We start from the raw sequence: 56099 nt of genomic DNA on the forward strand, positions 1-56099 counted from the left end.
ATAAGAGACAGGAGGAGTGGGTTGGGGGCTCCTCTTGCGGCCGCTGGGGTCTCGCCTTCGGGCCGCTCGGGCTCGCCTTTGTGGCGCTGGGCGCATCTCGGCTCAGCCCGTGGCGCGGCGCCCCTGCAGTGCGACTTCCTACTTCGCGGCCTGGTGCAGGCAGAGGTAGTTGCCTTCGGTGTCCTGGAACCACGCCGCCTTCTCCCCGCCCATGGTCGCGACGTGGTCGACCGTGCGGAAGTTTTCCGTGTCGTAGTCCAGGAAAGCGACTCCCCGGCGTTCCAGTTCGCCTACCTCGGTGGCGATGTCGGTGACCTCGAAGCTCAGTGCGGTGTGCTCGCTGGGCGGCGTGTCCGGCAGCACTCTCAGCGTGATCGCGTTGCCTCCGCCCACTTCGAAGGTGCGGTTGCCCTCCGGATCGGGACGCAGCTCGTGCAGGCCCAGGGCATCCCCGTAGAAATGCCCGGCCCGGTCGGCGTCGTGCACCGGAAGCATCGTGACGGTGGTGGATTTCGTGAGCATGGCGGCCTCCTCGAATTCGACCGAGAGACCAATCGTGCGCGCCCTGGGAGACGGAGGCAATTACGCCGGGTGACTACTCTCCGTTCACCGTGCGCAGGGTGCGCATGGCCTCCGCGAGGGCCTCCGACGCTTCCGGCCCCAGCGGTTCCAGCACCCGGCGCCGCAGGATCTCCGCACACGCCTGACGGGCCTTCTCCGCGACCTCCAGGCCATGCTCGGTGAGGCACGCGTATGTCACGCGACGGTCGTTCGGGCTCGGCTCGCGGCAGATCAGATTCGCCGCCACCAGCCGGTCCGCGACTTTGGTGAACCCGCCGCTGGACAGCGCCGCCTCCTTCGCCAGCCGCGTCATCGGCAGCTGGTGCCCCGGTGTACGCACCAGGCGCAGCAGGATGTCGAACGACGCGGGCGCCAACCCGAACCGCTCGGCGATCTCGCCCATCAGCTTGTCCTGCGTCGCCAGGTAGCCCTCGATCACCAGGCCCCACCAGGTCACGATCTCGTCATCATCCGCCACGCAGTCGAGTATACCCTCAGTTCTCTTTCCGGAATATATCTTGCGAGCGAGAGGTTCTGCGATTAGGTTGAGGTCAAGCCCCTCGAAGGAGGACGAAATGTCGATCAAGACCAGCGGCCTGCACCACGTCACCGCGATCGGTGGCGACCCGCAGCGCAACGCCGACTTCTATCTCCGCACGCTGGGGTTGCGGCTGGTGAAGACCACGGTGAACTTCGACGACTCCGGCACCTACCACCTCTACTACGGCGACGAGTCCGGCAAGCCCGGCACGCTGATGACCTTCTTCCCGTGGCGCGACGCCCCGAGCGGCCGCCGTGGCACCGGGCAGGCCACCACCACCTCCTTCTCCGTCCCCGCGAACTCCATCGGCTGGTGGAAGGACCACCTCGCCGGCGCCGGCATCACCACGGGCCGGATCACCAACCGCGACGGCGAGGACGTGCTGATCTTCGACGATCCCGACGGCCTGCAGCTCGCGCTCGTCGCGCACCCGCAGGGCGACCCGCGCGACCCGTGGGACAACGGGCACGTCCCGGCCGAGCACGCGATCCGCGGCCTGCACTCGGTCACCCTCTCCGTCGCCGAGGAGGACGCGACGGCCGAGATGTTCCGCGAGCTGGGCCTGACGTTCACCGGTCAGGAGTCCAACCGGCTGCGGTTCAGCGCGGGCGAGGGCGGCCCCGGTGCGATGGTCGACGTCCTGGTCACCCCGGACGCCCCGCGCGGGCTCGTGGCCGCAGGCACCGTGCACCACGTGGCGTGGCGCGCACCCGACGAGGACACGCAGGCGTCCTGGCGGGAGGAACTCGTGGACCGCGGCGTGAACGTGACGTCCATTTTGGACCGCCAGTACTTCCGGTCGATCTACTTCCGCGAGCCGGGCGGCACGCTGCTGGAGGTCGCCACCGACCAGCCGGGCTTCGCGATCGACGAACCGCTGCTGGAACTGGGCCGCGCGCTCAAGCTGCCGCCGTGGCTGGAGCCCAACCGCGAGCAGATCGAGCACACCCTGCCGAAGCTGAACCTGCCCAGCGAGAACAACCCGGAACTCGTATGACGCTGGAGCACGACTACTTCGAAGGCGATCCGGCCGCGCCGGTGCTGTTGCTACTGCACGGCACCGGCGGCGGCACTGGCGATCTCGTCGGGCTTGGCCGGGAGCTGAGCCCGTCCTCGGCGTTGCTGGCGCCGGCGGGCCCGGTGTCCGAACACGGCGCCGCACGCTGGTTCCGCAGGCTCGCGGAGGGCGTGTTCGACTACGAGGACGTCGTGGTTCGCGCGAACCAGCTGGCCGACTTCGTGCTGGGCGCCCGCGAGCGATACGGCCTGGCCGGGCGCAGGCTGGTCGCGGTCGGCTTCTCCAACGGTGCCAACATCGCGGGCGCGCTGACCCTGCTCCGGCCCGATGTGCTGACCGAGGCGGCGCTGTTCGCCTCGATGCTGCCCGTGCCGGACCCGCCAGCGCACGACCTGGGCAAGACCAGGGTTTTCCTCTCCAACGGCGAACAGGATCCGATGGCGCCGCTGCCGTCGAACGAGCAGTTCGTGAAGCTGCTGCGCGAGCGCGGCGCGGACGTCACGATCGACCGCCACCCCGGCGGGCACCAGGTCACGCTCGCCGCGGTGGCAGCGGCGAAGAGCTGGCTGGCCGATCGGCGACAATAGACCGTATGGCATTGCGGGAGTGGCGAGAACTGTTGGCAGCGTGGACGATTCCCGAGGACATCCTCGCGAAGGCGCCGGACTCGCCGTGGGTCCTGCCGCGCGAGGTGTTCGTGCGGCGCGTGGACCGGCAGTTGCGCGCGCCCCTCACGCCGACGCATGAACTCGTGCTCGACGCGCTCGGTGACGGCGGCACCCTGATCGACGTCGGCTCCGGTGCCGGGGCGGCCAGCCTGCCCTGCGCCAAGGCGATCACGCACGTCACGGCGGTCGACTCCGATACCGGGCTGCTCGCCAAGTTCGTGTCCCGCGCGATCGGGCTCGGTCTTCCCTACGCCGCGGTCAGGGGCAGCTGGCCCGCCGCCGCGGGGGACGTCGAAGTCGCGGACGTCGTCGTCTGCGGGCACGTCCTCTACAACGTGCCCGACCTCGCGCCGTTCGTCGCGGCCTTGAACGAGCACGCGCGTCGCCGTGTCGTGGTGGAGCTCGCCGAGGTCCATCCGCTGACCGAGCTCAACGACCTGTGGCGGCGTTTCCACGGCATCGAGCGCCCCAGCGGGCCCACTGCGGACGATGCGGCCGCCGCGCTGCGGGAACTCGGTGTCGAGCCGGAGATCCTGCGCTGGCAGAAGCAGCCCGCGCCGGAATACGAGCGGTTCGACGAACTGGTCGAGGTCACGCGCCGCCGCCTGTGCCTGCCCGACGACCGCGCGGACGAGGTCGCGGACGCGCTGCGTGAAACCGGGATCGACGAAACCACCCCACCGGATCTCGGTTCCTCCGGCCGCGCGGTCGCCACCCTTTCTTGGTCACCCGAACGGAGTCAATGACCAGCGCGTTTCAGCCGTCAGGACGACAATGGGCCAATGACACACGCGCAGGACGGCGACTCCACCGAGGTCCCCCGCGAACCGGCCACGCCGACCGCACCGCCCCGCCCGGCGCCGATCAAGAGGACCCGCATCAGCGGCACCTGGCTCGCGGTGATCGTCGCGCTGGTGGTCTTGATCTTTCTGCTGATCTTCATCCTGCAGAACCTCGATTCGGTCAACGTCGACTTCCTCGGCATGTCCGGCAGTCTGCCGCTCGCGGTGGCAATGCTGTTCTCCGCCATCGGTGGCGCGATTCTCGTCGCACTCGTCGGTGGCGCCCGCATCGCGCAGCTCCGCCGCGCGACGCGGAAGGCCAACAAGGCGCTGCGGTAGTGCCCGATAGCATCTCCCCTGGACAGGGGTGATGACGTTGACCAGCGAAGACCTGCCGGCGGTGCCCGGTGAAGACTCCAACCTGCTGCGCCGTGCCGGCCAGGTGGCCGGCTGGGCGGCACGAACCGGTATCTCGCTGACCCGGCGCCTGCCCGGCATCGAGAATGCGACCGAGGGCCTGCGGCAGGTCGAACACCAGGTCATGGCCACCCTGCGCCGCAGGCTGGACGAGGTCGACGATCCCTACGTGGTCGCGCTGTCCGCGGCTTCCACCGAACACACCGGCAACGGATCCGGTCAGCTCGTGCTGGCCGAGGAGCCGCTGCGCACGGCGATGAAGGAACTGCTCGACCGCTCCATCGGCTTCGACCGCGAGCGGGCCCGCGAGTACCTCTACGCGACCGTGTTGCGGCAGCTCACGCCGGACGAGGCCCGGCTCATCGCGGTGCTCGCCGAGGGCGACGCGTTTCCGGCGGTCGACGTGGTCGCCCGTGGCGGCCGGGTGCTGCTGCGCAATGCCTCCACGGCCGGGACGGCCGCCGGCGTGACGCTGCCCGACGAGGTGCCCAGCTACCTCACCCGGCTCGCGGGGCTGGGCCTCGTGGAGGTGACCGGCGAGGACACCGCGCTCAGTTCGCAGTACGAGATCCTGGCGACCGACGACACCGTGCGCGAGGCGATGGCCGCGGGCAAGCGCGTGAAGATCGTCCGCCACACCGTACGGCTGTCCCGCTTCGGTGCGCGGTTCTGGGCGGCGTGCGACCCCGGTGTGAAGACTCGCGCCCGCTGAGACCTGCCACTACCGTGTAACGAAATCGTCGGCTGCGACGCTGTACAGGACGGCCTGTTCGCCGAAGCGTCGCGGCGGGTGAATGCTGGTCTTATAGCACAGTTTGCCTGCAAAAGCTACGTTTCTGTTGCTATTGTCACATGTGTTTCGTCGTTGTTGCAGGTAGCTCGCGTGTGTGCCGCGCCTTCCGCTGAATCGCCTAATGGTCTCTGTTAGGTTGTTTTGACATGTCCGGAAAGCACTTGATCGAATCTCCGACCAAGGCCGACGGTGCGGCGCTGTGGCGAATCGCACGTGATTCGCGCAAGCTCGATCTGAACACGCCTTACGCGTATTTGCTGTGGTGCCGCGATTTCGCGGAAACCTCGGTCGTGTCCAAAGTGGATGGACAACCGGTGGGGTTCGTAATCGGCTACCGTAGGCCGCAGGCGCCGGATGCGGCAGTGGTCTGGCAGGTGGCGGTCGACGAAACGCAGCGCGGGCAAGGTCTGGCAGGCAAGCTGCTGGATGCCCTGTTCACGCGTCTGACCAGTCAGGGTGTGCGGTACCTGGAGACATCGATCACGCCGGACAACGAGGCGTCGATCAGGTTGTTCTCCTCGTTCGCGAAGCGATGGAACGCGCACCTCGAACGGTCCGAACTGTTCGCGCGGACAGACTTTCCGCAAGACGGCGAACCGCATGAGCCGGAGGACCTTTACCGTATCGGGCCGCTTTCGCCGCAATAGCGCGTAAATGCCGGGCGATTAGGCAACCAGTCGGGAGTTGAAAACGCAGTGAGCATCTTTGAAAAGCTCGAATCGGAAGTGCGGAGCTATAGCCGCGGGTGGCCGGTCGTGTTCGACCGGGCCGTCGGCAGTCGCCTGTACGCCGAGGACGGCAAGCCGTATCTGGACTTCTTCGCCGGCGCCGGCGCGCTGAACTACGGGCACAACAACCCCGTGCTGAAGCAGGCCCTGATCGACTACATCGCGCGTGACGGCGTGACGCACGCGCTGGACATGTTCACCGTCGCCAAGCGGGATCTGCTGGAGACGCTGGACGAGAAGATCCTCAAGCCGCGCGAGCTCGACTACAAGGTCATCTTTCCTGGTCCCGGTGGCGCGAACGCGGTCGAAGCCGCGCTGAAGCTCGCCCGCAAGGTGACCGGCAAGGAGTCGGTCATCAACTTCACCAACGCGTTCCACGGCATGACGCTGGGCGCGCTGTCGGTGACCGGTAACTCGATGAAGCGCAGCGGCGCGGGCATCCCGCTGGTGCACGCCACCCCGATGCCCTACGACCAGTACTTCGACGGCGCCTACCCCGACTTCCTGTACTTCGAGCGGCTGCTCGAGGACTCGGGCAGCGGGCTCAACGAGCCCGCCGCCGTGATCGTGGAGACCGTGCAGGGCGAGGGCGGCATCAACGCGGCCGGCCTGGAGTGGTTGCGCGGGCTGTCCGACCTGTGCCAGCGGCACAACATCCTGCTCATCGTCGACGACGTGCAGATGGGCTGCGGGCGTACCGGCCCGTTCTTCAGCTTCGAGGACGCGGGCATCAAACCGGACATGGTGTGCCTGTCCAAGTCCATCGGCGGGTACGGCCTGCCGCTGGCGCTCACGCTGATCAAGCCCGAGCTGGACGTGTGGGAGCCGGGTGAGCACAACGGCACCTTCCGCGGCATCAACCCCGCGTTCGTGACCGCCGCCGAGGCGCTGCGCACCTACTGGAGCGACGACGAGCTGGAGAAGTCCACGCGCGCCAAGGGCGAGCGGGTCGGCGCCGCGCTGCAGAGCATCGCCGAGGCCTACCCCGAGGCCGGGGTGACGGCCAAGGGTCGTGGCCTGGCGCGCGGGCTCGAGTTCGAGAGCGGCGAGACCGCGGGCAAGGTGTGTGCCGCGGCGTTTGAACGCGGTCTTCTGATGGAAACCTCCGGTCCGGACAGCGAGGTGGCCAAACTGCTGCCGCCGCTGACATTGACCGATGCCGAAGTGAGCGAAGGCCTCGAGATCATCGATGCCTCCGTGAAGTCCGTCCTGGGCAAGTAGAAGAGGAGAAAGTGCTTTGATCGTCCGTACCCTCGACGAGATCACCGACACCGACGCTGACATCAAGACGCCGAACTGGCGCAGCAAGCGGATCATCCTGGCCAAGGAAGGCGTGGGCTTCTCGGTGCACGAGACCACGCTCTACGCCGGGACGGTGAACGACTTCTGGTACGCGAACCACATCGAAGCGGTGTTCGTTTTCGAGGGTGAGGGCGAGGTCACGAACAAGGCCACCGGCGAGACGCACCAGCTCAGGCCGGGCTCGCTCTACCTGCTCAACGACCACGACAAGCACCAGGTCCGGCCCAAGACGGACATGCGGACCGTGTGCGTGTTCAACCCGCCCGTAACTGGCGCAGAGGTGCACGACGAGAACGGCGTGTACCCGTTGCTCAACGAATCCGGCGAACGAATCGCCTGATTCGCACCACCACATCGAAAAAATACAGAGGGGCAGCCAAAGAGGAGGCGAACCGATTTGACGATCATGGACGCCGGAATCGAGGACGTGTACAAAACCCGTGTCACCGGGGATGTGCAAGCCATCGATCGGGTCGACCCGACGGTGTGGGGCACCGAGGCCGATGGCCCGGTCGACGCGGCTACGCTCGCCGCGCACGACGCCAAGGGGTACCACATCGTGGAGGGACTCCTGTCCCCCGCGGAGGTGCAGACCTACTGGCAGGAGCTCGTCCGTCTCTCGAGCGACGAGACGCTGAAGGCCGACGAGCGGGTGATCACCGAGAAGAAGAGCGGCGAGGTCCGCTCGATCTTCGAGGTGCACAAGATCAGCGAGTTGATCAGCGAGCTCATCCGTGATCCGCGAATCCTCGACCGGGCCAAGCAGATCCTCGGCTCGGAGGTCTACATCCACCAGAGCCGGGTCAACTACATGCCGGGGTTCAAGGGCGCCGGGTTCTACTGGCACTCGGACTTCGAGACCTGGCACGCCGAGGACGGGATGCCGCGGCCGCGAGCGGTGAGCTGTTCGATCGCGCTGACCGACAACTACCCGTTCAACGGCGGGCTCATGGTCATGCCGGGTTCGCAGCGCACGTTCGTGCCGTGCGTCGGCGAGACTCCGGAGGACTACTACAAGAGCTCGCTGAAGGAGCAGGAGATCGGCGTGCCGAGCGAGCACGAGATCACCAAGCTCGCGGCGGAGCACGGGATCGACCAGTTCACCGGCCCGGCGGGCTCGGCGCTGTGGTTCGACTCGAACATCATGCACGGATCCGGCAACAACATCACGCCGTACCCGCGCTCGAACATCTTCCTGGTGTTCAACAGCGTGGAGAACGCGCTGGTGGCGCCCTACGCGGCGGCCAAGCCGCGGCCGACCTTCATCGGCAGCCGCGACTTCACGCCGATCACTCGCTAGGGGCGTAGATCACAGTAAGGAATTGGTGGGGCGGCTGTAGCGAACTCGTTGCCGCCTGTTACCGTGTCGCCACCGCATTGGCGACCGACTGCTGGATGCGGTCGAGGTAGTCGTTGGTGGCGTGAGTTGCTCCTTGCTCGGGGTGAGACTCGGTGCTACTGCCGACCGCCCGGCGGGGAGCGCTAGCGCCCCGCCACATGTTGCACCGGGTGCGGCCCCGCACCATCAGATCGGGACTGGTGGTACGGGGCCGTACTCGTTTTTCTTTACCCGCCACAGGTGTCTGGGGAGAACAGCTTTGCGGGACGAGCTGCGCGTCCAGGTCCTCGGGCCGGTGCGGCTGCTGACGGGGGATCGTCCCGTTCGCCTCGGCGGGCCCTCGGTGCGCGGCCTGCTCGCGTTGCTGGCGCTGGAAGCCGGCCGCGTCGTCGCGCTCAACGATCTCGTTGACGGACTGTGGGGACCGGACCCGCCGCCGACCGCCCGCACCATCGTGCACGGCAACATCTCCGCGCTGCGCGGCGTGCTCCGCCGCATCGAACCCGGCCGGTCGCTGATCGAAACCGTCTCGCCGGGCTACCGGCTGGCCATCGAGCCGGATCGCGTCGACGCCCATCGCGCCCGCGACCTGCTGGAACGTGCCGAAACGGCGCCGCTGCCACGGCGCGCCGAACTGCTGGCCGAAGCACACGCACTGTGGCAGGGACCGGAACTCGCGGACGTCGCCGTGCGCGCGCCGAAGCTCGCGGAGCTTCGCGCCGCCGTGCTCGGCGCCCGCGTCGACGCCGACCTCGAACTGGGCAGGCACGCGGAACTGGTCGTCGAGCTGACCGCGCAGGTGCGGGAGCACCCGCGCGCCGAACGCACGGTGGGCCAGCTGATGCGCGCGCTCTACTACTCGGGACGCCGGGCCGATGCGCTGGACGTGTTCCGGGAAGCCGCGCGGGTGTCCACTTCGTACGGTCTCGATCCCGGCCCTGAGCTGCGAGAACTCCACGAGAAGATCCTCGCCGACGAGTTACCCGCGATGACGTCCTCGCTCGATCCGGCGCAGGTCGTGCCCCGTCAGCTGCCGCGACCGCCGAGCGGTCTGGTCGGTCGGGCCGGCGAACTCGCCTGGCTCGACGAGCGGCCGTCGTCCTCGGTCGTGGTGCTCACCGGCGCGGCGGGCGTCGGCAAGAGCGCGCTCGCGGTGTGGTGGGCACACCGGTCGGTGGAACGGTTTCCGGACGGGACCCTGTTCGCGGCGCTGCGCGGGTTCGACGCGCGGCGACCGCCCGCCGAACCGGCGGAGGTGCTGGCCCAGTTCCTGCTCGGGCTGGGCGTGGCGGCCTCGGATCTGCCCGCGCGCCTTGCCGAGCGCGAGGCGCTGTACCGGTCGTTGACCGACCGGCGGCGAATGCTGGTGGTGCTGGACGACGCGCGGGATGCCGAGCAGGTCCGCCCGCTGCTGCCGCCGGGTTCGATGGCGATGATCACCAGCCGGTCCAGGTTGGACGGACTGATCGTCACGCACTCGGCCCGGACCCGTGTGCTCCAACCACTGGCGCGTGCCGATTCCGTGCGGCTGATCGGCTCGCTCGCGGGCGCGGGGGAGCACGCGCGACTGGCGGAGCTGTGCGGCGATCTGCCGCTGGCATTGCGGATCGTGGGCGCCCGGCTCGCTGCCAGTCCACAGTGGATGGTCGAGGAGCTGGAGAGCGAACGGTCCAGGCTCGCCGCGCTGGAGATCGACGACACCGGTGTCCGCGCGGCGCTGGACGTGTCCTGCCGGGGCCTGCCCGCGGAGGTCGCGGGCACGTTCCGCGTGCTCGGCGGACTTGCCGGGAGCACGGCGGGGCCGCACGTGGTGGCGGCCGTCGAGGGCATCGAGGTGGTCGAGGCGCGGCGGCGGCTGCGGGTGCTCGCCGCGCAGCACCTGCTCACCGAGACCGCCCCTGACGTGTTCGCCGCGCACGATCTCGTGCGGCTCTACCAGCGGGAACTGGCGCCGGGTCGGGTGCTGGAACGGTCGGTGCGGTACTACCAGGCGGCGGCCGATCGCGCCCGCCGCTCGTTGCTGCGGATCGTGGACCCGCTCGACTTCACCGGCGTGCCGGTCGCCCTACCGGACACCTCGTCGTTCGAGAAGGCGCTGGCCTGGTTCGCCGCGGAATGGCCGAACCTGCTCGCGACCTGCGAGGCGGCGCTCGCGGCCGGGTTGCGTGCCGACGTGTGGCGGCTGGCCCGGGTCGCGCACACCTACCAGGTCGTGCGCCCGCGCCGCGACGAGTGGACGCGGCTCGTCGGGCTCGGCAGCGCCGCCGCGGCCGAGGACCCCGGCCGGTTCTGGATGCTGATCTCGCGGTGCGCGCTCGCGTTGACGTTCGAGATCGACGACGGCGGCCTGCCCTGGGCGCGGGAGGCGCTGTCGATCGCGCACCGGCTCGGTGACCAGCGGCTGGTCAGCGTCGCGGAGATCCACCTCGCGTGCGCGCTGACCGTGTGCGGGCAGCTGGACGAGGCGATCGAGCGGCTGCGGAACGTGCTGGCAGTGCTCGGGGACGATCCCGCGCTGCGCGGGCAGACGCTGTCGAACTGCGCGGAGGCCGAGAAGCGGGCCGGCCGCTACGACGAGGCGATCGAGCATCAGCTCGCGTCCCTGGAGATCGACCAGCGGCTCGGTGACGACAGCTACACGGTGGTTTCGCTGAACAACCTCGCCGAACTGCACCTGGCGGTGGACCGCCTGCCCGAGGCCGAACGGTTCGCGCGGGCCGCCGTCGAGGTGGCGCGGCAGCGGGGCTTCCAGCTGCAGGAAGCCGTCTCCACGCTGACCCTGGCCCGGATCCGCCGCGCACTCGCCGATCTCGACGGCGCGCGGGCGGACTACCGGCGCTCGCTTGACCTGCACAAACAGACGAACCCGAGTCGCGCGGCCGAGGTTCTCCGCGAAATGAACTCGCTTAGCCCTTGAACGTTGTTTATAAGACGGTAAGGTCGGCGTTAGGCCGTCTGACGCAATGGGGGAGCGTCAGACGGCCGCCGCAGGCGGCCGTCATCGCGCTGGGGGGATGCGCTTCGCCGGGGCGGGGGCCTCGGTGTTTTTCTGGGGGGTGCAACCCCCAGGCCCCGCCCGGAGGGCTTCGCCCCCGGACCCCCCATCGGTGGTTGCGTTGGGTGGGTTGGCGGACGTTGCGTAGGGCCTCTCGTGGGGCCGGTGTGCGTCCGTTGGTCTGGGGCGTTGCGCCTCAGACGAGGTGTGCTTCTGGGGTGTTTTCCAGTCGCTCGTGTTCGGGCTTGCCGCAGGCGGCTGTCATCGCGCTGGGGGGATGCGCTTCGCCGGGGCAGGGGCCAAGGGCCTCCCGTGGGGCCGGTGCGCGTCCGTTGGTCGGTGCCTTCCTCGCCTCAGAAGAGGTGTACTTCTGGGGTGATTTCCAGTAGCTCGTGTACCGGCCTGCCTCGGCGGCCGTCCGCCGTGGTGGTGCGCACGACGCGCAGGCGGGCGGTGACCGGGCGGTCCAGGTTGTCCTTGAGCTGGTCCAGCAGATCCGGCGCCACCGCGCCCTGGATCGTGCCGCCCGACTCGCGCTCCAGGTAGAAGATCCGCCGCCGCGTCCGCACGCCGTCGAGCCTGCCCGACACCGTCTCGTACCCGACCGCCTCGCGCTGCTCCCGCAGGCTGCTGTGCAGCACCTTCGCCTGGTCGAACGTCATGCTGCGCGCCACGTCCTCACCCGAGGTCGGCGTCAGCTCGATCCCGATCCCGACGTTCTTGACCACCGCGTTCACGATGTCGCTCACCGCATTGCGCACCGTGTCGCGCTGCAGCAGCACCGCGTCCAGCGCACCGTCGTCCGACCCGTTCGCCGGAAGGAAATCGCACAGCTCCTTCACCGCGCGCTCGGACAGCGTCTCGATCCCGTCGTGGATCAGCGCGTCGTCGGGCGCGGGCTCCGGGAAGCCGAAGAAGATCGTGTTGCCCGCCTGGCCGCGCTGCAGCAGCGGCGCCTTGTCCCGGTCGGCGGGCTGCACGTAGGTGATCTCGCCCTGCGGGTTGCGGATGATGTGCCCGATCTTCGCCGTCGCGTCCTGCAACGCACGGCTGATGTCGGAGAAGGTGTACGCGTCGAGGTTGGTGGACCCCAGCATCGACACCCGCAGCAACGGCGACCGGCTGGTGCGCTCGAACTTCACGTGCGCCGCCATCGCGGACGCGCGGGCGAGGTCGTCCAGCCACGTACCGCCGGGGATCTCGTCGGCGATCCGCCGGAACTCCATCACCAGCCCACCTCCGGGAACCCGCGCTTGCCGTTGCCGGACCACGTCTGCGCCCAGATCTCCTCGTCACCGGGGAAGCACAGGAACCCGTCGAGCAGACCACCGACCGGCTGAACCTGGTCCAGATACATCGCGGGCTGCCCGATGATCACGCCACGCAACGTGAGCAGGCCGTACAGCGAATCCCGCACCGGCCCGGTCATCCGCTTGAGGCTGCCCCAGTCCTCGGGCAGCAGCACGACGTCGAGCCCGTTGGGCACGAGCTGCGTGCGGGCGATGAACTCGCCGCCGATCCAGGCCCGCCCGGCCGGGATGATCTTCGCGACCGCGCCGAGATAACTGTTGAGCGCGCTGAAGAGGATTTCGCGTTCGTTCTGATGTGGAGCGTCGAACACGAGGCGCTCGTAGATGTCGGCGAGATCGGCGGGGAGCCGCCCAGACGGGAGAAAACCCTCCTTGGTCCAGTGCGGGAGCGGCATGGCGTAGAAACTACCAACCGCTCCCGTCCGGGCCGTCAGGTGGCGGGGGCGCGGTCGTTGTCCGGGGACGGCAACGACGCGACCGGCGTGAGCTGCGGCCGCTTCGGCGACAGACCGTCCCCCATGGACTCACCGCGCAGGTGACGCCGGATCCACGGCAGCAGATGGGTTTTGGTCCACGCCAGATCCGAGCGCCGCAGCGCGATCCAGTCGGGGTGGTCGGCCAGCTCGGGCCACGGCTCGCGCCACGCCTCGGTCTGCGGCACGCCCAGCACGTTCGCGGCGCGCAGTGCGATGCGGCGATGCCCCTCGGACGTGAAATGCAGCCGGTCGTCGCTCCACGCACGCTGGTCCCGCAGCGGGTTCATCGCCCACAGGTCGACCACGTGCGCGCCGTGCCTGCTCGCGATCGTCCACAGGTTCGCGTTGTAGATCCCGATCTTGCCGCGCAGCACGCTCATCACCGACAGCTGTTTGGTGTCGGGACCGTTGAACAGCAACACCTCGATGCCGGCGGCACGCAGTTGACCGATCACCGCGTCGATCTGCGCGCAGATCTCGTCCACATCGGTGCCCGGCACGATCACGTCGTTGCCGCCACCGCAGAAGGTGACCAGATCGGGCCCGAGTTCCAGTGCGATCGGTACCTGCTCCTCGACGATCTCGGCGAGCATCTTGCCGCGCAGCGCGAGGTTGGCGTACTGAAAGCCGGGCTGGTCACCGGCGAGGATCTCGGCCAGCCGGTCGGCCCAGCCGCGATAGGTGCCGTCGGGAAGCCCGTCGTTGAGGCCTTCGGTGAAGCTGTCGCCCAGCGCGACATAGCTGTCGTAGCCGTACATGCTGCGTTCCCCTTTCGCCAGCACCCACTGTTCAAGTTGGTCCCCATCCCCGTGCAACAGTGGAGGATGCACCTGTAGTCCCGACCTACGCCACCGTCGGTTAAGCGCCAGGTCACAGTTTCTTATCTTGTCGGTGACCGCCACCTCTTTATTACGGGTCGGGGCCCTGATCGTGTGGCGAAGATCTCGTGGGTTACTGCGCTGATCGACTGTCATCGGGCAGCATGTAAGGGTGACCTCACCTACCCGAAGGCCCGCACGAAACGGCCGCGGCGAATCGCTGGCGAGCGTGCTCGGTGGCCGCAAGGGGGCGCTGGACGCGAGCCTGCCGCCGGTGGCCTTCGTGATCGGCTGGCTCGGTGCGGGCAACTCGATCGCCTGGGGCTCGGCCGCGGCCATCGCGTGCGCCGTCGTCGTGGGGGTGATCCGCCTCGTGCGTGGCGACAAGGCGCGCGCCGTCGTGGTCAGTCTCGCCGCGGTGATCGTCGCCGCGTTGATCGCGCTGCACACCGGCCGGGCGCAGGACTTCTTCCTCATCCAGCTGCTGTCCAATGTGGCCAGCGCGCTGCTGTGGGCCGCGAGCGTGGTCGTGCGGTGGCCGTTGCTCGGCGTGGTCGTCGGGTTGCTGCTGGGGCAGAAGACGCGGTGGCGCAAGGATCCCGCGCTGCTGCGGGCCTACCAGCGGGCAAGCCTGACCTGGTCGTGCCAGTACCTGCTGCGGGTCGCGGTCTATCTGCCGTTGTGGTGGACGGGGCAACTCGTGGCACTCGGGGTGGCACGGACCGTGCTGACCTGGCCGTTGCAGGCGCTGACGATCGCGGTCAGCGGCTGGGTGCTCTACCGCGCGCTGCCCGCGGACCATCCGGGACTGCGGCTCAAAGAGGTGGCCCCCGGCGAGGGGGAGGTCCGGGGGCCGGGGCTCACGGTACGCGAGGAAGATCGCCAGGGACAGTAGCGAAATCTTCGCCGAAAGCCTCGATCCCGGCGAGCCTTACCGCGCCCAGCACGCCGTCGGTGCTGCTACGGACGTCCAGCCCGTCGAGCTTTTCCCGCACCCGCGCGCCGACCGGCCCGGCGAGCACGCTGCCGACGAGCACGAGCGGTGTGCTCTCGCCCGGATCGCGGGCCGCGAACGCCAGTTCCGCGAGCAGCCGGGCGGCCCGGTCGAGAATCGGCGCGGCGTCCTCGGCGGCGCTCACCAGCGGCGCGAACCGGGCCAGCCGCACCGGGGCCTCGCCGTTGACCACGGTGATCAACCGCCGCCACGCCAGGCTCCGGTCCGCGGCGTCGACGTCGGCCGCGGCGAGCACGGACCTGGTGAGTTCGCCGAGCCGCCCGGTGCCGCTCAGCTCGTCCAGCGCGCGGCGCACGGCCTCGCGGCCGAGCCAGAACGCCGAACCCTCGTCGCCGAGCAGCCAGCCGTAGCCGCCCGCGGTGGAGACCATCCGGCGGCCGCGGATCCGGGCGGCGATCGAACCGGTGCCGGCGACGAGCACCGTGCCGTCGGGTGCGGGGGTCGCCGAGGCGAACGCGACCTCGGGGTCGGTGACGATGCGGACACCGGTGAGCCCGAGCCGCTCCCACACCGCCGAGAACAGGGCCGCGACCTGGGGATCGGTCAGTTTCGCGGTACCGGCCATGCCGATCACGCAAGCGTTTGCGGACGCCGGTTCGAGCGCGCCGAGCGCCTCCCTGATCGCCGTCTCGACGTGCCCGGCCGCCTTCTCCGGCGGGTTCGAGTTGGGGTTGGCGCCGCCGGAGCGGCCGGTGCCGAGCACGACGCCGTCGGGCGCGACCGCGAGCGCGCGCGTCGAGGTGCCGCCCGCGTCGACCCCGACCACGTAGCTCATCGCGTCTTCGTCACCTTGCGCAGGCCACGCGGGCTGTCCGGATCGCCGCCGCGGGCGAGCGCCAGGCCGAGCGCGATCCGCTGCACCGGAATCACCTCCAGCACCGGCGCCAGCTCCTCGGCGATCTCGGGCACCGGAACCCGGACCGCCGCGGGCACCTCGGAGCAGGACGAGCCGAGCGCGAGCACGTCGGCACCGCGCTGCGCGACCTCGGCGAGCACGTCGTGCATCGCCGCGCCGCCGCGGCCCGCACCGGTCACCGCGAGCACCGCGGTGTCCTCGTCGATCGCGGCGACCGGCCCGTGCAACAGGTCGGCGCCGCTGTACGCGCGGGCGGCGAGGTAACTGGTCTCGGCCAGCTTCAGCGCCGACTCCAGCGCGGTGGCGTAGGAGTAGCCGCGGCCGGTGGTGATGATCCGGTCGACGAACCGGTACCGGTCGACCGCGCGCTGCACCGGGATCTCGTACGCCTCCTGCGCGAGCTCCCCGATACCGGCCGCGGCCGAACCGTCACCGCCGCGAATCGCGTCGACCAGCAGGTACAGCGCGAGCAGCGTCGCGGAGTAGGTCTTGGTGGCCGCGACCGCCTGTTCGGTGCCCGCCCCGATGTCGATGGCCAGTTCGGCGGCCTTGTGCAGCGGGGAGGACGGCGTGTTGGTGACCGCGACGGTCAGCGCACCCTGTTTGCGTGCGGTCTGGGTGAACTCCAGCAGGTCCGGCGATCCGCCGCTCTGACTGACCGAGACCAAAAGGCAATCGCGCAGGTCCGGGCGGGCGCCGTAAAGTGTGACGGTCGACGGCGACACGAGGCCCGCGGGCAGCCCCAGCAATACCTCGATCAGGTATTTCGCGTACAGCGCCGCGTGATCGCTCGATCCGCGCGCGGCCAGCAACGCGAAGCGGGGTGGCTTGCGCGCGATCACGCCTGCCACCTCGGCAAACCGCGCGCGGCGGTGGAGCAGGCCTGCCAGTACGGCCGGCTGTTCGGCGATCTCTGCTGCCATGTGCTGTCCGGGACTGGTCACGGTCTGCTCCTTGCGAAGGTCTAGACCAATACTAGCCTGGACGCGTCGATACGGGAAAAGGGTAGTTTCTTCCTGCGCGCGATGCGCGGTTCGAAGAGGAGTCGGTCATGTTGGAGTCACCCACGCGCGGTCAGCGCGAGCCGAAGTACTGGGCGTTGAAGCAGCATCTGCTGGATCTGCTCGACACGTTGCCGCCCGGCTCGCCGATTCCCACCGAGCGCGCGCTGGCGACGGAGTTCACGGTGTCGCGCACGACGGTCCGCCAGGCGCTGGCCGACCTGACCGCCGAGGGGCGCCTGCACCGCGTGCAGGGCAAGGGCACCTTCGCCGCCGAGCCGAAGCTCGCGCAGCGGCTGCAGCTGTCCTCCTACACCGAGGACATGCGTGCGCAGGGCCGCGAGCCGTCGTCGAAGCTGCTGGAGATCGAGGAGCTGGTCTCCGAGCCGGAGACCGCGAAGCTGCTCGGCCTGCGCGCCGGTACGAAGATCCTGCGCATGATGCGGCTCCGCCTCGCCGACGGCGAACCGATGGCGGTGGAGACCACCCACCTGCCGCTGAGCCGGTTCCGCGGCCTGCGCAAGCACGTCTCGGCCGGCGGTTCGCTCTACGCGGTGCTGCGTGAGCACTACGGCGTGGAGATGGAGCGCGCCGAGGAGACGATCGAGACCTCGCTGGCCGGGCCGCAGGAGGCCGAGCTGCTCGGCGCCGACGTCGGCATGCCCGTGTTGCTGCTGTCCCGGCACTCCTTCGGCACGGACGGCAAACCCGTCGAGTTCGTCCGGTCCATCTACCGCGGCGACCGCTACAAGTTCGTCACCACGCTGACGAGGCCGTGACTGTCGCTTGGGGGAGCGGGCAGGCACGCGGTGTCCTGGCCACGACCATCCTCGGCTCGGGGATGGCCATGCTCGACGGCACCGTCGTCAACGTCGCGCTGCCCCGGATCGGCGCGGAGTTCAAGGCGCCCGTCACGGGCCTGCAGTGGATCCTCGACGGCTACCTGCTGGCGCTCGCCTCGCTGATCCTCATCGCGGGTTCGCTCGGCGACCGCTACGGCAGGCGGCGGGTGTTCACGATCGGCGTCGTGTGGTTCGGCGCCGCGTCCGTGCTGTGCGGGTTCGCCGTGTCGACGTCGATGCTCGTCGTGACAAGGGTGTTGCAGGGCGTGGGCGGCGCGCTGCTCACGCCGGGATCGCTGGCGATCCTGCAGTCCGCGTTCGCCAGGGCGGACCGGCCGCGGGCGATCGGCGCGTGGTCCGGGCTCGGCGGCATCGCGACCGCGATCGGCCCGCTGATCGGCGGTCTGCTCGTGCAGGCCTGGTCGTGGCGGCTGGCGTTCCTGATCAACCTGCCGATCGCCGTCGCCTGTGTGGTGCTGGCCCGCAGGTACGTGCCCGAGTCCTGCGACGAGACCTCCGGCGGCCGTCCCGACGTCGTGGCCGCGGTGCTGGGGGCGCTGGGTCTCGCGGGCATCACCGCGGCGCTGGTGGAGGCGCCCTCGCGGGGTGCGGCCGATCCGCTGGTGCTCGTCGCGGCCGTGGTCGGCGTCGCCGCGCTCGGCGCCTTCGTGCGGCTGCAGCGGCGGTCGCGGAATCCGCTCGTGCCGCCCTCGATGTTCGCCGACCGGACGTTCACCCTGTCCAACGGGCTGACGTTCGTGGTCTACGCGGCGTTGGGCGGCGTGATGATGTTGCTGGTGCTGCAGTTGCAGGTCTCGCTGCACTACCCGCCGACCGCGGCCGGTGTCGCGGGCCTGCCGATCACGCTCATCATGCTCGTGCTCTCCGGGCGTTCCGGCGCGCTCGCGCAGCGAATCGGGCCGCGCACGCAGCTCATCGTGGGGCCGGTGCTGATCGCGGCCGGAATGCTGCTGCTGACGCGTGTCGCACCCGGCGCGTCCTACCTGGGGTCGGTACTGCCCGCCGTTGTCGTGTTCGGGCTCGGGCTCGCCACGGTGGTCGCCCCCGTGACGGCGACCGTGCTGGCCGCCGCGCCGGACGAGCACGCGGGCGTGGCTTCCGGGGTCAACAATGCGATCGCGCGTGCGGGCGGGTTGCTCGCGATCGCGGTTCTGCCCGCTGTCGCCGGGCTCACCGGTGAGTCGTATTCCGATCCCGTCGCGTTGACCAGCGGCTGGCGAACGGCCTTGGTGGTGTGCGCGGGTCTGTGTGTGTTCGGTGGGCTGCTCGCGTTTGGGGTACGCAACAGTGTGCTAACCCCCGACGACGAAAAGTGCTTCCACTGCGCGGTTTCGGAGCCTCCGGCAGACCCCGGCGTAAAACGGCCGTAAGCTCTCGCGTCCATTGTGGACGGTGATTCGTGGTGCTGCTCACGAAACTGCTAACGCTGGGAGCATTTCAATCGACTAACACGTTGAGTACCCGGATATCACGGGATCTTGCGAGCAGATCGGAATCATGGCAAAGGCAACAGAAGACAGCAGCGACAAGTCGAGTCTCAAACCGGCACAGATAGCCGCGTCGGCTCTGGCTGCCGTGACCGCCGCGTTTCTGGGTTCCACGCTGGGGGTGGCGGGCACCGTCGCGGGCGCGGGCATCGCGAGCGTGGTCACCACGGTCGGCGGCGAGTTGTATCTGCGTTCGTTGCGCAAGACCAGGCTCGCGGCGCGCAAGACGGCGGAAGTACTGGCGCTCACCGACACCCGGCTGCGTCAGGAAACGCGGTACGTCGAACCGGCGGGGCGAAGACCCGGGAATCCGTTGATGCGGCCGGGTCCGCAGCCCATGCGGCAGGGGCAGCTGCCTCCCGCACAGCTCGACCAGATCCAGCGCACACAGCGGATTCCCATGGCGGGCCACGGCGCGTCGAACTTCGGTCAGCGCACCGTGTACATCCCCCGGCCGGGCACGCAGGTGCCGCAGCAGCCGGGTCCGCGCACCGCACAGGCCGCGCACGACGCGGCGCAGGCGACCAGGGTGATCGCGCCGGCGAAGGAGCAGGAGGGCCCCGCGGCCGAACCGCCGTGGTGGAAGAACCGCTGGACGATCATCGCGGGTTCCAGCGTCCTGGCGTTCGTGCTGGGCATGTTGGTGCTGACCGGGTTCGAGGGCATCACCGGGAAAGCGGTTTCCGGTGGCCAGGGGACCACGTTCAGCCAGGTCGTGCGCGGATCGTCGACGGGTGGCGGCGGGACCACCAACACCCCGCAGACCACGACGGTCACCCAGACGCCCGCTTCGAACACGGCGACGCCCGAGTCGTCCCCGGCTCAGAAGACCGGCACGTCGTCGGCGTCGAGCACGCCCACCTCGCAGGCCCCGGCGTCGAGCAGCGTGCAGCAGTCCGAGTCGGCGCAGCCGCAGGTGACCGGAAGCGCGGCGCCCACCAGCGGCTGACCTCCAGCCGTGCGGGGTTACCTCACGGCAGCGCCGCGGCGAGCTGTTCGGCCGCCGCGCGCGGGTCCTCGGCCTCGGTGATCGCGCGGACGACCACCACGCGCGAGGCACCCGCGTCGAGCACCTCGGGCAGACGCGCCAGGTCGATGCCCCCGATCGCGAACCACGGGCGCGTGGTGCCGAAGCCGGCGGTCGCGCGGACCAGGTCGAGGCCCGGTGCGTACCGGCCCGGTTTCGTCGGGGTCGGCCAGCACGGTCCCGTGCAGAAGTAGTCCACTCCCGGCTCGTCCGCACCCGCCCGCGCCTGCTCGACCGAATGCGTCGAACGGCCGATCACCGGGGCGTCGCCGATGACCCGCCGCGCCATGCTCACCGGCAGGTCGTCCTGGCCGAGGTGCAGCACGTCGGCGTCGACGGCGAGGGCGACGTCCGCCCGGTCGTTGACCGCGAGCAGCGCGCCGTGCTTCGCGCACGCCGCCGCCAGCACCTCCAGCGCGGCGAGCTCCTGCTTCGCCTCCAACGGCACGCCGTCGGTCTTGTCGCGCAGCTGGATGATGTCGACCCCGCCGGCGAGCGCGGCGTCCGCGAACTCGGCGAGGTCGCCCCTGGTCGTCCGCGCGTCGGTGCATAAGTACAGCCGCGCGGCGTCGAGCCGCTTCCTGATCTGGTCCCCGTCGAGCCCTGGCATGGCTGTCACGGTAGTGCGGACCGAGGACGGTTGGGTGTGGGCATCCCACAGATTTCGGTTACGATGCACTTGTCCGCACGGGAGCCCGAGGTACGGGCTGAGAGGGAGCCGTCACCGCTCCGACCGTGGAACCTGATCCGGATCATGCCGGCGCAGGGAGCGTGATTCTTGTGGAAACCAAACGGGTGGCCGTCATCGGCGGCGGTGTCATCGGCCTGTCCGTGGCCTGGCGCACCGCCGCGGCCGGGCACGACGTCACCTTGATCGATCCGTCGCCGGGGCGCGGCGCCTCGTGGGTGGCCGGCGGCATGCTCGCCCCGGTCGCGGAGGCCTGGCCCGGCGAGGAGGCCGCGCTCGCCCTCGGGGAAGAGTCGCTGCGTCGCTGGCCCGAGTTCGCGCAAGCGCTTGCGGCCGACGGGGGCGATCCGGCCCTGTCCACGCACGGCACCGTCGTCGCGGCACTCGACCGCGGCGACGCCGGCCAGCTGACGGTGCTCGCCGAGTACCTCGGCAAGGTCGGCCGCGCCGTCGAGCAGGTCACCGGCCGCCGGCTGCGGACGCTGGAACCGGGGGTCAGCGCACGCAGCGCCCTGCTCGTGCCCGGCGACCTCGCCGTCGACAACCGCAGACTGCTGCGCTCCCTCCGCGCGGCCGCGAGCCGCCGCGGGGTGCGGTTCGTCGACGACCACGCCACCGACGTCGGCACCGGCCTGGTGCGCACCGGCTCGGGCGAGGTGACCTGCGATGTCGCCGTCATCGCCGCCGGCGCGCGCAGCGGCGGCCTGCACCCGCGCCTCGCGGTCCGCCCGCTCAAGGGCGAGATCCTGCGCCTGCGTGCCCGCCGCACGAGCCTGCCGCCACCCACCCGCACGGTCCGCGCGGTCGCCGAGGGCCGCCCCGTCTACCTCGTCCCGCGCGAGGACGGGGAGCTGGTGCTCGGCGCCACCCAGTACGAGGCGGGTTTCGACGAGACGGTCAGCGCGCGCGGCGTGCGTGAGCTGCTCGAAGCCGCCGCGCGGCTCTTCCCCAGCATCGACGAGTACGAGCTGGTCGAGACCGCGGCCGGGCTGCGCGCGGCGAGCGTGGACACGCTGCCGTTCATCGGCGAACTGGAGGACGGGGTGTTCGCGGCGACCGGGCACCACCGCAACGGGCTGCTCATGGCGCCGGTGACCGCGGACGCGTTCGTCGCATGGCTCGGCGGCGGCAAACCGCCCGCCGAGGTCGAGGCGGCGCACCCGGATCGGCTGGGAGGTCAGTGATGGAAGTGCAGATCAACGGCGACTGGCGGGCCTTCCCCGACGGGACGACGGTCGCCGCGCTGCTGGAAACGCTCGGCACCGCGCCCCGTGGCGTCGCCGTGGCGCTCAACGGCGAGGTCGTCCGTCGCGGCGCCTGGGCCGATGTCGTGGTGCCCGCGGGTGCCCAGCTCGAGATTCTGACGGCGGTACAAGGTGGGTGAGAACATGTTCGACGGAGCGGACGACCAGCTCGCGATCGGCGACTACAAGCTGACGTCACGGCTGATCATCGGCACCGGTGGCGCCGCGAACCTGTCCGTGCTGGAGCGGGCGCTGGTCGCGTCCGGCACCGAGCTGACCACGGTCGCGATGCGCCGGGCCGACGCGGACGGCGGCTCCGGTGTGCTGGAGTTGGTGCGCCGCCTGGGAATCCGGTTGCTGCCCAACACCGCGGGCTGCCGCAGCGCGGCCGAGGCGGTGCTGACCGCGCGGCTGGCCAGGGAGGCGCTGGAGACCGACCTGATCAAGCTCGAGGTGCATGCCGACGACCGCACCCTGCTGCCGGATCCGGTGGAAACCCTCGACGCGGCCGAGCAACTGGCCGGCGACGGGTTCACCGTGCTCGCCTACACCAACGACGATCCGGTGCTGGCGCTGCGGCTGGAGGAAGCGGGCTGCGCGGCGGTGATGCCGCTCGGCGCGCCCATCGGTACCGGGCTCGGCATCCGCAATCCGCACAACATCGAGCTGATCGTGTCGCGCGCGGGCGTGCCGATCGTGCTGGACGCGGGCATCGGCACGGCCTCCGACGCCGCGCTGGCGATGGAGCTGGGCTGCGACGCGGTGCTGCTGTCCACGGCGGTGACGCGCGCGCAGGATCCGGAGCGGATGGCCTACGCGATGCGCTCGGCGGTGCTCGGCGGACGACTCGCCCGGGCCTCCGGCCGTGTCCCGCAACGGTTCTGGGCGCAGGCTTCCAGCCCGCCCCGGTGAGGGGAAACCGCGAGAAACGCCCGAAGTCCGGAGTTCACCGCGCGGGCCGCAGCGGAGCACGTAAGGTTGTCCGCACCTTGTGGTCGGGGGAACGAGCAAAAGGAGCTCGAGGTGGACGCGTCGCCAACCGAGGATGTCGCGGGCAGGCTGTTCCTGGCGGTGGGCAGACTGTCCAGGTCGCTGCGCCAGGCAGGCAACCCCGGACCGGGGCACGGCTCGATTTCCGCGCTGGCCACACTGGCCGCGACCGGGCCGATGCGGCTGGGTGACCTGGCCACGAAAGAGGGGGTCGCCGCCGCGACGATGTCGCGGATCGTGGCCGGTCTTGTCGAGGCGGGCTACGCGCGTCGCGAACCCGATCCGGTCGACCGCCGGGCCTGGCTCGCCACCGCGACCGAGGAGGGTGAGCGGATGCTCTCCGGTGTGCGGTCGACGCGCGTGCACGAACTGCACAAGCGCATCGACCGCCTGCCGCCGAATCTCCGCGACGACCTCGCCGCCGGACTCGTGGCCATGGAGGCCCTGCTCTCCGACGACGAATGAGCGTCCACAAAGGACATCAGGCGGCGAAGTAGAAGCCCGCTTCGAGATCGGCGATCAGACCCGGCTGCTCGGGATGCCAGTCCAGCAGCTTCTGCGTTTTCACGCTCGACGCGGGGATGTCCACGCCGACGACGGCGCTCAGGAACCCGAAGTGGTTCGCGGACTCCTCGGCGGAAATCGAGGCCACCGGCAGGCCCAGATGCTTGCCGATGAGCCCGGCGATCTGCCGCAGCGGCACGCCCTCGTCGCCGACCCCGTGCAGCTTCGCGCCCGCCGGTGCGCCTTCCAGCGCGAGCCGGAACAGGCGCGCGGCGTCGAGTTGATGCACGGCGGCCCACCGGTTGCTGCCGTCGCCGACGTAGGCCGAGACGCCCTTCTCGCGCGCGGTCCGGATGAGTGTCGGCACGAACCCGTGCCGGTCGGCCTCGCCGTGCACCGAAGGCGGCAGCCGGACCACCGACGAGCGCACGCCGCGCTCGGACAGCGACAGCGCCAGTTTCTCGGCCCGGTGCCGGAGCGCCGCGACCGATCCCGGTGCCGGGTCGTCGTCCTCGGTCCCGACGCGGCCCGGCGTGACCGACGATCCGCCGGCGATGACGAACGGTTTGCCGGAGCCGGCCAGCCCTTCGCCCAGTGCGGCGACGGCGCGCTCCTCCGCCGCGACCGCGCCCGCGAAGTCGGCGGCGGCGAACAGGTCGTGTTTGAACGCGGTGTGCACGACGCCGTCGGCCGCGGCCGACGCACGGCTCAGCACGTCGAGGTCATCGAGGGTGCCGCGCTCGGCCGCGACGCCGGCGGCCGTCAGCGAGGCGGCGCCGGCGTCCGAGCGGGCGAGTCCGGTGACCTCGTGGCCGGCGTCGAGGAGCTGGCGGACGACCGCGGAGCCGATGAAACCGGTCGCGCCCGTGACGAATACCCGCATGTGTCGATCTCCTTCGGAACGGGGTGGTGCTTCCACCGTGCTCCCTCGCGCGGGCGGAGCGCCAAGATCTGTTCCTCATCCGGCAATGCGTTCGAGGCATCACCGCAGGTAGGCTTGATTCATGGCGGATCTGGACCTGCGGCTGGTGCGGTACTTCACCGCGGTCGCCGAACACCGGCACTTCGGCCGCGCCGCCGAGGCCCTTCGCATCGCCCAGCCGTCGCTGAGCAGGCAGATCCGGCGCCTCGAACAGCAGGTCGGCGCGCGCCTGCTGGACCGCACCCCGGTGGGCACGCAGCTCACCGAAGCCGGTGCGGTGTTCCTGCCGCTGGCCAGAGCGCTGCTGCGATCCGCCACCGTGGCGACGACCCGGGCCAAGGCCGCCGCGGAGCCCAGCCGGTTCACCATCGGCTACACCCTGCACCTGGTCGTCACGCCCGCGGTGCGCGCGATGCGCCAGAAGCATCCCGACGTCGACGTGCGAGCGATGCACGTGCCCTGGGCCGACACGCGGGCCGCGCTGCTCGAACACCGGGTGGACGTGCTCGTGACGCGAATGCCGTTGGCCGCCGATCAGCTGCACGTGACCGTGCTCTACGACGAACCGCGAGGACTGCTGCTGCCCGTCGACCACCGCCTGGCCGGCAAGGAATCGGTCACTCTCGACGACATCGCCGACGAGCCGCTGCCCCGCGTGACCGACCCGGCGTGGAACGCGTTCTGGCGCATCGAGCCGCGCCCCGACGGCAGACTCGCCCCGGACGGCCCGCTGATGGGGAGTGTCGAGGACAAGTTCGAACTCATCGCCTCCGGCGAGGCGATCGCGATCGTCCCGATCGACAAGCATTTCAGCGGCGGACGAGCCGACCTCACAACGGTGCCACTCGAAGGCGTCGAACCGAGCCACGTCGTGCTCGCCACCCGCGCCGGGGACCGCGGCCGCCTCGTCGCGGACTTCCGCAAGATCGCCGAAGCCCAGCTCACCGCTGGTTAGCCGCGGTCGGCCACGCCCGCGCTGCGGCAAACGTTGTCAGCGGTCCTCGGGCGCCAGCCGCCAGAACGCGGAGACCGGGCCGACCTTGGCGCCCATCGGGTAGGAATGCGCGACGGCGTTGCTGACGAACCACTTCCCGAACCGGGCCGCATCGGGCACGCTCATCCCGCGTGCCAGGCCCGCCGTCAGCGCCGAGGCCATCGAGTCGCCCGCGCCGTGCGTGTGCGGCGTGTCGATGCGGGCACCGGGCAGTTCCAGGAACGTCGAACCGTCGTAGAGCAGGTCGACGCATTCCGGGTCTTCGCGCAGATGACCGCTCTTGACCAGCACGTAACGCGGGCCGAGCGCGTGCAGCGCGACCGCGGCCTCGTGCATCTGCTCGCGACCGGTGACGGTGAGGCCGGTGAGCAGCCGCACCTCGTCCAGGTTCGGCGTCACCACCGTCGCGCGCGGCAGCAGGAGATCGCGCAGCGCGGCCATGCCCGCCTCGTCGAACAGCGGGTGGCCGTGCATCGAGGCCGCCACAGGATCCACGACGAACGGGATCTCGGTGCCGATCCTCGCCCGGTCGCAGGCCCGCGCGACCGCGGTGATGATCTCCGCCGAGGCGAGCATGCCGGTTTTCGCCGCGCCGACGCCCATATCGGCGGCGACCGCCTCGATCTGCCCGGCCACGATGTGCGGCGGCAGATCGGAGCGGTCGTGCACACCGAGCGTGTTCTGCACGGTCACCGCCGTCACCGCGACGAGCCCGTGCACCCCGCAGGTCAGAAACGTGCGCAGATCCGCCTGCAACCCCGCCGCGCCGCCGGAGTCGGAGCCGGCGATCGTCAGCGCGCTCGGAACATCACCCATGCACCTAGTGTTGCAGCCGCCAGAACGGGGACACCGGACCGATCCCGGCGCCGAGCGGATACGACTCCGCGACGCAGCGTTCGATGAACCGCTTGCCCTCGGCCACGGCATCCGGCACGCCGAGTTCCAACGCCAGATGCGCGGTGATGGCCGACGCGAGCGTGTCGCCGCCGCCGTGCGTGTGTGGCGTGTCGTGGCGGTGGCCCGGCAGTTCGATGTACTGCGTGCCGTCGGAGAGCAGGTCGACGCACTGCGGATCGGTGTACAGGTGCCCGCCCTTGACCAGCACGTACTGCGAGCCGAACTCCAGCAGCGCGTCGGCCGCGTGCCGCTGGCTTTCCCGGTCGGTCACCTCGACGCCGGTCAGCAGCCGCACCTCGTCCAGGTTCGGCGTGATCAGCGTGGCGCGCGGGAACAACTGGGTGCGGATGGCCTCCAGCGCCTCGTCCCGCAGCAACGCGTCACCGTGCATCGAGGCCGCGACCGGGTCCACCACGAACGGCGTGACCGCGTGCCGTCCGATGCCGACCTCGTCCAGGGTGCCGGCCACCGCCTCGATGATCTCGGCGCTGGCCAGCATCCCGGTCTTGGCCGCGTGCACGCCGATGTCCTCGGCGACGGACTTGATCTGCGCGGTGACCACGTCGGCCGGGATCTCGGTGAACCCTTGCACGCCAAGGGAGTTCTGCACGGTGACCGCGGTGATCGCGGTCATGCCGTGCACCCCGCAGGCGAAGAACGTGCGCAGGTCGGCCTGGATCCCCGCACCACCGCCGGAATCGGATCCGGCGATGGTCAGTGCGGTACGGGGAGTTCCGCTCACTGCTCCACGACCGGCAGGTACACCTTGTTGCCGTGCTCGCCGAACTCGTCGGACTTCTCGCGCATACCGGCCTCAATGGCGTCCACAGTGGACAGTCCGTGTTCCTCGGCGTACTTGCGGACGTCCTGCGTGATGCGCATGGAGCAGAACTTCGGCCCGCACATCGAGCAGAAGTGCGCGGTCTTGGCGGGCTCGGCGGGCAGCGTCTCGTCGTGGAACGCGCGCGCGGTGTCCGGGTCGAGCGAGAGGTTGAACTGGTCCTCCCACCGGAACTCGAAGCGCGCCTTGGACAGCTCGTCGTCCCATTCCTGCGCGTAGGCGTGGCCCTTGGCCAGGTCGGCGCTGTGCGCGGCGATCTTGTAGGTGATCACGCCGGTCTTCACGTCGTCCCGGTTGGGCAGGCCGAGGTGCTCCTTGGGCGTGACGTAGCACAGCATCGCCGTGCCGTACCAGCCGATCTGCGCCGCACCGATGGCCGAGGTGATGTGGTCGTAGGCCGGCGCGATGTCCGTCGCGAGCGGACCGAGGGTGTAGAACGGTGCCTCGCCGCAGAGCCGTTCCTCCAGCTCCACGTTCTCCTTGATCTTGTGCATCGGCACGTGGCCGGGGCCCTCGATCATCACCTGCACGTCGTGCTCGCGGGCGATGTGGGTGAGCTCGCCGAGCGTTTCCAGTTCGGCGAACTGCGCTCGGTCGTTGGCGTCGGCGATCGAACCGGGGCGCAGCCCGTCACCGAGGGAGAACGTGACGTCGTAGGCGCGCAGGATCTCGCACAGTTCCTCGAAATGGGTGTACAGGAACGATTCCTGGTGGTGCGCGAGGCACCACGCGGCCATGATCGAACCGCCGCGCGAGACGATGCCGGTGACCCGGTTCGCGGTGAGGGGCACGTAGCGCAGCAGCACGCCCGCGTGCACGGTCATGTAGTCCACGCCCTGCTCGCACTGCTCGATCACGGTGTCGCGGTAGATCTCCCAGGTGAGCTTCTCGGGCTCACCGTCGACCTTCTCCAGCGCCTGGTAGATCGGCACGGTGCCGACCGGAACGGGCGAGTTGCGGACGTTCCACTCGCGAGTCTCGTGAATCCGCTTGCCGGTGGACAGGTCCATGATCGTGTCGGCGCCCCAGCGGGTGGCCCACACCATCTTCTCGACCTCTTCCTCCACCGAGGACCACACGGCCGAGTTGCCCATGTTCGCGTTGATCTTCACGAGGAAGTTCTTCCCGATGATCATGGGCTCGCACTCGGGGTGCTTGCGGTTGGCCGGAATCACGGCGCGACCACGGGCGACCTCGTCGCGGACGAACTCGGGGCTGACCCGCTCCCGCGCCGCGATGAACTCCATCTCCCGGGTGATCATCCCGGCCTTGGCCCAGCCGAGCTGCGTGTTGTGTTCGCGGCCGTCGGTCCAGCCGGAACGCAGCGGGTTGAGTCCATTGTGGACGTCGATGACGGCGTCCGGATCGGTGTACGGGCCGGAGGTGTCGTAGACGTCGAAATGCTCGCCGTTGGAAAGGTCGATACGGCGGGCCGGAACACGCAAACCGGACTCGGTCTGGTGGTACACCTTGCGCGAACCGGTGATCGGGCCGGTGGTCACGCTCACGGCGGCGTTGTTTTCCAGCGTCGTCAAGAAGATCACTCCCTACGCCGGCATTACCCGGTCAGGTTCGGCGGTCGGTGACACCGGCCGGGAGCGGCCAGCCACCCTCTCAGCCCGCCAAGGCGCGAGCTCCCGCGATGTGCTGTGCGTCTTCGACCATGCCATGCGGACGGGCGGACCTCAAGTGCGGTCCCTCACTTGGGCTCGTCGCGCTGCCGCGTTGTACCGCGTTCGCGACGCCGCGGCTCGTGTGGTCGCGCTTACTCTTCGCAATCAACGCGGTCCGCCTACCTTGCTAACCAGCCAGCTCCGAAGGTGTGGCGATGACGTCGACCATCGCGCCGTTGCGCAGCACCGTGATCGGCAACCGGGTACCGATCACCTCGGCGAACAGCTGCCGCTGGATGTCCTGCGCATCGGCCACGCGCGCACGGCCGACGGTCAGCACCAGATCGCCCGCGTGCAGCCCCGCGCGCTGCGCCGGCCCGCCCGGCACGACCTCCATCACCCGCAGCCCGGCCCGTTGCCCGGTGTGCTCGGCGACCTCGTCCGGCAACGGCGCCGGCGTGCCGACCACGCCGAGGTAGGCACGCCGCACCTTGCCCTCCACGAGCAGCGTGTCGATGATCCGGCGCGTCGTGGAGTTGATCGGGACCGCCATGCCGAGCCCGATCCCGGCGACCGCCGTGTTCACCCCGACCACGCGCCCGTTCGAATCCGCCAGCGCGCCGCCGGAGTTGCCGGGGTTGAGTGCCGCGTCGGTCTGGATCACGTTCTCGATCACCCGCCCGGCGTTGCGGGTGCGCGCGGGAAGGGACCGGCCCAGCGCGCTGACGACCCCGGCCGTCACCGACCCCGCGAGCCCCAGCGGGCTGCCGATCGCGACCACGAGCTGGCCGACCACGAGCTTGTCGGCGTCGCCGAGCCGCGCCGCGGGTGGTGCGCCGTCACGCACGCGCACGACGGCGAGGTCCGACAGCGGGTCCGCGCCGACGACGGTGAAGTCCGCTTCCGAGCCGTCCGAGAAGGTCGCGACCCCGCGCCGGTCCTGGCCGACCACGTGCGCGTTGGTGATGAGATAGCCGTCATCGGCGAAGACGACGGCCGAACCGCCGCCACGCGCCAGACTGAGACTCGCCACATGCGGCGTCACCTCGGCGGCCACCGAACTCACCGACCGCGAGTAGGCGTCGAGGGCGTCGGAGTCTTCCACCGCGACCACCACCCTGATTACAGCATTACAGCTATAAACAGTGTGCTCTCGAAACCCAGCAGATCGCCGCTTCTTTCACCGTCGGCGAACTCAGTCCTGCTTGGGCGGCAGCCAGGACAGACCCGGCTCGCCCCACTTGTTGCGCTTGAGCATTTTCTTCGCGGCGCGGGCATGCCTGCCGACGAGCCGGTCCAGATACAGATAGCCGTCGAGGTGGTCGGTCTCGTGCTGCAGGCAGCGTGCGAAGTACCCGGTGCCCTCGACCTCGACCGGCTTGCCGTCGGCGTCGAACCCGGTGACCTTCGCCCACGTCGCGCGCCCGGTCGGATACGACTCGCCGGGCGCGGACAGACAGCCCTCCCAGTCGTCGTCCGGATCGGGCATGGTCTCCGGGATCTCCGAGGTCTCCAGCTTCGGGTTCACCACGACGCCCTTGTGCCGCACGCCCTCGTCATCGGGACAGTCGTAGACGAACAGCCGCAGATCGAGCCCGATCTGGTTGGCGGCCAGCCCCACCCCTTCGGCCGCGTACATCGTCTCGAACATGTCGTCGACGAGCGTGCGCAGTTCGTCGTCGAACCTGGCCACCTCGCGGGTGGGGTTGTGCAGCACGGGGTCGCCGGCGATACGGATGGGGTGGATCGTCACAAACGGCGATCGTACCGACCACCACACCATGACGCGCCGGGCCGTGATCCCACCATGACCGCGCGGGCACGTGGTTCAATGGCGCCGCGGAATGACAACCGTGTGTTTCGCCGATTTGAGGAGTCAGATGGACGCCGCGGAGTCGATGGCCGGCGGGCAGCAACCCGCGACCGAGCCCGCCGCAGGCCTGTCCGAGCGCGAGCTCGCCATTCTGGCGTTCGAACGCCAGTGGTGGCAATACGCCGGGGCCAAGGAACAGGCGATCCGTGACGAGTTCGCGCTGTCGTCCACACGCTACTACCAGCTCCTCAACCGCCTGCTCGAAAAGCCGGAGGCGCTGCGCGCCGACCCGATGCTGGTCAAGCGGCTGCGCAAGATCCGCACGACCCGGCAGCGGAAGCGGGTGGCCCGGCGGTTGGGGATCGAGGCGCGATGAACTTCCTGCAGGGACTGTCCCGGCCGATGCGGCTGGCCGGCGTCGTGCTGATCGGGGTGGCGCTGATCGCCGCCGTGATCGGCATCGTGACCGCGGTGAGCGGCGGCGGTCACGAGCAGACCGCGGCCCCGTCCAGCTCGGCCACCCAGCCCGCCCCCGGCGGACCGGCGCCGAGCGAGTCCGGCGCACCCGGTTCGTCCTCGGCCCTTCCGACCACGACGACCGGTGCGCCGTCGGCGACGGGCACCGAAACCGCTCCGCCCGCCGCCTCCGGCCAGCCTGGTCAGCCCGGGCAGAGTGCCGCGCCCAACGGCGGCGTGCCTGCCGACCAGGCCGCCGCGAAGTGGGTGCCGGTGCGGGTCTACAACAACAGCACCATCAAGGGACTCGCCGCGAAGGCCGCCGACGACTTCCGCGCAGACGGCTGGAACGTGGTCAGCGTCGACAACTACCCGTACGGTGTCATCCCGACCACCACGGCGTACTACACCGAGGGCACCGACGAGGAGACCGCGGCCAAGGCACTGGCGGCCGACTTCGGCATGAAGGCCGAGCCGCGGTTCGACGGCATCAAGAACTCCAGCCCCGGCGTGATCGTCATCGTCACCAACGACTACCAGGGCCTGCACCCCAAAGGCTCATAGCCGCCGGTTCGCGTAGGCCTCCAGGCTTGCCAGCTGCGCCGGGTCCAGCGAGGGGCGCACGGTTTCGCGTGCCTTCGCGAAGTGCGCGGCGGCGACCTCGCTGGCCTCCAGCGACTCGCGCATCGCGGTCAGCGCGGCTTCGCGGACCAGCGCGGCGCAGTCCGCGGCCGAATAGCCATCCAAAGTGGAGGCGGTCTCGGCCAGGTCCACATCGGACGCGAGCGGGGTGTGCTTCGCCGTCGCACGAAGGATGTCGGCGCGCGCCTCGGCGTCCGGCGGCGGCACGTACACCAGCCGCTCCAGCCTGCCCGGCCGCAGCAGCGCCGGGTCCACCAGTTCGGGACGGTTCGTCGCGCCGAGCACGATCACCTCGCGCATCGGTTCCACGCCGTCCAGTTCGGTGAGCAGCGAGGCCACCACCCGGTCGGCCACGCCGGAATCACTGGACTGCCCGCGGCGCGGGGCGAGCGCGTCGATCTCGTCGAGGAAGATCAGCGCGGGCGAAGCCTCCCTGGCCTTGCGGAACAGCTCGCGCACGGCCCGCTCCGATTCGCCGACCCACTTGTCCATCAGCTCGGCGCCCTTGACGGCGAACACGTTCAACGCCCCGGTACCGGCCAGCGCGCGCACGAGGAACGTCTTGCCGCCGCCGGGCGGACCGTAGAGCAGCACGCCCCGCGGCGGCTCGACGCCGAGGCGCGCGAAGGAATCCGGATACCGCAGTGGCCACAGCACCGCTTCGGTGAGCGACTGCTTGACCTCGGTCATGTCGCCGACATCGTCGAGGCTCAGCCCGCCCGTCGCCAGCGTGTCCGAAGTGGACATCGAGATGGGACGCACGCTCTCCAGCGCGTCCAGCAGGTCCTGGTGGGAGATCCGCGGTTCGTCCGCCTCCCGTTGCCGCAGCGCGGCACGCAGCGCCGCGTCCCTGCGCAACGCGATCAGATCGGCGGCGACGAAACCCGGTGTCCGCTCGGCGACCGCGCCACAGTCCACACCGGACTCCACCGGCACGTCACGCAGCAGGATGCGCAGCAGCTCGGTGCGGATCTTGGCGTCGGGCAACGGAATGGCCAGTTCCCGGTCGAGCAGGTCGGCAGCACGCAGCCGCGGATCGCAGGCCTCGGGATGGGCGGTGGTCGCGATGAGCGCGAAACCCGGTTTGGCCAGCGCGGTGCGCAACTCGTCCAGGATGATCGTGGCGACCGGTGCGGGCTGCGTGGCGGGCAGCAGCGCGTCGATGTCGGTGAGCAGCAGTACCGTGGGCCCGCCCGCGGCGGCCTTGCCCAGCGTGTCCCGCAGCACCGAGGCGGTCGAGTTCGGTGCCAGCACCGCGATGCTCGGCGCGGCCAGTGACAGCACGCGCACGTCCTCGGCCGCGGCGACGGCCCGCACGAGAGTCGACTTCCCGACGCCCTCCGGGCCGGACAGCAGCACGCCCAGGCGGGCCGAGGTGCCGAGCTTGGCCAGCAGTTCCGGCCGCCGGAAGGTCAGATCGAACCATTCGGCCAGCGTCCGGGCGGGCGCCTCGGCGCCGGCGAGGTCGGCCAGCGGGACCGTCTCGTCCTCCTCCTCGACCGGGGCGGGCGGCGGCACCGATTCCACAGTGGACGGCGAGGCCGGTGGCGGCGCGGCCGGTGTGGTCGCACCGTCGCGCCAGCCGACCACGGTCGACTGGCCGACGGCGACCACGCCGCCCGGTTCGGCGGCCGTGACGGTGAGCAGTTCGGAGGTCCAGGTCGAGCCGATCGTGCGGGAGAGCTGCCCGCGCACCGAGGCCACGTCGGAGCCGGGCGGCGGCGCCAGATCCTGGGGCAGCAGGGACACCGCGTCCCCGACGGTGAGCACCTTGCCGATCAACGCGAGCCGCAGTGTGTGCGGTGACACCGAGGCGCTGGCCAGCCGCGAGCCCGCGACGGTGACCGACCGGGCCGCCGAGACCTGCGCGCGCGCGATGACGACCTCCGAGCCCTCCGTGACGCCGAGGTTCGACATCGTCACGTCGTCGGCCAGCACGATTCCCGGCGCGTTCGCGGCGTCGCCCGGCGCGGCCAGCGCCGCACTCACCCGCGCCCCGGTCAGGTGCACGGCGTCCCACGCGCGCAGGCCGAGCGCGTCGAGCACCTCGGGGTGCAGCCGCACGATGCCGCGCCGGGAGTCGAGTGCCGATGGCGTGTGCCGGACGGTCAGCGTGATCCGCGGTTCGCTCACGGTCCCTACTCTAGGGTGAGACTCCGTTGCGCGGTGGCACCACGATCTCGAGGGTCCAGCGCCGAGCTAGCGGTCGCCGCGCTGGCGCAGCCCGATGCGGCGCCAGCTGCGGCGGCGGTTGCGGTCCTGCGAGTCCGGCGGGAACGTGCGCATCCCGCGCACGACATGCCCGTTGCCGTTGCGCGGCAGGCGAACGGTGATCCCCGAGGCGCCCGCGACGCGCGGCAGCTTCGGCCGGCGCAGGCGCAACCGCCGGGTGCTGCGCGAACGGCGGATGGCGCGACGCTCGCGCAGCGGCACGTTCCACGCCTCCGGGTGGTTGGCCAGCCAGTGGTACCGGCGCACCGCGTAGGGAATGTGCACGAGATACAGCAGCAGCCCCGCGGCCAGCGCGATCAGCGGGTACTGGATGACCGCAGCGGCCAGCAGGCCGACGAGCACCAGCAGCGGGGCGATGGCCTTGGCCGGCGCCCGCACGGTCTTGAGCGACAACGTGGGGATGCGGCTGATCAGCAGCAGGGCGACGGCGACCGTCCACGCCCACACCACCGGTTTCGCCGACCACCAGCCGTCACCGAACTCCAGGGTCAGGATCAGCGGCAGCAGCGCGAGCAGCCCGCCCGCCGGTGCGGGCACCCCGGTGAAGAACTCGTTGGCGTACGGCGGTTTCTCGACATCGAGCAGCGTGTTGAACCGGGCCAGGCGGAGCACGATGCACACGGCGAACACCAGCGAGGTCACCCAGCCGAGGCCCTGCGTGTCGGTATGCCAGATGTAGAGCACCAGCGCCGGCGCCACACCGAAGGAGATCGCGTCGGACAGCGAGTCCAGCTCGGCGCCCATCTTCGACGTCGCGTCGAGCAGCCGCGCGATCCGTCCGTCGAGGCTGTCCAGTACCGCGGCGACGCCGATCGCGCCGATCGCGAGCATGTAGTTGTGGCTGAGCGCGAACTGGACCGACGAAAGGCCCGCGCACAACGCGAGCACCGTGATGGCGTTCGGCAGCAGTCGCACGCTCGGGTTCATCACCCGGACCATGATCAGGCCTTCCCGGACGGGAGCTCGGCGAGCGGGGTTTCGCCGCCGATGGTGCGCTGGCCCTTGCTGACCAGCATCCGGCTACCCGGCGGCAGGTACAGGTCCACGCGAGAGCCGAAGCGGATCAGACCGTACGTGTCACCGGCCGACACCTTCTCGCCTTCCGCGATCTGGCACACGATGCGGCGCGCGACGAGCCCGGCGATCTGCACGACCACCAGGTCGTGGCCGTCGACCGTGCGCAGCAGCACGGAATTGCGCTCGTTGTCGTCGCTGGCCTTGTCCAGATCCGCGGACAGGAACTTGCCCGGCCGGTAGGCGACCCGCTCGACCGAGCCGGTCGCGGGGGCGCGCTGGACGTGCACGTCGAACACGGACAGGAAGATGCTCACCCGCATCCGCGGCTCGGCGGGCAGGCCGAGCTCGGGCGGCGGGACGGCCTCCTCGATCAGCGACACCAGCCCGTCCGCGGCCGCGAGTGCGAGCCCGGGGCGCTCGGGCGGCACGCGCTTCGGCTCGCGGAAGAACGCCGCGGTGGCCAGCGTGGCGAGCCCGGCCAGCGTGCCGAGCGGCTTGGACACGCGGCGCAGGAGCAGGGTCGCGGCGACCCCACCCGCGACGAACGGGCGGCCCGCGGGATGCATCGGCGGGAGGGTTTCGCGGGCCAGTTGCAGGGCGTGGGCGACCGGGTTGCCAGCCTGCTCCGGCGTCTTGGGGCTCATCACGTTCCCGATTGTTGGGTTTCAGGTAACCGGTTGATATCGACCAAGCCGGGACAGGCGTGGCTTTTCACCGATCTGGGTATCCACGCTACCGCCAGGTCTCGGTAGACCCGGCTCTGCGTCCCCAACCTCGCCTACCCGCACGGGGGAGCCGCGCCGGGCTCCCGTGCTAACGGAAAGTCGCGGCGGGCGATGCATTCCGTAGTAGTGGCAGAGAGGAACGTCATGGCAGCGCCGGAACTCACGCCGAGCGGGCGTCTTGGCGAACTGCTCGACGCGTGGCGCGCGGACATCGCCAGCGTGCCCATGCCCGAACTCGTCGAGCTGGCGGTGGCCGTGGCGATCGTGCGGGAGGGACTTCGCCGGACGGGTGCCGCCCCCGACGCGACGCCCGTCCGGCAAGCGAGCGAATCCTTCGGTGCGCGAAAGCTTAGTGTTTGCGAAGCAACCTATGACCACTCGTAGGGAAGTTGTTACAAACGGTCACGCGATCGGGGATTTCGCCTCCCGAGTGCCAGGACCAGCCGCAGGATGCCCAGCAGCACGACGGCTCCGAGCACCGCGACGCCGAAACTCGGGAAGTCGAATTCGAACGTCTTCGCCTCGCCGGTGACGAGCCGGTAGATCAACCCGCCCAGCGCGGCGCCGACGACCCCGACCAGCACGCTGACCAGGCAGCCCTGGCGCCGCCGGTCCGGGCCGCCGATGACCAGGTTGGCCGCCCAGCCGGCGAGCGCGCCGAAGATGATCCACGAGAAAATGCCCACGTGCCCAGGTTAGAGCAGCAGCACGTCCACTTTGGTGCCTTCGGGTGCCTCCGTCGTGTCCTCCGGTAACACGATCAGGCAGTTCGCCTGGGTGAACGCGGCCAGCAGGTGCGAGCCGGGGCCGCCGCGCGGGCCGACCTCGCCGGTGACCTGGCCTTCCTTGTGCCAGTAGAAGCCGCGGCGGAACTGGCGACGGCCCTGCGGCGACTTGAGCCCCTCGGTCAGCCGCGCCCGCACCCGGCGCCGGTCCACGTCGGTGTGGCCGAGCGCGGTCAGCAGCGCCGGCCGCAGGAACACCTCGAACGACACCAGCACACTCACCGGGTTGCCGGGCAGCGTCACCACCGGCACGCCGTTCCACCGGCCGTTGCCCTGCGGTCCGCCCGGCTGCATCGCGACCTTGGTGAACGTCGTGCCCTGCCCGGACAGCGCGTCCTTGACGACCTCGTACGCGCCCGCGCTGACCCCGCCGGAGGTGACCATCAAATCCGCGTCCGCCAGCTTCGGCTCGATCTCGCGGCGGAAGGTCGCCACGTCGTCGACGCTGAACGCGACTTCGACCTCGCAGCCGAGCGCCCGGATCGCCGCGGCCAGTGTCACGCTGTTGGACTCGTAGATCTGCCCGTGCTTGAGCGGCTGCGGCGCCACCACCAGTTCCGAACCGGTGGACACGACCAGCACCCGCAGCGGCCGGTAGACGGTGAGCCGCTCGGTGCCCACCGCCGCCGCCAGGCCGAGCTGCGCCGGGCCGAGCACCGTGCCCGCGGGCAGCGCGACGGTGCCCTGCGCGACGTCCTCGCCCGTGCGCCGCAGGTGCGCCCCCGGCGCCGCGCCCTGCTTGATCAGCACCTTCTCGGTGCCGCCGTCGGTGTGCTCGACCATCACGACGGCGTCCGCGCCCGGCGGCATCGGCGCGCCGGTCATGATCCGGTGCGCGGTGCCCGGCAGCAGCGGCGGCACCTCGGTGCGCCCGGCCGGGATGTCCTCGGCGACCGGCAGTTCGACGGGCACCTCGGCGACGTCGACCGCCCGTACCGCGTAGCCGTCCATGGCGGAGTTGTCGAACGGGGGCAGGGACACTCCGGCCAGCAGATCCTCGGCCAGTACGAGCCCCGCGCAGTCGGCGAGCGGGAGGCTCACCGCGGGTGCCCTGCCCAGCAGCGACGTGATGGTGGCGCGGTATTCGTCGACGGAAATCACCGGACCATCCTGCCTCTTCGCGAGCGTCGTGCAAGACTCTCCCCGTTTCGATCGATGTCAGGGGGAGGTTCGGTGCGGGTCCACACGCGGCACACGCCCTCGTTCGGCGTGGCGCGGATCAGCCTCGCGCCCGGCGAGGCGGTGCAGGCCGTGAGCGACACCATGATCGCCAGCAGCTTCGGTGTCACCGAGGTCCAGCAGTCCAGACGCGGCGGCCCGTCCGTGTTCACCGCACCCGCCGACGGCGGCTGGGTCGACCTCGCGCCGTCGCGCCCCGGCGACGTCTACACGCTCGAACTCGACGGCCGGACCGGCTGGAACGTGTACAAGGACGCCTTCCTCGCCCGGCCGTCCACGGTGCGCATCGACCATCCGTGGCAGACGCTGCAGTCGCTGTTCGGCGCCGACACCGGGTTCCTCGAGCACTACAGCGGTACGGGTTCGCTGGTGCTGGGGTGTGCGGGGCCGGTGGACGCGCTCAAACTGGACCAGGGCGAGCTCATCACCGTGCGTCCCGGTTACCTGCTGGCCTACCCCGATTCCGTCCAGTGCCGCCTGCGGGCGTTGGACCCTTCGGCGCCGCAGTCGATCCGAACGGGCGAAGGGCTCGCCCTGGACTTCGCGGGCCCGGGAACGATATTGGTGCAAGCGCGTAAATCTCCGCAATAACCCATTGCCCAAACGATTTAATCCGGTAGCGTGATCGCATCTCGGGGCGCCGGCTCGGCACGGTCTCCCAGGTTCGGTGGTTCGCAAGGAGGAAACCGTGGCAATTGGCACGGTCAAGTGGTTCAATTCCGAAAAGGGCTACGGCTTCATAGCGTCCCCTGACGGTCCGGACGTATTCGTCCATTACTCGGCCATTCAGTCTGACGGATTCCGCACCTTGGACGAAGGCGACAAGGTGGAGTTCGAGATCCAGGCAGGTCGAGACGGGCGAAGTCAGGCGGCGGACGTCCGCAAACTGTCGTAACGGCAACGGCTAGGCTGCGCTGTGTGACAGGCGATGTGTCGGGGGACCTCACCGGTCGTCGGTTGGGCAACTACCGCATTGACGGGGTGCTCGGCAAGGGCGGCATGAGTGTCATGTACAAGGCCACCGACGTCCGGCTCGGGCGCAAGGTGGCCTTGAAGGTGATCGGTGAGCACCTCGGTGCGGACGCCGAGTTCCGGGAACGGTTCGTCGACGAAGCCCGTAACACCTCCGCCATCGATCACGCCAATGTCGTGCCCCTGTACGACTTCGGCGAGATCGACGGGATGCACTACATCGCCATGCGTCTCGTCGACGGCGCCGATCTGGCCAGCCTCATCGCGGACGGGCCGATGGCGCCCGAACGCGCGCTGCGCCTGCTCGACCAGGTCGCGGACGCGCTGGACAGCCTGCACAACCGCGGGCTGGTGCACCTGGACGTCAAACCGGCCAACGTGCTGGTGACGAGCCGGGAGTCCACACGCGAGCACGTCTATGTCGCCGACTTCGGGCTGACCCGCCGCGGCGCCACCGGGCATCGCACCCGTGGCGGCGATTTCCTGGGCTCGCCCACTTACGCCGCGCCCGAGCATCTGCGTGGTGAACCGCTCGACGGGCGCACCGACCAGTACGCGCTGGCGTGTGTTCTCTACGCGTGCCTGACCGGGAGCCCGCCGTTCAAGGGTGACGTGCCGACGGTGATCAAGGGGCATCTCGCCGGCGAACCACCTCCGGTGTCCCGCGCGGTGTCGCTGCCGCCCGCGATCGACGACGTGATCCGGCGCGGAATGGCGAAGAACCCCGCCGAGCGCTACGACAACTGTGTGGAGCTGATCTCCGCCGCCCGCAAGGCACTCGGTCCCGCGGCGTCGCCGGAGACGAACTCGCCGCGGGCGGAGGGGGCGCAGGTGGGGCCGTACGGGCAGCAGCCCGGCTGGGGGCAGCCGGGGCCGCACCAGCAGGGCGCCCCGCAGGGGCCGCCGCAGCAGGGGCTCGCACCGCACGGCGCGCCGCCCCTGGCAATGCCGCCCCAGGGGATGCCGCCCCAGGGCATGCCGCCCGCGTCCCCGCCCCATGGCTCGCCCCAGCAGGCCACGACGCCCTATGGCCCGCCGCAGGGCTACCGGCAACCGCCGCCCGGGTACGCCCCGCCGTCCGGGTACAGCACCGCGCCCGGGTACGGCGCCTTCGGCCCACCTCAGGGCTACCAGCAGCCCGGCTATCCGCCGCCCTCCCCGCCGAAGAAACGCGGCCTGATGTGGCTGTGGATCGCGCTGGGTGCGCTCGTCGTGGTCGGGGGCGTGGTCGCCGCGATCGTGCTGCTGGGTGGCGGCGACGGCGGGTCATCGCCGGCGCCGGCGCCCAACATCCCGGTCGGCCCGAGCGGCGCGGCCTCGTCGGCGCCCTCGTCCAACGCGCCGCCGCCGGCGACCATCCCGATCCGGCCCTCGTCCTGACGGCGAGTTCCGCCGGTCACCGACCTGCGGATGAGCGGGTGCCGCTTGCACTCTCCGCCCCCGAGTGCTAAACACGGGATTGGCACTCGGCGCCGCCGAGTGCTAGGCGGGCGGTCAGAACCCCGACCGCCTGTCTGAAGGTCGGGACGGTGAGGCCTCCCCGGGAGAACTTCCGGGCTGGTCGTCCGTCGCGGGCACCGAGCCTGGCCGAAGGACGTGTCCTGCTGCTGGATTCCCGCAAGCGGGCCAGGCAGCGCCCAATACCGGAGGACAACACCGCAATGGCCAAACTGATCGCGTTCGACGAGGACGCCCGCCGCGGACTCGAGCGCGGCCTGAACACCCTCGCCGAAGCCGTCAAGGTGACGCTTGGCCCCCGTGGCCGCAACGTCGTGCTCGAAAAGAAGTGGGGCGCGCCGACCATCACCAACGACGGTGTCTCCATCGCCAAGGAGATCGAGCTCGAGGACCCGTGGGAGAAGATCGGGGCCGAGCTCGTCAAGGAAGTCGCCAAGAAGACCGACGACGTCGCGGGTGACGGCACCACCACCGCCACCGTGCTGGCCCAGGCGCTCGTGCGCGAGGGCCTGCGCAACGTCGCCGCCGGCGCCGACCCCATCAGCCTCAAGCGCGGCATCGAGACGGCTGTCGAGGCCGTCGTCGAGCAGCTGCACAAGGCCGCCAAGGAGGTCGAGACCAAGGAGCAGATCGCTGCCACCGCCTCGATCTCGGCCGCTGACCGCACCATCGGCGAGCTGATCGCCGAGGCGCTGGACAAGGTCGGCAAGGAAGGCGTCGTCACCGTCGAGGAGTCGAACACCTTCGGCCTCGAGCTCGAGCTCACCGAGGGTATGCGCTTCGACAAGGGCTACATCTCGGGCTACTTCGTGACCGACGCGGAGCGTCAGGAAGCCGTCCTGGAGGACCCGTACATCCTCCTTTTCGGCTCGAAGATCTCCAACGTCAAGGACATGCTCCCGGTCCTGGAGAAGGTCATGCAGTCGGGCAAGCCGCTGCTGATCATCGCCGAGGACGTCGAGGGCGAGGCCCTGGCCACGCTGGTCGTCAACAAGATCCGCGGCACCTTCAAGTCCGTCGCCGTCAAGGCTCCGGGCTTCGGTGACCGCCGCAAGGCCATCCTGCAGGACATCGCGATCCTGAGCGGTGGCCAGGTGATCAGCGAGGACGTGGGCCTCAAGCTGGAGAACGCCGACATCTCGCTGCTCGGTCGTGCCCGCAAGGCCGTCATCACCAAGGACGAGACCACCATCGTCGAGGGTGCCGGCGACGCGGACCAGATCCAGGGTCGCGTCAACCAGATCCGCGCGGAGATCGAGAACTCCGACTCGGACTACGACCGCGAGAAGCTGCAGGAGCGGCTGGCCAAGCTGGCCGGCGGCGTGGCCGTCATCAAGGCCGGTGCCGCCACCGAGGTCGAGCTGAAGGAGCGCAAGCACCGCATCGAGGACGCGGTGCGCAACGCCAAGGCCGCCGTCGAGGAGGGCATCGTCGCCGGTGGTGGCGTGGCTCTGCTGCAGGCCGCTCAGCTGGCGTTCGAGGGCCTCAAGCTCTCGGGCGACGAGGCGACCGGTGCCAACATCGTCAAGGTGGCGGTCGAGGCTCCGCTCAAGCAGATCGCGGTGAACGCCGGCCTCGAGGGCGGCGTCGTCGTGGAGAAGGTCAAGACCCTGCCCGCCGGCCACGGCCTCAACGCCGCCACCGGTGAGTACGAGGACCTGCTCGCCGCCGGCGTGCCGGACCCGACGAAGGTGACCCGCTCCGCGCTGCAGAACGCGGCCTCGATCGCGGCTCTGTTCCTCACCACCGAGGCTGTCGTCGCCGACAAGCCGGAGAAGGCCGCCGCCGCTCCGGCGGGCGACCCGACCGGTGGCATGGGCGGCATGGACTTCTGATAAGTCCTTAAGCCCTGAGCGAAAAGGGCCCGGGTGCGCAGCTCGCGCATCCGGGCCCTTTTTCAGTCCGCGGTGTCCTCGGGCATCAGTACCCAGCACGCGGCGTAGAGCAGCACCGGTGCGCCCAGGCCGAAGATCGTGGCGGCGACGAGCAGGATGCGCAGGATCGCGGCGTCCACGCCGAGCATCTCGGCCCAGCCGCCGCACACCCCGGCGAGCATCTTGTCGCTGGAGCTGCGGCGAAGTTTCTTCGTGGTCACGTTGTTCGTCATGGCTCAATGGTCGGCCGCGGCGGTGCGCCCGACATCGGGGAACGGCCCTGAGTGAACCCGGATTCGCGACCCTGAGCTGGAGTAGGTCCATATGGGCAGGCGTGTTCTTCGCCGTTAGAGTCGAGGCCATGGCGGGATCTTTGCTTGGCACCGAAGTCCGGCGGGTCGAGGACCCGGATCTGTTGCGCGGCCGCGGCACCTACGTCGGCAACCAGCGGTTCGACAACGCGTTGCACGTCGGATTCGTGCGTTCGCCGTTCGCGCACGCGTTGATCACCGGTATCGACACCACGGAGGCGGCGAAGGCGCCCGGTGTGGTCGCGGTGTACACCGCCGAGGAGCTGGGGCTGCCGGCGTTGCCGGTGTTCATCGAGGTCAACGCGCAGTGCGCGCGTCATCCGCTGGCGGTCGACCGGGTGCGGTTCGTCGGTGAGCCGGTGGTGGCCGTTGTCGCGGAAACGGCGGTCGCCGCGGCGGACGCGCTGGAACTCGTGGACGTCGACTACGAGCCGCTGCCCGCCGTCGTCGACCCCGAGGAGGCGCTCGCCCCGGAGGCGCCGACGCAGTTCCCCGAGCTGGGTTCGAACATCGCGGGCGGGCAGCGCGACGCCGACGACGACGTGCTCGCGGGCGCCGACGTGGTGGTGCGGGCACGCATCGAGAACCAGCGGCTCGCGGTCGCGCCCATGGAGGGCAACGCGATCGCCGTACTGCCGGAGGAATCCGGCGCCACGATCTACGTGTCCACCCAGATGCCGCACGGTTTCCAGCGCGCGGCGGCGACGATGTTCGGCTGGGAACTGGACCAGGTCCGAGTGATCGCACCGCACGTGGGTGGTGCGTTCGGCGGCAAGGTCGGGGTGATCGCCGAACACGCGGTGGTCATCGAGGCGGCCCGCCGGTTCGGGCGTCCGGTGCGGTGGACCGAAACGCGGTCGGAGAACCTGCAGGCGATGCCGCATGGCCGCGCGCAGGTGCAGTTCGCCGAACTGGGGCTGCGCTCGGACGGCACGATCGTCGGCCTGCGGTGCCGGGTGATCGGCGATTCGGGCGCCTACGCCGGTTTCGGCGGCGCGCTGGCGCTGGGCCCCACCCGCACGATGTCGCAGGGCGTGTACCGGATTCCCCGGATCAGCTACGCGGGGATCGCGGCGCTGACGAACACCACGCCGACGGGTGCGTTCCGCGGCGCCGGGCGGCCCGAGGCGGCGGCCATGCTGGAGCGGCTGATGGATCTCGCCGCGGCCGAGCTGGACCTGGACCCGGCGGAGCTGCGGCGGCGGAACTTCCTTTCGCCAGAGCAGTTCCCGTACAAGACGGTCACCGGGGCCAGCTACGACAACGGCGACTACGACCTGCCGCTGCGGGAGGCGCTGCGGCTGGCCGGGTACGAGGACCTGCGTGCCGAGCAGGCTCGGCGCATCGAGGCCGGCGAGAAGGTGTTGCTGGGCATCGGGATGGCCGCCTACGTCGAGATCACCGGTGGTGGTGCGGGCGAGTACGCCGCGATCGAGATCGACTCCGACGGCGGCGCGTCGATCAAGGTCGGCACGTCGGGGCACGGGCAGGGGCATCCCACCTCGTTCTCGATGATCGTGTCGGATCTGCTCGGGATTCCGTTGGAGCGCATCAAGTTCGTGCAGTCCGACACGGCGGCGGTGCCGCGCGGTGGCGGTACCGGCGGGTCGCGTTCGCTGCAGATCGGCGGGAGCGCGGTGCGGCAGGCGAGCGAGCTGGTGCTGAAGCGGGCACGGGAGCTGGCCGCCTCGCGGTTGGAGGCTTCGGTCGAGGACATCGTGCTGACCTCGGACGGGCAGCTGGGCGTGACCGGGGTGCCGAACGCGTCGCTGAGCTGGGCCGAGCTGGCCTCCGCCGCGGCGGAGGACGGTCAGGTGCTGGTGGAGGAGACGGACTTCAAGCCGGACGGCGCGACTTTCCCGTTCGGTGCGCACGTGTCCGTGGTCGAGGTGGACGTCGAGACCGGGTACGTCCGGCCGCTGCGGCACATCGCCGTGGACGACTGCGGGCGGGTGCTGAACCCGCTGATCGTGCGCGGGCAGCAGCAGGGCGGTGCGGTGCAGGGGATCTCGCAGGCGCTGTGGGAGCAGGTCTCCTTCGACGAGGACGGCAACCCGGTCACCGCCAGTTTCGCCGACTACCTGGTGCCCTCGGCGGCGGACGTGCCCGCGCTGGAGACGCACAACACGGAGACCCCGACGCCGCGAAACCCGTTGGGAGCCAAGGGAATCGGCGAATCCGCGACGATCGGCTCGACACCGGCGGTGCAGAACGCGGTGGTCGACGCGGTGAAGCACCTGGGCGTGCGGCACATCGACATCCCCGCGACCCCGCAACGGGTGTGGCGGGCCATCCAGGCCGCGAAGAACGGCGGCCCGACCTCCCCGTGGCGCGAGCCGCCCGCGGCGTTCGACACACTCCCGGTCCGGGACGCCGGCGCCTCGGCGGACGCCGATGAGGCGGTGGCGTAGGGGTTTTGGCGCATCGGCCCGGGTCGTTGGTGACCTCGGGTTCGGCGCGCGGTGCGGGTGTGGTTCCGGTGCGGTGTCGTCGGTTCGGCCCGTGACCTCGAGGCCAGGGCTCGTTCCGCCGCCTCGGACGTTCCTGGTGGCCCGATGGGCAGCTCGCGGTTACGCTGCGGCCCCACGAACCCGCCCGCTCTCGCGTCAGCTGATGCTCAGTGCGCGGACCCGGGCGAGGCGGGCCAGCCAGGTGTCCCGGGTCGTGGCGTCGGCGGGGAAGTCGCCGGCGCGGTCCGGGGCCGGGGCGGTGCGCGGGACCGGGAGATAACCGTCCACAGGGGACAGTGACGCGGTGGCCACGTCGCCGGTCAGCAGCGACATCGTGCCGAGGCCGCAGGCGAAGCCGAGGTCCGGCAGCGCACCGGCCAGTGCCAGGCCCGCCGCCAGGCCGACGCTCGTCTCGACCGCCGAGGACACCACGCACGGCAGCCCGCACGCCTGCGCCACCTCCAGTGCCCGCCGCACCCCGCCCAGCGGTGCCACCTTGATCACCGCGACGTCGGCCGCCCCGGCGACCGCTACCTTCAGCGGGTCTTCCGCGCGCCGGATCGACTCGTCGGCCGCGATGCGTACCTCGACCTGCTTGCGCACCGCGGCCAGCTCCTCGATCGACGGGCACGGCTGCTCCACGTACTCCAGCCCGCCCGCGGCCCGGTCCAGCTCGCGGATCGCCTTCACCGCGGTGCCGACGTCCCACGCCATGTTCGCGTCGACCCGGATCGCGCCGTTCCCGCCCAGTGCGTCCCGCACCGCGGCCACCCGTTCGCAGTCGTCCACAATGGACGAGCGCGGGTCCGCAACCTTCACCTTCGCGGTCCGGCAGCCCGACTCGGCCACCATCTCGTGAGCCCGCTCCGGCGCGACGACCGGCACCGTCGTGTTGACCTCCACCCGCTCCCGCACCGGTTCGGGCCAGCCGATCTCGCTCGCCTCCACCGCCGAGGCGAGCCACGGCACGCTGGCGGAATCCGAGTAGTCGGCGAACGGGCAGAACTCGCCCCAGCCGGCTGGGCCCTGCAACAACACGCCCTCGCGGACGGTGATGCCACGGAACCGGTTGCGTAGCGGCACGGCATAGACGAAGGCCATGTGTCGATTGTCGCTCAGCCGCTCCGCAAAGCCTGCCTGGCCTCGCCGATGTTTCGACCCGGCGGGGTAAGGGGTATTGGCTGGTCAGACGTTCTCAGGGAGGAAGGAGCGATCGTGGCCAACGAACTCGCTGGTAAGCGCGTGGCATTTCTGGTGGCCCCGGAGGGCACGGAGCAGGTCGAGCTGACCGAACCGTGGAAGGCGGTCGAGAACGCGGGCGGGCAGCCGGAGCTGGTATCCACCCAGCCCGGCAGCGTGCAGGCGTTCAACCACCTCGACAAGGGCGACACGTTCACCGTCGACAAGGTGGTGACCGAGGTTTCGCCCGGCGACTACGACGCGCTCGTGCTGCCCGGCGGCGTGGCGAACCCGGACTTCCTGCGCACCGTGCCGAACGCGGTCCGGTTCGCGGGCGAGTTCTTCTCGCAGCAGAAGCCCGTCGCCGCGATCTGCCACGCACCGTGGACGCTCATCGAGGCGGACGTGGTGCGCGGCCGCCGCATGACCTCGTGGCCCAGCCTGCAGACCGACCTGCGCAACGCGGGCGCGGAGTGGGTCGACGAGGAAGTGGTGGTGGACACCGGTTTCGTCACCAGCCGCAAGCCCGACGACCTGCCCGCCTTCTGCGGCAAGCTGGTCGAGGAGATCGCCGAGGGCAAGCACCGCGCCCAGGCCAAGAGCGCCTGACCGGCAACGACCGGCCGGTTGAAGCCACCTGACCGCAAGGACGCGCCATCAGGGACGTCCGGCAAGGTGGCAGGGACGTCCGACCGGCAACGACCCGGCGGTCCGCGAAGTATCGCGTCGGGTGGACTCCATACGCGGTGAGCTCGGGGTTCGCGCTGTGAAGTCCACTCGTAGCGATGCTTCGCGGGCCGTCAACGCAGGCGGTCGGCCAGGGCGATCGCGTCCATCGGCGCCCTGACCTTCACGTCGTTGTCGAAGTACACGTACACGTCACGCGATCCGTCCCAGGCGCGGATCTTGGCCGCCCACGCGTCCAGCGCCTCGGCGCTGTACCCGCTCGTGTACAGCTCCTCGTCACCGTGCAGACGGATGTACACGAAGTCGGCGGTGTCCTCCTCCAACGTCGGCCAGGTGCCGGCCGAGTCCGAGATCACCGAGGCGATCCCGTTGTCCCGCAACAACTTCGCGTACTCCGGGCGGCGGAAGCTAGAGTGCCGGACCTCCAGCGCGTGCCGAAGCGGGCGCTGCGGGCCGGTCGGCAAACAGGCCTCTCCCTTCAGTTTGTCGTCGTGGTCTTTCGCGAGCGCGGTGGCGGCACGCGTGTCCCGTGGCAGCAGCTCGAAGAACCCGGCGAGCCGGTCGGCGTCGAAAGCCAGGTTCGGCGGCAGCTGCCACAGGAACGGGCCCAGCTTGTGGCCCAGCGCGAGCACTCCGGACGCGAAGAAGTTGGCCAACGGTGTGCGCACATCGGCCAGCCGCTTCATATGCGTGATGTAGCGGCCGCCCTTGACCGCGAACACGAACTGCTCCGGCGTCTGCTCGAACCACGCGCGGTACCGCTCGGGCCGCTGCAGCGAATAGAACGAGCCGTTGATCTCGGCGCTGTTCATCTGCCGCGACAGGTACTCCAGTTCGCGGCGTTGCGCGAGCCCTTGCGGGTAGAACACTCCCCGCCACGGCGGGTAGCGCCAGCCCGAGGTGCCGATCCACATCACATCGCATCAGTCCCACGAGAACCGCCAGTGGCGCCGGTGCAGCAGGCTCGAAGCGTACTCCCGCAGATTCCCCGGCTGCCCGGAGAAACTGCGCACCGAGAACGCCCGGTGCTCCGCCGCGACCACCAGCGCCCGGTTCTGCAACCGGGGCGGTGCGGCGACCGCCAGCTCCATTTCGTCGAAGCCCAGCACGATCAGCAGCGCGCCGAACCGGTCTTCCCAGCTGCGCAACACCGAAGACAGCGCGGCGACCTGATCGGTCGACTTGATCATGCCCGTCCAGCCGAGCACGGCGGGCACGTCCGCGGGCCGCTCGGTGGCGACCAGCCCGAGCCGGTAGGTGCCGCGGCGCGCCAGGATGGAACCGGTGTTGCCCGCCTCGGCCAGCGGGTCGACGCGCAGCTGTGATTTCTTTGCCAGGCCGGGGAAAGCCGAACCGAACGGGCGCAGGCAGCCCTGCCCGCCCGCGCAGCAGAACGGATCCCACCAGCGGGCCAGCGTCTCGGCCACGTCCACCGAATCGACCTTGTGCACGGCCGGGGCCAGGCGCCCCCGGTCGTCCACCCAGTCCTCCCCGTTGGCCGCGAACCGCTCGTCGCGCGGGACGAGCACGGGCCACAGCCCGGTCTGCTCGTACGCGGCGATGCAGTCGCGGTAGTGGCCGGGCTCGTCCAACGGCTCGTCGGACAGCCAGATCGGGCCGTGCCAGCGGCCCGCAGGCAGCTCAAGACCCGGCAGCGTCTCGAATGATGCGGCGGTGGTCATCGGTACCTCTCGCACTAGGTTTCGCCAACGGATCCGAACACTAGTTCGAGGGTACGACAATTTCGGTTCGCCGCCGACGGGCGTATCCGAGCAGGGCGAGCGAGAGCAGCCAGCCTCCGGCAGCCGCGACCGAGGCCGGCAGGAAGAGGAACAACCGGCGCCACAGCACGAGCGTCGCGACCACGACCAGCAGGCAGAAACCCGAGGTCAGCGGCACCGCGCGGGGGTGAAGACGAGTCATGGCCACGGGCAGCCCGGCCACCGCGACCGCGGCCAGGCCGTACAGCGCCTGCGGGTCCAGGTCCGACATCCACAGCGCGAACCAGGCCAGCCCGGGCAGCGCGACGACAACGAAGACCACCCATAAGAGGAATCGCGACATCCGCGCCACGCCCGCGCGGTCCTCGTGCCGCGCGATCAGGAACATGCCCACAGCCAGCACGACACACGCCACGCTCGCGCCGACGACGCGTGCCCCGTTGCCGGAACCGCCGAACAGGCCCGCGGCCGTACCGGCGATCGCGGCGACGAGCAGAACGCTGACGTAACGCACGCACCGAGGGTTTCACCGAGCGCGAAAACCATGCCCGTTTCCCGGGAATCTCCCCTTAAAGTGCGGACATGGCGACCATCCTCGTGCCCTACCATCAGGACGAACAGCTACCCGAGAGCAGCTTTCCCCTGCCGCACGACCGCAAGCTGACACCCGGGCTGGAGGGCGACGACCGGTTCGCGCGCCTGCGTTCGCTCTACCGCGCGGTGGCAGACGAGATCGCCGGGCAGGTGCGGGCGGGTGAGACGCCGACCATCGTTTCCGGGGACTGCCTGATCGCCTCGGGTGTCGTCGCCGGAGTGCAGCGCGCCGGAATCGATCCGGTGGTCATCTGGCTCGACGCGCACGGCGACGTGCACACACCCGAGACCTCGACGTCGGGTTACCTCGGCGGGATGGCGCTGCGCTTCCTGCTCGACGGCGAACTCGGCACGAACCCGATGCCGCAGCGCGACGCGACGCTCGTGGACGCCCGCGATCTGGACCCGGCGGAGGAGGATTTCCTCGCCACGGCGGAAATCCGCCGCGGTACGGTGACCGGCGTGCCGCTGCCCGAAGGCCCGGTCGTGCTGCACGTCGACGTCGATGTCATCGACCCGAGCGAGGTGCCGGGCCTGCTGTTCCCGGCGCCCGGCGGGCCGTCCACGAGCACCGTGGCCGACGCCGTGCGCCGGGTTCGCTCGACCGGCCATGTGGTCGCGCTGCACATCGCGTGCCCGTGGGAACCCGGTGTGGGCAACGAGATCCGGGCGCGGCTACTGGCCGAAATCGCCGGATAGGAACACATCCGCGTCCTGGATCGTGTACGCGTAGCCCTGTTCGGCGAGGAAACGCTGGCGGTGCGCGGCGTACTCGGCGTCGAGCGTGTCCCGCGAGACCACCGAGTAGAAATGGGCCTGGCGGCCGTCTCCCTTGGGGCGCAACAACCTGCCGAGGCGCTGCGCCTCCTCCTGTCGGGAACCGAACGTGCCGGACACCTGGATCGCGACCGAAGCCTCCGGCAGGTCGATCGAGAAGTTCGCGACCTTGGACACGACCAGCCGGTTGATCTCGCCCTTGCGGAACGCGTCGAAGAGCGCCTCGCGTTCCTTGTTCTTCGTCGAACCCTGGATCACCGGGGCGTCCAGTTCAGCGCCCAGTTCCTCCAGCTGATCGAGGTAGGCGCCGATCACCAGGGTCGGCTCACCCGCATGCTTGTCCACAATGGACTTGATGACGGCGATCTTGGTGTGCGCGGTGGACGCGACGCGGTACTTCTCCTCGGACTCGGCGGTCGCGTAGATCAGCCGCTCGTTGTCGGTCAGCGTCACGCGCACCTCGACGCAGTCCGCCGGCGCGATCCATCCCTGCGCCTCGATGTCACGCCACGGCACGTCGTAGCGCTTGGGGCCGATCAGCGAGAACACGTCGCCCTCACGGCCGTCCTCGCGCACCAGCGTCGCGGTGAGCCCGAGGCGGCGCCGGGACTGCAGATCCGCCGTCATCCGGAACACCGGTGCGGGCAGCAGGTGCACCTCGTCGTAGACCACCAGGCCCCAGTCGCGCGAGTCGAACAGTTCCAGGTGCTTGTACTCGCCCTTGGACTTGCGGGTGATCACCTGGTAGGTCGCGATGGTGACCGGGCGGATCTCCTTCTTCTCGCCGGAGTACTCGCCGATCTCGTCCTCGGTCAGCGACGTGCGTGCGACCAGTTCGCGCTTCCACTGGCGTCCGGCCACGGTGTTGGTGACAAGGATCAGTGTGGTCGCCTGTGCCTGCGCCATCGCGGCCGCGCCCACCAGGGTTTTGCCCGCGCCACAGGGAAGAACGACCACGCCCGAGCCGCCGGCCCAGAAGGTGTCCGCGGCCTGGCGCTGGTAGTCGCGCAGCGCCCAGCCGTGCTCCTCCAGCGCCATCGGGTGCGCCTCGCCGTCGACATATCCGGCGAGGTCCTCGGCGGGCCAGCCGACCTTGAGCAGCGCCTGCTTGAGCCGTCCGCGTTCGGAGGGATGCACGATCACGGTGTCGTCGTCGATGCGCGCGCCCAGCATCGGGCCGATCTTCTTGTTGCGCAGCACCTCCTCCAGCACCGCGCGGTCGGTCGTGGTCATCACGAGGCCGTGCACCGGGCTGTTGGTGATCTGCAGCCGCCCGAAGCGGCCCATCGTGTCCACGATGTCGATCAGCAGCGGCTGCGGCACCGGGAACCGGGAGTAGCTGGTGAGCGCGTGCACGACCTGTTCGGCGTCGTGCCCGGCCGAACGGGCGTTCCACAGCGCGAGCGGGGTGACCCGGTAGGTGTGCACGTGCTCGGGAGCGCGCTCCAGTTCGGCGAACGGCGCGATCGCGATCCGCGCGTCGTCCGCCTGCGCGTGATCGACCTCGAGCAGCACGGTCTTGTCGGACTGGACGATCAGCGGGCCATCGGTCACGTGTTCCTTTATACGGCGTCGCCGGTGCTAGGAGGTCTTCGGCAGCAAGGACGGCACGTCGAGCCGGTCGGTGAGCATGCCGGTGCTGTGCATCAGGTCCGCGACCCGCTGCAGCCGGACGCCGTTGAGCGAGGTCGGGTACTCGCCGAGCGTCACCAGCGCCGCGGTCGTCGCGTCGATTCCGGTGAACTTCGGCAGCGCCTGCCGCACCGCGGACTGGTCGGCCGCCGCACGCTGCTGTGCGTCGGCCAGGACCTTACGGAACGTGGCGAGCGTGCGCGGGTTGGCCCGCGCGAACATGCCGCTCGACGCGTAGGACGACACCGGGAAGTTGGTGGTGGCGCCCCGGCTGGAGTCGGCGAGGATTTCCGCGCCGAGGTTCTCCTGTGCCACGGTCAGATACGGCTCGACCAGCAACGCCGCGTCCGCGCTCCCGTCACGCAGCGCGTCCGCCATACGGTCGAACGACCGGGTGATGAACTTGATCTTGCCGGGGTCGGCGCCCGCGGTGGTGAACATCGAGTCGACGGCGAGCTTGCCGAGTCCGTTCCCGTCGTCGACCGCGATCCTGGGTGTCTTCTTCGCCGCCAGGTCGGTGTAGCCGGAGCCGGGGAGGGTGACGAGCGACATGGTGTAGGGCGCCGAGGTGTAAGCCTCACCTTGAAACTCGAGCGCCGTGCCGCCCGCCGCGGCGTTGAGGAAGGCGACGTCAGTGGCGAACGCCACATCGAGGTTTCCGCTGGACAGGCCGGCGAGCCCGTCCTGCACGGTGGGCTCCTCCACGAGCGTGACGTCCAGACCCGCACGGGTGAACGAGCCGTCAGCCACCGCGAGGCGTAACGGCGCTGTGTCCACGGGGTTCCCGACGCCCACGCGCAGCGTGCTCCGTTCGAGGCTGCCGTCGCCGGCCGATTGCCCGGAGTCACCAGCGCTGCTGCAGCCACCGATCACGGAGAGAGCCGCGACCAGCATGATCGCTACTCGCCGCATTCGGACCCCCTGCCGAACGAAAGAATTTCGGGACGTGGGTGGAGCTTAGGATGTCCGGCCAATACCATCGCCGACGGACGGCACCGAGAGTAGAGCGGCACCTGGCCGGTGCCACGAACATGGCTCGCTCTTGTAGGTTAGCTCCCTCGTGTTGGTGACGTTCCGTGTTCAACTCGCGTAGCAGGCAAAGGAAGTCGATGGCCGGTCGCAAGCGTCCCGACGCCGGTGACGCCGTGGAGCGACGGTCGGACCTTCCCGCCGGCGGGCGGTGGCGGCTGCGCAACTGGCGGCTGCGCACGAAACTGATCGCCGTACTGCTCATCCCGGCACTGAGCGTGCTCGCGCTCGCCGGCCTGCAGGTATGGCAGGACCTCGACCACGCTCAGGAGCTGGCCGAGCTGTCCGCGCACGGCCGGGTCGACGCGGCGGTGAACGAGGTCGTCCACCAGCTCCAGCGCGAACGCGACCTGAGCGTGCGGTTCGTCGCGGGCGGGCGCACCGGGGACGTGACCGAGTTGCGGGACCAGCGCACCAAGGTCGACGCAGCGGTCGGCGCCGCGAGCAAGGAGTACGACGTCGAACGGCCGAAGCTGTCCGCGAACGGCCAGACCGGGCTGGAGGCCACCCTCGCCAGGCTGGGGGTGCTGACCGGCATCCGCTACGCCACGGAGAACTCGAACCTGCCGGCGGGCGCCACACTGCGTTCCTACAGCGAGCTGATCTCCGGCATGCTCGACCTGTCCGACCAGACCGTCGCCGATGTGAGCGACCCCGCACTGGCACGCCAGCGGCTCGCCAGCAGCGCGCTCGCGCGCGTGAAGGACCAGATGTCGGTCAAGCGCGCGCTGCTGGCGGAGGCCCTGCAGGAAGGCAAGCTGTCCAGCGACGAGCTGCGCGCACTGCTGGGCTCCGACGCGGAGCTCAGTGCCGCGCGCAGCGACTTCCGCAAGTTCGCCACCCCGGCCGAACAGCGGATGTACGACGACACCGTGATCGGCCTGATCGTCGACACCGGCAACAACATGGTCGAATCGGCCATCACGCGTGCCGAGATGGGGCAGAACCTCGCCGGGCTCGATCCCGCGCAGTGGGAGACCTCGGCCACCTACACCGTCAACCTCGCCTACAAGGTGCAGCAGGCGCTGCAGTCCGAATCGCAAGGCTCGATCGACTCGCTGGCCTCCGGCGCGCGCCGCTCGGTGATCGTCAACGCCGGGATCGTGCTCGGCCTGCTGGCGCTGTGCGTGATCCTCGCGGTGATCATCGCGCGATCGCTGCTACGGCCGCTGCGGGCCCTGCGGCACACCGCGCTCGACGTGGCCGAGCACCGGCTGCCCGCCGCCGTCGCGGACATCCTCGCCGATCCGAAGCCGGAGAGCGCGGCCCGGCGACGGGGTGTGGAACCCGTGCCGGTGTTCAGCCGTGAGGAGCTGGGGCAGGTGGCGCGTGCCTTCGACGCGGTGCACGGGCAGGCGGTGCGGCTCGCCGGTGAGCAGGCGCTGCTGCGGGAGAACATCAACAACATGTTCGTCAACCTGTCCAAGCGCAGCCAGGATCTCGTCGAGCGGCAGCTGGCGGTGCTGGACCGGATGGAGGCCGACGAGCAGGATCCGGAGACGCTGGGCGGGCTGTTCGAACTCGACCACCTCGCCACCCGGATGCGCCGCAACAGCGAGAACCTGCTCGTCCTTTCCGGACACGATCTCGGCGACGAGCGTCCGGAACCCGTCGCGGCCGAAGAGATCATCGGGGCTGCACTGTCCGAAGTGGAGCATTACCAGCGCATCGAGCTGACCGCGACGCCCGATCTGTCGATCATCGGCGAGGCCTGCAGCGACCTGGTGCACGTGATCTCCGAGCTGCTGGAGAACGCGACCCTGTACTCGCCGGAGTCGACCACGGTCACGGTGGTCAGCTCGATCGCCGAGGACGGGGCGTGGCAGGTGCACATCACCGACCAGGGCGCCGGGATGCCGGAGCCGGAGATCCAGCGTGCCAACGCGCGGCTGGCCAACCCGCCCGAGGTCGACGTCGAGGTGTCACGGCGGATGGGCCTGTTCGTCGTGGCGACGCTGGCGAAGCGGCACGCCATCCGCGTGCGGTTACGCGCGGCCGACGGCGGCGGGCTCGTCGCGACGGTCGTGGTGCCTGCGCGGCTCGTGGTGGAGCCGGTCCGGCCGGAGCCGCTGCCCGCGCCGATGATGAGCGCGCCGGAGATCCTGCCGCAGCCCGAGGAGGCGGGTGAGGTGACGCTCGCGCTCCCGGCGATCCCGGACGCGACGCGGCGCGCGCCCGTCGAGGGCGAGCAGGCGCCGGACTGGCCGTCGGAGGACGACGACGACCGGCACTACCTCGATGACGACGAGCCGACCGAGCGGATGCCCGCTTACCAGGCGGTGCTGACGCAGTGGTTCCGGACCGGGGAACACCGGCCCGTGCGTGCGCCGGAGCCCGGCCGGCCCGGCCCGGGGGCGGGCGTGGATGAGCCGGTGTGGCCCGAGTCCGACGATCTCGAACTGGCCGCGCTGAACGGCCACGCGGCGCCGCCGGGGCAGACTCCGCACGGCGAAGAGTGGTCCGAGGCGGACCAGGGCGGCCCGGCCGCCGGCGAGTGGGGTGACGAGTGGCCCGTGGCGGGCGGGGCTGCCTGGGCCGCCGCGGAGTGGGCGGACGAGCAGGCCTGGCGGGACGAGCGTGGCCAGGTGGCGTCGAGGACGCCGGGCGATGAGCGGGCCCGGACAGGCGGCGCCGAACCCTGGGAGGCGTACGAGGCGGACGAGCCTCCCCGGGAGGCGCGCCAGCAGGACGAGCAGGCTCCGCAGCCGCAGCCCGCGGACGAGCGTCCCCAGCCGCCGCACCAGAGCGTCCCGGCGGCCGCGAACGGCCACACCGGCGAGCCCGCCGAGCAGGACCGTTCCGACATCGATGAGACCGAGGCAGCCCACGACCCGGCTCCGGCGCCGAGGGGACAGCTCGATCCGCCGACCCTGCGGCTCGATCCGGACGCGGTGCGCGGTCGTATGGCGCGTTTGCAGACCGGATTCGCGCGGGCCAGGCAAGCGCGTGTTTCTCATCGCGACAGCGACGAATAGTCCAGCTCGATTACTCCCTTTGGTCTGCCGCATTCCGCTGTGAATTAGATCGCAATTTCACCCATCTGGGTTAATCGAGTTTCCTTCCAATTCTTGGGTCCCTCAATGGTTCGCGCTTGCCATGATCGTCGGGGCACGAGAGACTTCCGCCGCCGCACAGGGTCGTGTCGCTGGAGGTGTCGTGTTCCGTTCGCTGCTGGTTCTCGCCGTGTTCGCGGGCTCGTTGTTGTTGCCCACCACGGCCGGTGCGGACGAGACACCGCCGCTGACGGTGCCCGCCTCCCGGCTCAGAGCGGCGGTGCACTGTTCCGCCGACGTGCGGGGCGCCGATCGGGACCCGGTCCTGCTGATCCCGGGCACCACGCTCACGCCGGAGGAGTTCCGCTGGAACTACGTGCGCGCGTTCCGGGCGAAGGGCTGGCCGTACTGCACGGTTGCCTTGCCGCACAACGGAATGGACGACATCCAGACCGCCGCCGAGTATGTGGTCTATGCCATTCGTCAGGTCTCCGGGGCTGCCGGGCGCAAGGTCGACGTGGTCGGGCACAGCCAGGGCGGGATGATCGGCCGCTGGGCGCTGAAGTACTGGCCGGACACCCGTGTAGACGTCGGTGACCTGGTCGGACTCGCCCCGTCGAACCACGGCACGCTGCTCGCGAACGCCGTCTGTGTGCCCGGCTGCGCGCCCGCGTTCTGGCAGCAGCGCGCGGGTTCGGCCTTCCTGACCGCCCTGAACAGCGGCCCGGAGACCTGGGCGGGGATCGACTACACCAACGTCTACACCGCGACGGACGAGGTCGTGACGCCGAACCTGGACCACAACGGCAGCTCGTCGCTGCACACCGGCGCGGGCCGGATCAGCAACGTCGGACTGCAGGAGGTCTGCCCGGCGCGGGTGGCC

57 protein-coding genes and 1 riboswitch (1 of these 58 running past the window's edge) are annotated in these 56099 nt (G+C 70.2%); of the genes, 31 read left to right on the forward strand and 26 right to left on the reverse strand.

The window, feature by feature from the left end:
* Positions 1-138: 138 nt before the first annotated feature.
* Together HFP15_RS19650 and HFP15_RS19655 are read right to left on the reverse strand one after the other, a co-directional pair.
* On the reverse strand, positions 139-522 hold the full coding sequence (locus HFP15_RS19650) for a VOC family protein (protein WP_168517719.1): 384 nt from the start codon (positions 520-522) through the stop codon (positions 139-141).
* A gap of 73 nt (positions 523-595) precedes the next feature.
* Entirely contained in the window at positions 596-1039 is a 444-nt protein-coding gene (locus HFP15_RS19655; RefSeq protein ID WP_168517721.1) for a MarR family winged helix-turn-helix transcriptional regulator, read from the reverse strand.
* A 97-nt stretch (positions 1040-1136) separates the two neighbouring features.
* Here HFP15_RS19655 and HFP15_RS19660 point away from each other — a divergent pair, with 97 nt between their 5' ends.
* From HFP15_RS19660 to HFP15_RS19705, 10 genes are all read left to right on the forward strand, one after another.
* Complete coding sequence (locus HFP15_RS19660) at positions 1137-2099, forward strand: ring-cleaving dioxygenase (RefSeq protein ID WP_168517723.1); 963 nt, start codon at positions 1137-1139, stop codon at positions 2097-2099.
* Positions 2096-2707, forward strand: a complete 612-nt coding sequence (locus HFP15_RS19665) for an alpha/beta hydrolase (RefSeq protein WP_168517725.1) — start codon at positions 2096-2098, stop codon at positions 2705-2707. Before HFP15_RS19660 ends, HFP15_RS19665 begins: the two co-directional genes overlap by 4 nt.
* Positions 2708-2712: 5 nt before the next feature.
* Positions 2713-3534: a class I SAM-dependent methyltransferase gene (locus HFP15_RS19670; RefSeq protein ID WP_168517727.1), complete on the forward strand. Its 822-nt coding sequence runs from the start codon at positions 2713-2715 to the stop codon at positions 3532-3534.
* A 36-nt stretch (positions 3535-3570) separates the two neighbouring features.
* Positions 3571-3909: a LapA family protein gene (locus HFP15_RS19675; RefSeq protein WP_168517729.1), complete on the forward strand. Its 339-nt coding sequence runs from the start codon at positions 3571-3573 to the stop codon at positions 3907-3909.
* Positions 3910-3940: 31 nt separating this feature from the next.
* Positions 3941-4699 carry an Abi-alpha family protein gene (locus tag HFP15_RS19680; RefSeq protein ID WP_168517731.1) on the forward strand — a complete coding sequence of 253 codons (759 nt, stop codon included), beginning with the start codon at positions 3941-3943 and terminating at the stop codon, positions 4697-4699.
* A 227-nt stretch (positions 4700-4926) separates the two neighbouring features.
* Positions 4927-5427 carry a diaminobutyrate acetyltransferase gene (gene ectA, locus HFP15_RS19685; protein ID WP_168517733.1) on the forward strand — a complete coding sequence of 167 codons (501 nt, stop codon included), beginning with the start codon at positions 4927-4929 and terminating at the stop codon, positions 5425-5427.
* A gap of 48 nt (positions 5428-5475) precedes the next feature.
* The gene (ectB, locus tag HFP15_RS19690) at positions 5476-6729 is read left to right on the forward strand and encodes a diaminobutyrate--2-oxoglutarate transaminase (protein WP_168517735.1); all 1254 of its coding nucleotides are present in this window, start codon (positions 5476-5478) and stop codon (positions 6727-6729) included.
* Positions 6730-6745: 16 nt separating this feature from the next.
* Positions 6746-7150 (forward strand): ectoine synthase, encoded by a 405-nt coding sequence (locus tag HFP15_RS19695; RefSeq protein ID WP_168517737.1) that lies wholly within the window; start codon positions 6746-6748, stop codon positions 7148-7150.
* A 66-nt stretch (positions 7151-7216) separates the two neighbouring features.
* Positions 7217-8110 carry an ectoine hydroxylase gene (gene thpD / locus HFP15_RS19700; protein ID WP_376768878.1) on the forward strand — a complete coding sequence of 298 codons (894 nt, stop codon included), beginning with the start codon at positions 7217-7219 and terminating at the stop codon, positions 8108-8110.
* Positions 8111-8408: 298 nt separating this feature from the next.
* A complete protein-coding gene (locus HFP15_RS19705) occupies positions 8409-11066 on the forward strand; it encodes an AfsR/SARP family transcriptional regulator (RefSeq protein ID WP_168517741.1) in 2658 nt (885 codons plus the stop codon).
* 431 nt (positions 11067-11497) lie between these two features.
* On the opposite strand, the gene HFP15_RS19710 is transcribed toward HFP15_RS19705, so the two are convergent.
* From HFP15_RS19710 to HFP15_RS19720, 3 genes are read right to left on the reverse strand one after another with little or no spacing between them, the layout of a single operon-like run.
* Positions 11498-12370 (reverse strand): hypothetical protein, encoded by an 873-nt coding sequence (locus HFP15_RS19710; protein ID WP_376768879.1) that lies wholly within the window; start codon positions 12368-12370, stop codon positions 11498-11500.
* Entirely contained in the window at positions 12370-12849 is a 480-nt protein-coding gene (locus HFP15_RS19715; protein WP_168517743.1) for a DUF6932 family protein, read from the reverse strand. Before HFP15_RS19715 ends, HFP15_RS19710 begins: the two co-directional genes overlap by 1 nt.
* A 35-nt stretch (positions 12850-12884) precedes the next feature.
* Positions 12885-13688: an SGNH/GDSL hydrolase family protein gene (locus HFP15_RS19720; protein ID WP_168517745.1), complete on the reverse strand. Its 804-nt coding sequence runs from the start codon at positions 13686-13688 to the stop codon at positions 12885-12887.
* Between the two features lie 232 nt (positions 13689-13920).
* Between HFP15_RS19720 and HFP15_RS19725 the strand changes: the two genes are divergently transcribed.
* On the forward strand, positions 13921-14643 hold the full coding sequence (locus HFP15_RS19725) for a DUF3159 domain-containing protein (protein WP_168517747.1): 723 nt from the start codon (positions 13921-13923) through the stop codon (positions 14641-14643).
* On the opposite strand, the gene HFP15_RS19730 is transcribed toward HFP15_RS19725, so the two are convergent.
* Complete coding sequence (locus HFP15_RS19730) at positions 14609-15538, reverse strand: N-acetylglucosamine kinase (protein ID WP_168517749.1); 930 nt, start codon at positions 15536-15538, stop codon at positions 14609-14611. The genes HFP15_RS19725 and HFP15_RS19730 overlap by 35 nt on opposite strands.
* Positions 15535-16542 (reverse strand): SIS domain-containing protein, encoded by a 1008-nt coding sequence (locus HFP15_RS19735; RefSeq protein ID WP_168518016.1) that lies wholly within the window; start codon positions 16540-16542, stop codon positions 15535-15537. Before HFP15_RS19735 ends, HFP15_RS19730 begins: the two co-directional genes overlap by 4 nt.
* A 128-nt stretch (positions 16543-16670) precedes the next feature.
* Here HFP15_RS19735 and HFP15_RS19740 point away from each other — a divergent pair, with 128 nt between their 5' ends.
* The 3 genes from HFP15_RS19740 to HFP15_RS19750 all read left to right on the forward strand — a co-directional run bounded on the left by HFP15_RS19740 (position 16671) and on the right by HFP15_RS19750 (position 19919).
* Positions 16671-17399, forward strand: a complete 729-nt coding sequence (locus tag HFP15_RS19740; RefSeq protein WP_168517751.1) for a GntR family transcriptional regulator — start codon at positions 16671-16673, stop codon at positions 17397-17399.
* A gap of 62 nt (positions 17400-17461) precedes the next feature.
* Entirely contained in the window at positions 17462-18853 is a 1392-nt protein-coding gene (locus HFP15_RS19745; protein WP_246271872.1) for an MFS transporter, read from the forward strand.
* 127 nt (positions 18854-18980) lie between these two features.
* Complete coding sequence (locus tag HFP15_RS19750; RefSeq protein ID WP_168517755.1) at positions 18981-19919, forward strand: hypothetical protein; 939 nt, start codon at positions 18981-18983, stop codon at positions 19917-19919.
* Positions 19920-19941: 22 nt separating this feature from the next.
* Here the strand turns inward: HFP15_RS19750 and thiE are convergent, their stop codons facing one another.
* Positions 19942-20607, reverse strand: a complete 666-nt coding sequence (gene thiE, locus HFP15_RS19755; protein WP_168517757.1) for a thiamine phosphate synthase — start codon at positions 20605-20607, stop codon at positions 19942-19944.
* Positions 20608-20674: 67 nt separating this feature from the next.
* A riboswitch (TPP riboswitch) is annotated at positions 20675-20783 on the forward strand.
* Here thiE and thiO point away from each other — a divergent pair.
* The 4 genes from thiO (at position 20778) to HFP15_RS19775 (ending at position 23384) form a co-directional block, all read left to right on the forward strand.
* Complete coding sequence (thiO, locus tag HFP15_RS19760) at positions 20778-21869, forward strand: glycine oxidase ThiO (protein ID WP_168517759.1); 1092 nt, start codon at positions 20778-20780, stop codon at positions 21867-21869. It overlaps the preceding riboswitch by 6 nt.
* Entirely contained in the window at positions 21869-22069 is a 201-nt protein-coding gene (thiS, locus tag HFP15_RS19765) for a sulfur carrier protein ThiS (RefSeq protein ID WP_168517761.1), read from the forward strand. The genes thiO and thiS overlap by 1 nt, the downstream gene beginning before the upstream one ends.
* Before the next feature lie 4 nt (positions 22070-22073).
* The gene (locus tag HFP15_RS19770) at positions 22074-22841 is read left to right on the forward strand and encodes a thiazole synthase (RefSeq protein ID WP_168517763.1); all 768 of its coding nucleotides are present in this window, start codon (positions 22074-22076) and stop codon (positions 22839-22841) included.
* Positions 22842-22952: 111 nt separating this feature from the next.
* Positions 22953-23384 (forward strand): MarR family winged helix-turn-helix transcriptional regulator, encoded by a 432-nt coding sequence (locus HFP15_RS19775; protein WP_168517765.1) that lies wholly within the window; start codon positions 22953-22955, stop codon positions 23382-23384.
* A 16-nt stretch (positions 23385-23400) separates the two neighbouring features.
* On the opposite strand, the gene HFP15_RS19780 is transcribed toward HFP15_RS19775, so the two are convergent.
* Positions 23401-24306 (reverse strand): SDR family oxidoreductase, encoded by a 906-nt coding sequence (locus HFP15_RS19780; RefSeq protein ID WP_168517767.1) that lies wholly within the window; start codon positions 24304-24306, stop codon positions 23401-23403.
* A 121-nt stretch (positions 24307-24427) separates the two neighbouring features.
* Between HFP15_RS19780 and HFP15_RS19785 the strand changes: the two genes are divergently transcribed.
* Positions 24428-25300, forward strand: a complete 873-nt coding sequence (locus tag HFP15_RS19785) for a LysR family transcriptional regulator (RefSeq protein WP_168517769.1) — start codon at positions 24428-24430, stop codon at positions 25298-25300.
* Between the two features lie 36 nt (positions 25301-25336).
* Here the strand turns inward: HFP15_RS19785 and thiD (HFP15_RS19790) are convergent, their stop codons facing one another.
* From thiD (HFP15_RS19790) to HFP15_RS19810, 5 genes are all read right to left on the reverse strand, one after another.
* A complete protein-coding gene (thiD, locus tag HFP15_RS19790; protein ID WP_168517771.1) occupies positions 25337-26155 on the reverse strand; it encodes a bifunctional hydroxymethylpyrimidine kinase/phosphomethylpyrimidine kinase in 819 nt (272 codons plus the stop codon).
* Positions 26156-26159: 4 nt separating this feature from the next.
* The gene (gene thiD / locus HFP15_RS19795) at positions 26160-26978 is read right to left on the reverse strand and encodes a bifunctional hydroxymethylpyrimidine kinase/phosphomethylpyrimidine kinase (protein WP_168517773.1); all 819 of its coding nucleotides are present in this window, start codon (positions 26976-26978) and stop codon (positions 26160-26162) included.
* A complete protein-coding gene (thiC, locus tag HFP15_RS19800) occupies positions 26975-28612 on the reverse strand; it encodes a phosphomethylpyrimidine synthase ThiC (protein ID WP_281355606.1) in 1638 nt (545 codons plus the stop codon). Before thiC ends, thiD (HFP15_RS19795) begins: the two co-directional genes overlap by 4 nt.
* A 265-nt stretch (positions 28613-28877) precedes the next feature.
* Positions 28878-29795 carry a S1C family serine protease gene (locus tag HFP15_RS19805; RefSeq protein ID WP_168517775.1) on the reverse strand — a complete coding sequence of 306 codons (918 nt, stop codon included), beginning with the start codon at positions 29793-29795 and terminating at the stop codon, positions 28878-28880.
* A 90-nt stretch (positions 29796-29885) separates the two neighbouring features.
* Positions 29886-30443: a peptide deformylase gene (locus HFP15_RS19810; RefSeq protein WP_168517777.1), complete on the reverse strand. Its 558-nt coding sequence runs from the start codon at positions 30441-30443 to the stop codon at positions 29886-29888.
* Positions 30444-30570: 127 nt separating this feature from the next.
* On the opposite strand from HFP15_RS19810, the gene HFP15_RS19815 reads away from it, so the two are divergent.
* Positions 30571-30879, forward strand: coding sequence for a DUF3263 domain-containing protein (locus HFP15_RS19815; protein WP_168517779.1), 309 nt, complete (start codon positions 30571-30573; stop codon positions 30877-30879).
* Positions 30876-31523, forward strand: a complete 648-nt coding sequence (locus HFP15_RS19820; protein ID WP_168517781.1) for a LytR C-terminal domain-containing protein — start codon at positions 30876-30878, stop codon at positions 31521-31523. Before HFP15_RS19815 ends, HFP15_RS19820 begins: the two co-directional genes overlap by 4 nt.
* Here HFP15_RS19820 and HFP15_RS19825 read toward each other — a convergent pair.
* The 3 genes from HFP15_RS19825 to HFP15_RS19835 form a co-directional block, all read right to left on the reverse strand.
* Positions 31518-33734, reverse strand: a complete 2217-nt coding sequence (locus HFP15_RS19825) for an AAA family ATPase (protein WP_168517783.1) — start codon at positions 33732-33734, stop codon at positions 31518-31520. The two genes, HFP15_RS19820 and HFP15_RS19825, sit on opposite strands and share 6 nt — an antisense overlap.
* Before the next feature lie 66 nt (positions 33735-33800).
* On the reverse strand, positions 33801-34772 hold the full coding sequence (gene pssA, locus HFP15_RS19830; protein ID WP_168517785.1) for a CDP-diacylglycerol--serine O-phosphatidyltransferase: 972 nt from the start codon (positions 34770-34772) through the stop codon (positions 33801-33803).
* Between the two features lie 2 nt (positions 34773-34774).
* On the reverse strand, positions 34775-35494 hold the full coding sequence (locus HFP15_RS19835; protein ID WP_168518020.1) for a phosphatidylserine decarboxylase: 720 nt from the start codon (positions 35492-35494) through the stop codon (positions 34775-34777).
* Between the two features lie 225 nt (positions 35495-35719).
* Between HFP15_RS19835 and HFP15_RS19840 the strand changes: the two genes are divergently transcribed.
* Positions 35720-35959 (forward strand): hypothetical protein, encoded by a 240-nt coding sequence (locus tag HFP15_RS19840; RefSeq protein ID WP_168517787.1) that lies wholly within the window; start codon positions 35720-35722, stop codon positions 35957-35959.
* Positions 35960-35967: 8 nt separating this feature from the next.
* On the opposite strand, the gene HFP15_RS19845 is transcribed toward HFP15_RS19840, so the two are convergent.
* Positions 35968-36261 (reverse strand): GlsB/YeaQ/YmgE family stress response membrane protein, encoded by a 294-nt coding sequence (locus tag HFP15_RS19845; RefSeq protein WP_168517789.1) that lies wholly within the window; start codon positions 36259-36261, stop codon positions 35968-35970.
* A 9-nt stretch (positions 36262-36270) separates the two neighbouring features.
* Positions 36271-37461: a molybdopterin molybdotransferase MoeA gene (gene moeA, locus HFP15_RS19850; RefSeq protein WP_168517791.1), complete on the reverse strand. Its 1191-nt coding sequence runs from the start codon at positions 37459-37461 to the stop codon at positions 36271-36273.
* A 72-nt stretch (positions 37462-37533) separates the two neighbouring features.
* On the opposite strand from moeA, the gene HFP15_RS19855 reads away from it, so the two are divergent.
* The 4 genes from HFP15_RS19855 to groL all read left to right on the forward strand — a co-directional run bounded on the left by HFP15_RS19855 (position 37534) and on the right by groL (position 41804).
* Positions 37534-38130, forward strand: a complete 597-nt coding sequence (locus HFP15_RS19855) for an AIM24 family protein (RefSeq protein WP_168517793.1) — start codon at positions 37534-37536, stop codon at positions 38128-38130.
* Positions 38131-38227: 97 nt separating this feature from the next.
* Positions 38228-38434, forward strand: a complete 207-nt coding sequence (locus HFP15_RS19860) for a cold-shock protein (RefSeq protein WP_168517795.1) — start codon at positions 38228-38230, stop codon at positions 38432-38434.
* Between the two features lie 23 nt (positions 38435-38457).
* Complete coding sequence (locus HFP15_RS19865) at positions 38458-39891, forward strand: serine/threonine-protein kinase (RefSeq protein WP_312871655.1); 1434 nt, start codon at positions 38458-38460, stop codon at positions 39889-39891.
* Positions 39892-40172: 281 nt separating this feature from the next.
* A complete protein-coding gene (groL, locus tag HFP15_RS19870) occupies positions 40173-41804 on the forward strand; it encodes a chaperonin GroEL (protein WP_168518024.1) in 1632 nt (543 codons plus the stop codon).
* Positions 41805-41866: 62 nt separating this feature from the next.
* Here the strand turns inward: groL and HFP15_RS19875 are convergent, their stop codons facing one another.
* Complete coding sequence (locus HFP15_RS19875; RefSeq protein WP_168517797.1) at positions 41867-42076, reverse strand: PspC domain-containing protein; 210 nt, start codon at positions 42074-42076, stop codon at positions 41867-41869.
* Positions 42077-42204: 128 nt separating this feature from the next.
* Here HFP15_RS19875 and HFP15_RS19880 point away from each other — a divergent pair, with 128 nt between their 5' ends.
* Entirely contained in the window at positions 42205-44565 is a 2361-nt protein-coding gene (locus HFP15_RS19880) for a xanthine dehydrogenase family protein molybdopterin-binding subunit (RefSeq protein WP_168517799.1), read from the forward strand.
* A 195-nt stretch (positions 44566-44760) separates the two neighbouring features.
* Here the strand turns inward: HFP15_RS19880 and HFP15_RS19885 are convergent, their stop codons facing one another.
* Positions 44761-45723 (reverse strand): o-succinylbenzoate synthase, encoded by a 963-nt coding sequence (locus HFP15_RS19885; RefSeq protein ID WP_281355607.1) that lies wholly within the window; start codon positions 45721-45723, stop codon positions 44761-44763.
* A 96-nt stretch (positions 45724-45819) separates the two neighbouring features.
* Between HFP15_RS19885 and HFP15_RS19890 the strand changes: the two genes are divergently transcribed.
* Positions 45820-46392 carry a type 1 glutamine amidotransferase domain-containing protein gene (locus HFP15_RS19890; RefSeq protein ID WP_312871656.1) on the forward strand — a complete coding sequence of 191 codons (573 nt, stop codon included), beginning with the start codon at positions 45820-45822 and terminating at the stop codon, positions 46390-46392.
* A gap of 191 nt (positions 46393-46583) precedes the next feature.
* Here HFP15_RS19890 and HFP15_RS19895 read toward each other — a convergent pair whose 3' ends face one another.
* From HFP15_RS19895 to HFP15_RS19905, 3 genes are read right to left on the reverse strand one after another with little or no spacing between them, the layout of a single operon-like run.
* Positions 46584-47384 carry a DUF72 domain-containing protein gene (locus HFP15_RS19895; RefSeq protein WP_210717574.1) on the reverse strand — a complete coding sequence of 267 codons (801 nt, stop codon included), beginning with the start codon at positions 47382-47384 and terminating at the stop codon, positions 46584-46586.
* Positions 47385-47393: 9 nt separating this feature from the next.
* Positions 47394-48152, reverse strand: a complete 759-nt coding sequence (locus HFP15_RS19900; protein WP_168517803.1) for a DUF4253 domain-containing protein — start codon at positions 48150-48152, stop codon at positions 47394-47396.
* 40 nt (positions 48153-48192) lie between these two features.
* Positions 48193-48705 (reverse strand): hypothetical protein, encoded by a 513-nt coding sequence (locus tag HFP15_RS19905; protein ID WP_168517805.1) that lies wholly within the window; start codon positions 48703-48705, stop codon positions 48193-48195.
* Between the two features lie 68 nt (positions 48706-48773).
* Here HFP15_RS19905 and HFP15_RS19910 point away from each other — a divergent pair, with 68 nt between their 5' ends.
* Positions 48774-49484: an arginase family protein gene (locus HFP15_RS19910; protein WP_168517807.1), complete on the forward strand. Its 711-nt coding sequence runs from the start codon at positions 48774-48776 to the stop codon at positions 49482-49484.
* Here HFP15_RS19910 and HFP15_RS19915 read toward each other — a convergent pair.
* Together HFP15_RS19915 and HFP15_RS19920 are read right to left on the reverse strand one after the other, a co-directional pair.
* Entirely contained in the window at positions 49461-51116 is a 1656-nt protein-coding gene (locus HFP15_RS19915) for a DNA repair helicase XPB (RefSeq protein ID WP_168517810.1), read from the reverse strand. The genes HFP15_RS19910 and HFP15_RS19915 overlap by 24 nt on opposite strands.
* Positions 51117-51143: 27 nt before the next feature.
* A complete protein-coding gene (locus HFP15_RS19920) occupies positions 51144-52106 on the reverse strand; it encodes an ABC transporter substrate-binding protein (RefSeq protein ID WP_168517811.1) in 963 nt (320 codons plus the stop codon).
* A gap of 197 nt (positions 52107-52303) precedes the next feature.
* Here HFP15_RS19920 and HFP15_RS19925 point away from each other — a divergent pair, with 197 nt between their 5' ends.
* Together HFP15_RS19925 and HFP15_RS19930 are read left to right on the forward strand one after the other, a co-directional pair.
* The gene (locus HFP15_RS19925) at positions 52304-55198 is read left to right on the forward strand and encodes a sensor histidine kinase (RefSeq protein WP_168517812.1); all 2895 of its coding nucleotides are present in this window, start codon (positions 52304-52306) and stop codon (positions 55196-55198) included.
* Between the two features lie 181 nt (positions 55199-55379).
* A protein-coding gene (locus HFP15_RS19930) for an esterase/lipase family protein (RefSeq protein WP_168517813.1) crosses the window boundary here: on the forward strand, positions 55380-56099 show its 5' portion. The gene runs 249 nt beyond the window's last position; 720 of the gene's 969 nt are visible here — the first part of the coding sequence; it begins with the start codon at positions 55380-55382; its stop codon lies off the right edge, out of view.

This window comes from Amycolatopsis acididurans (assembly GCF_012328925.1).
Classification (GTDB): Bacteria; Actinomycetota; Actinomycetes; order Mycobacteriales; family Pseudonocardiaceae; genus Amycolatopsis_E; species Amycolatopsis_E acididurans.

Coding starts and splice junctions, on each gene's coding strand:
- thiD (WP_168517771.1), bottom strand. CDS start 26,155: ATGGGTGATGTTCCGAGCGCGCTGACGATCGCCGGCTCCGACTCCGGC.
- HFP15_RS19750 (WP_168517755.1), top strand. CDS start 18,981: ATGGCAAAGGCAACAGAAGACAGCAGCGACAAGTCGAGTCTCAAACCG.
- HFP15_RS19910 (WP_168517807.1), top strand. CDS start 48,774: ATGGCGACCATCCTCGTGCCCTACCATCAGGACGAACAGCTACCCGAG.
- HFP15_RS19720 (WP_168517745.1), bottom strand. CDS start 13,688: ATGTACGGCTACGACAGCTATGTCGCGCTGGGCGACAGCTTCACCGAA.
- HFP15_RS19780 (WP_168517767.1), bottom strand. CDS start 24,306: ATGCGGGTATTCGTCACGGGCGCGACCGGTTTCATCGGCTCCGCGGTC.
- HFP15_RS19920 (WP_168517811.1), bottom strand. CDS start 52,106: ATGCGGCGAGTAGCGATCATGCTGGTCGCGGCTCTCTCCGTGATCGGT.
- HFP15_RS19730 (WP_168517749.1), bottom strand. CDS start 15,538: ATGAGCTACGTGGTCGGGGTCGACGCGGGCGGCACCTCGACGCGCGCG.
- HFP15_RS19660 (WP_168517723.1), top strand. CDS start 1,137: ATGTCGATCAAGACCAGCGGCCTGCACCACGTCACCGCGATCGGTGGC.
- HFP15_RS19900 (WP_168517803.1), bottom strand. CDS start 48,152: ATGACCACCGCCGCATCATTCGAGACGCTGCCGGGTCTTGAGCTGCCT.
- HFP15_RS19820 (WP_168517781.1), top strand. CDS start 30,876: ATGAACTTCCTGCAGGGACTGTCCCGGCCGATGCGGCTGGCCGGCGTC.
- ectA (WP_168517733.1), top strand. CDS start 4,927: ATGTCCGGAAAGCACTTGATCGAATCTCCGACCAAGGCCGACGGTGCG.
- HFP15_RS19735 (WP_168518016.1), bottom strand. CDS start 16,542: ATGGCAGCAGAGATCGCCGAACAGCCGGCCGTACTGGCAGGCCTGCTC.
- HFP15_RS19785 (WP_168517769.1), top strand. CDS start 24,428: ATGGCGGATCTGGACCTGCGGCTGGTGCGGTACTTCACCGCGGTCGCC.
- thpD (WP_376768878.1), top strand. CDS start 7,217: ATGGACGCCGGAATCGAGGACGTGTACAAAACCCGTGTCACCGGGGAT.
- HFP15_RS19740 (WP_168517751.1), top strand. CDS start 16,671: ATGTTGGAGTCACCCACGCGCGGTCAGCGCGAGCCGAAGTACTGGGCG.
- HFP15_RS19895 (WP_210717574.1), bottom strand. CDS start 47,384: ATGTGGATCGGCACCTCGGGCTGGCGCTACCCGCCGTGGCGGGGAGTG.
- HFP15_RS19715 (WP_168517743.1), bottom strand. CDS start 12,849: ATGCCGCTCCCGCACTGGACCAAGGAGGGTTTTCTCCCGTCTGGGCGG.
- HFP15_RS19815 (WP_168517779.1), top strand. CDS start 30,571: ATGGACGCCGCGGAGTCGATGGCCGGCGGGCAGCAACCCGCGACCGAG.
- HFP15_RS19925 (WP_168517812.1), top strand. CDS start 52,304: ATGGCCGGTCGCAAGCGTCCCGACGCCGGTGACGCCGTGGAGCGACGG.
- HFP15_RS19680 (WP_168517731.1), top strand. CDS start 3,941: ATGACGTTGACCAGCGAAGACCTGCCGGCGGTGCCCGGTGAAGACTCC.
- HFP15_RS19675 (WP_168517729.1), top strand. CDS start 3,571: ATGACACACGCGCAGGACGGCGACTCCACCGAGGTCCCCCGCGAACCG.
- thiE (WP_168517757.1), bottom strand. CDS start 20,607: ATGCCAGGGCTCGACGGGGACCAGATCAGGAAGCGGCTCGACGCCGCG.
- HFP15_RS19880 (WP_168517799.1), top strand. CDS start 42,205: ATGGCGGGATCTTTGCTTGGCACCGAAGTCCGGCGGGTCGAGGACCCG.
- HFP15_RS19670 (WP_168517727.1), top strand. CDS start 2,713: ATGGCATTGCGGGAGTGGCGAGAACTGTTGGCAGCGTGGACGATTCCC.
- HFP15_RS19665 (WP_168517725.1), top strand. CDS start 2,096: ATGACGCTGGAGCACGACTACTTCGAAGGCGATCCGGCCGCGCCGGTG.
- groL (WP_168518024.1), top strand. CDS start 40,173: ATGGCCAAACTGATCGCGTTCGACGAGGACGCCCGCCGCGGACTCGAG.
- HFP15_RS19650 (WP_168517719.1), bottom strand. CDS start 522: ATGCTCACGAAATCCACCACCGTCACGATGCTTCCGGTGCACGACGCC.
- HFP15_RS19710 (WP_376768879.1), bottom strand. CDS start 12,370: ATGGAGTTCCGGCGGATCGCCGACGAGATCCCCGGCGGTACGTGGCTG.
- HFP15_RS19840 (WP_168517787.1), top strand. CDS start 35,720: ATGGCAGCGCCGGAACTCACGCCGAGCGGGCGTCTTGGCGAACTGCTC.
- thiS (WP_168517761.1), top strand. CDS start 21,869: ATGGAAGTGCAGATCAACGGCGACTGGCGGGCCTTCCCCGACGGGACG.
- HFP15_RS19835 (WP_168518020.1), bottom strand. CDS start 35,494: ATGAGCCCCAAGACGCCGGAGCAGGCTGGCAACCCGGTCGCCCACGCC.
- HFP15_RS19770 (WP_168517763.1), top strand. CDS start 22,074: ATGTTCGACGGAGCGGACGACCAGCTCGCGATCGGCGACTACAAGCTG.
- pssA (WP_168517785.1), bottom strand. CDS start 34,772: ATGGTCCGGGTGATGAACCCGAGCGTGCGACTGCTGCCGAACGCCATC.
- HFP15_RS19745 (WP_246271872.1), top strand. CDS start 17,462: ATGGCCATGCTCGACGGCACCGTCGTCAACGTCGCGCTGCCCCGGATC.
- HFP15_RS19875 (WP_168517797.1), bottom strand. CDS start 42,076: ATGACGAACAACGTGACCACGAAGAAACTTCGCCGCAGCTCCAGCGAC.